Origin of the sequence: Halorubrum sp. GN11_10-6_MGM (assembly GCF_005435165.1) — an archaeon.
Lineage (GTDB): Archaea > Halobacteriota > Halobacteria > Halobacteriales > Haloferacaceae > Halorubrum.
The window spans coordinates 1-56,066 of record NZ_SGUC01000016.1; the positions used below are offsets into that span (position 1 = coordinate 1).

Consider the following 56,066-nt stretch of genomic DNA (forward strand, 5'->3'; position numbering starts at 1 on the left):
CGCGATGGGTGTAGACGGGGCGAGCGCGACGGGCACGGACGCGGCCGACGCCCTCGCGACGGGCGGGCGACTGGCGGTCGTCGACCGCGTCTGCTACGCGCTGTTCGCGCGCCACGCGAGCGACCGGCGGCACGACGCCGACCGGAAGCGGTACCGCGGGACCGCGCTCGGCACCGGCTTCGAGACGTACCTCGCGCGGGCGTACGCCTGCTCGTGGGTCGTCGCGGTCGCCGCCTTCTTTCCCGCGCTGGTCGTCGCGACCGGCGCCGCGCCCGCGGTCGCGGCCGCGGTCGAGGCGCGGTTCGGCGCGGCGCTGCTCTCCGCGGGGTCGACGGCGGTGCCCGCGCCGACGCCGGACTCGGTCGGCCCGCTGCGCACGGACCACGCCGCGCTGCTCGTCGCCCTCGGGGTCGCGCTCCTCGCGAAGCGCGCGACCGTGGCGGCCGCCGGACTCGGCCTCCGGTGGGTCGTGGCGACGCGCCGGACCGACATCGAGCGCACGCTCCCCGGGGCGGTGCGGTACCTCGAACTGCTCTCCTCCGGGAGCGACGAGCCGCGGGCGATGCTCCGGAAGGCGGCCGACGGCGACGCGTACGGCGCCACCGCCACCTCACTTCGGAAGGCCCTCAACGCGGCCCGGCTCGCGGGCAGCCTCGACGAGGGGCTCCGACGCGTGGCGCGGGACACGCCCTCGCGAGAGCTGCTCGCCCCGTTCCTGCTGAAGTTCCGGAAGCGCGCCGCGGCGGGCGACGAGGCGCTCTCCGAGTTCCTCGCCACTGAGCGCCGCATGCTCTCCCACCGGCAGGACCGCGCTCGGAAGCGCGCCCGCCGGTTCCTCGAACTGCTCACCGAGCTGTTCGTCGCCGTGCTGGTGTTGCCGGCGCTGCTCGTCATCGGGGCGACCGCGCTGTCGGTGGTGATCCCCGAGCTGCTCCCGCCGGTCGCGACGCCGGTCGGCGTGGTCCCGACGCGGGCGGTGGTGCTGTACGGCGCGGTGGCGTTCCTCGTCGCGTTCGGTCTCGCGGCCGCGGTCGCGGTCGGTACGCTCCGGCCGCCGAGCCAGCGGGCGAGCTACGAGACGCCGACGAGCCCGCGGGCGGTCCTCGCGACGGCCGGACGCAACCCCGCCAGCACGGCGGTCGTCGCCGCGGGGCCGGCGGTCGCGGTCGCTGGCTGGCTCGCGCTCGCGGGCTACACGCTCGTCAACGTCGTCCTCGTCGGGTACGCGGCCTTCGCGGTGCCGGTCGGGATCGTCGCGGCGCGGCGCACCCGGATCGACGACGCGAAGGACCGCGAGCTGGCCGACTTCGTCCACGCCGTCTCCGGGCACGTCGCGCAGGGGCGCCCGCTCGAAGCGGCGGTCGCGGCGGTCGCGCGCGACGTCGACCTCGGCGTGCTCAACGACGACGTGGCCGACCTCGCGTTCGCGCTGCGGTCAACGACGGCGCCCGAGAGCGCGGCCGCGGCGACCGGTTCGGAGACCGGCGGCGCCGAGGAACCGGCCGCGGGCGACGTCCGCGGGGCCGCGATCGAGCGGTTCGTCGACCGCGTCGACACGCCGCTGGCGACGCGGACGCTCGGACTCGTCACTGGCGCGCTCGACGCCGGGGGGGGACGCCGACGCCGTCTTCGAGACGCTCCGGATCGAGGTCGGGCGGCTGTACAGCGAGCAGCGCGCGCTCCGCTCGGCGATGCAGCCGTACATCGCGGTCGGGTGGGCCGCGGCGGTCCTCGTCGCCGGCGTCGTCGCGGTCGTGAACACGCAGGTCGTCGACGCCGCGCGCCTCGCGGAGATCGCGGCCGCCTCGGAGGCGGTGACGGAGCCGGAGGGCGTCTACCCCGAACTGGAGCGCTTCCGGCTGTACGTCGTCACGCAGGCGACGGTGCTGGCGTCGGGGTGGTTCGCCGGCACCGCCGCGCGGGGGCGGTACGCCGCGCTGCTCCACTCGGGCGCGCTCGTGGCGTGCTGTTACGTCGTGTTCACGGTCGGCGGGTTGGTGTGAGGTCGCGCCGGGGGCGGGTAAGCGGTGCGCCGGGGAATCGGTGCGCCGACGCGAGGCTTTTCAGCGCCGCTCGCGTATCCTCTGGCGTCATGGACGAGAAGACCGCCGACCTCCGCGACCTGTTCGTCGACGCCACCGGCTCGGAGACGGTCACCGAGGAGCAGGCCGCCGAGCGCGGCACGCTCGTCGACCGCGACGACGAGGCGGTCGGCGAGGCGCTCCGCGAGCTCGTCGCCGCGATGCGCGAGCGGTACGGCTTCTCGACGGACCTCGGCGACGAGGCGTACGTCCTCGTCGCCCGCGGCCGGTTCGAGGAGGCGGACGACGGGGCGGTCGCCGCGGCGCTCCGGGAGGCCGACGACCTCGATGTCGACGGGGAGATCGACGCCGAGACGGTTCGCAAGGCGCGACTCGACCTCCATCTCGTGCGGGAGTCGGACCGAGAGGTGGACGGAAACGCGTTCGCGTACGCCGACCTGAAGCGGCTCACCGCCTCCGGGAACTCGATCGTGGAGTGCGCCGAGGAGCTGGGCGCCCAGCCCGACGTCGTCGCCCGGTACGCCGCGGTGGCGCGCACCGACATCGCTTCGACCCGGGCGAACGACCGCTTCCGCGACGCGTTCCGCGACCTGCTCACCGACGCCGACATCGAGGGATCGCTCGCGAGCGACGCCCGCAAGGACGGGCTGAAAGAGGCGACCGAGGACATCGAGACGGACGTTTCTTTGTAAGTGACTTCTCGCGGATCGTCGGAGAACACCTCCAAAACCCCAGCCGCTCGGTGATGCGCAGTTACTGTTGCGACTAACACCTCCAAAGCCCCAGCCGCGAGGACTCGCACGACTCGCTGCGCTCCTCGGTCGCTCACTCCGTTCGCTCCCTGCGGTGCTTACGTCGTCGGGCTTCGTCCTCGCGACTGCCCCTTTGAGTCCCACCCCGCACCGCACAGCGACCGCACCTCACGCCTCCCCAGCCTCGTCGCTCACGCCCTGCGGGCGTTCGCGACTCCCTCGCGCGTGCTCCTCGCGGCCGCCTTCGGCGGCACGCTCGGTGGCACGCGCCACCGCACCGCCGTCGTTCATTTATAAACGATAACTCGGCCATTCCTCGCGTGACCCTCGTCCCGTTCAGCGACCTGGCCCGCGCGGCGTACTGCCCCCGACAGCTCTACTACGTGCGGCGCGACGACGAGCGAAGCGTGCCCCCGAAGGCCCGCGAACGCATCGACCTCGCCTTCCGGTACGACGAACTGGTCGACGCGCCGGACCGGGCGCTGCGGCAGCTTCCGCTCCACCGATCGCCCGCCGCGTACCGCCGAAACCTCGACTCGCTGCGCGAGCGCGACGAGTACGACCGGCTCGTCGACCCCGCGAGCGAGCGCGGGTTCCTCTCGGGGAAGGACTGTCACGGCACCGTTCACAAGGTGCTGGAACCGGGCGACGGGCCGACCGATTCCGACGGCTCCGAGTCGTCGCCGCCGCCCGTGCCGACGCTCGTCTCCTCGGGCGAGCCGCCCGAGAACGGCGTCTGGGAGCCGCAGGCGGTCCGCGCGGTCGGCCTCGCGAAGGCGCTCGCGTGGGAGCGCGAGCGGGAGGTCGACCGCACCTTGGTCGAGTACCCGGCGGCCGGCGTCGTCCGCGAGGTCCGGCTTACGCTCCGGAAGAAGGCCGCGTACCGCAGGGCGCTCCGCGCGGCGCGGTCGATCGACGGCCCGCCGCCGCGCGTCGACGACGATCGGTGTGACGCCTGCGACTACGCCGGCGAGTGCGGGACCCGGCGGCGGTCGCTGCGGTCGCTGCTGGGCTGAGGCGGCGGTCGCTTCGGGAAACGCCCGTCGCCGTTACGGCGAAAACGTTGTGCCGCACTCTGTACAGGTGAACCGGAACCGTCCCTCGTCGGTGAGTTCGGTGTCGTGGACGCGCTCGCCGTCGCACTCGCGGCACTCGACGATCGACTCGATCCGGTCCCAGTCGTGGCGCGCGCCCGGGGCGCCGATCGCCCACGCCACCACCTCCTCGTCGGCGTCCTCGGGGACGAACCCGGACTGAAACTCGCCGGGCGAAAAGCGGATCAGTTCGTCCGGGCCGACCTCGACGCGGTCGCGCTCGCGGCCGACCTCGAACGTCGCGGTTCCGTCGAGCACGTAGAAGATCTCCTCTTGGTCGCCGTGGGTGTGGAGGCCGCCCGAGAACGCGTCCCCGGGCGCGAGCTCGAAGTAGTTCATCGCGACGTGGTCCGCGCCGAGCGCGCGCGACCGGCTTCCGGAGGTCGTGGACGTCCATGGGGTTCGTGACGACGTCGACGTCGTCGATCGCGACTCGCTCCATGCGGGCCGATCGCAGGGGGATCTCCTAACGGTGTCGCCGACTCGCGCCGAGAGATCCTCGGCGATCCCCGGGGCCGCACCGAAGATCGGTCGGCCAAACCTGACGCGACCCGGCAGTTTATACGTGTGTACACTGTTCGCACGGGTACGAATGACGCGAGACGAACGCGTTCGTTCGGAGGATAGAGGAAGTCGCCTCACGGCGGCTGGCCGCGAAATTCTCCGGCGATAACGACTCCGGGGCACGACCGCCCCGCGGCGGCACCGACCCCACGACCACCGACGAGCCGACGGACTCCCTTTTGACCCGAACCACACTCACCGACCGCGACGAGGTACAGCTGTTAGACACGACGCTGCGCGACGGCGAACAGATGCCGGGAGTCTCCCTGACCCCCGGCGAGAAGGTCGACGTCGCCCGCGAGCTCGACGCCGCCGGCGTCCACCTGATCGAGGCCGGCTCGGCGTGCACCTCGGAAGGCGAGCGGGAGGCGATCCGGAGGGTCGCCGAGGAGGGGTTGGACGCGACGGTGACGAGCTTCGCCCGCGGCGTGAAACGCGACGTCGACCACGCGCTCGACTGCGGCGTCGACGGGGTGAACCTCGTCGTCCCCGCCTCGGACAAACACGTCGAGACGAAGGTGGGGTCGACCCGCGACGAGGTCGTCGAGACGACGGTCGAGCTCGTCGAGTACGCGAAGGACCACGGGCTGTGGGTGGAGGTGCTGGGCGAGGACGGCTCGCGCGCCGACCTCGACTACCTCGAACGGCTGCTCGGCGCCGGCCTCGACGCCGGCGCGGACCGGATCTGCTACTGCGACACAGTCGGGGCGGCCGACCCCGAGCGCACCGCGGACGTGGTCTCGCGGCTGGCGGAGCTCGGGCCGACGAGCCTCCACACCCACGACGACCTCGGGTTCGGGCTGGCGAACGTTCACGCGGGCCTGAAGGCGGGCGCCGACACCGTCCACGGCACCGTCCTCGGCGTCGGCGAGCGCGCGGGCAACGTCGCGCTCGAAGAGGTCGCGGTCGCGCTCGGCGAATCGTACGGCGTCGACACCGTCGAACTCGCGCGGCTCTACCGGCTCTGTCGAACCGTCTCGGAGGCGACCGGCGTCGCGCTCCCGCCGAACAAGGCCGTCTGCGGCGCCAACGCCTTCGCCCACGAGTCCGGCATCCACACCGACGGCACGCTGAAGGACGGGACGATGTACGAGCCGTACCCGCCGGAGACGGTCGGCCGCGAGCGACGGCTCGTCCTCGGCAAGCACGCTGGGCGCGCCGGCGTGAAGGCCGCACTCGCCGAACACGACGTCGCGGTCGACGACGACGAGCTCCGCGAGGTCGTCGCCCGCGTGAAGGAGCTGGGCGAGCGCGGCAAGCGCGTCACCGACGCCGACCTGCTCGCGATCGCCGACGACGTGCGGGGCCGCGAGCGCGAGCGCCACGTCGAACTCGTCGACCTCTCGGCGACCTCCGGCGGCAACCTCCCGACCGCCTCGGTCCGGCTCCGCGTCGGCGACGACGAGCGCGTCGCCTCCGGCACGGGCGCCGGGCCGGTCGACGCCGGGCTGGAGGCGGTGCGCGCGGCGCTCGCGGGCGACGAGGGCGAGTCCGGAGGGGAGGGGACGGCCGACGGCGACGGCGTCGCCTTCGACCTCGACTCCTACCACGTCGACGCGATCACGGGCGGAACCGACGCGGTCGTCACCGTCGAGGTCGACCTCTCGCGGGGCGACCGCTCCGTGAGCGTCTCGGCGTCGGACGCGGACATCACCCGGGCGAGCGTCGTCGGGATGGTCGACGGGCTCGACCGCCTGCTGGCGGCGGAGGCGGACGCCGCGGGGGCCGAGCCGGGCGCGGTCGCCGACGACTGAACGGAGCGACGGTCCGGCGTCGACGGCGGAGATTTATATCTGTTCCCACCGTACGTGGGAATATGCCGAAAGTGGACGCGAAGGGCCGCGTCGTACTCCCGCAGGCGATCCGGGATCGGCTCGACATCGCGCCGGGAACCGAAGTCGAGGTCCGAGAAGAGGACGGTGAGGTGGTGATACGACCCGAGGACGACCCGGACCGAATCGTCGAACGGTTGGAACGACTGGTCGAGGAAACCGCGTCGCGACCCGAAGCGACCGCGCCGCTCGGCGACGAGGGCGACCCCGATCCGATCGCACGGAGACACCGGGACGCGATTCGGCGAGGAGCAGAGACGGGAGGAGCCGCGGAGACCGCCGAGACGGAGCCGGAAGACGATTCGGCGGAGCGGGACGGGACGGATGAGTGACGCCGGCGGCCCGTACCTGTTCGACGTCGGCGTGATTGCGCTCGCGCACACCGACGCCCCCGTCCGAGACGCCGCGCTCTCGTACGTTCGCGACGCGATCGCCGGCGAGATCGACGCCGTCGTTCCGTATCCGGCCGTGTACGGGGCACACACCGTTCTGACGGCGTACTACGGCCGGTCCAACGCGGACGCCTCGCGGCTCCTCTCGAACTTCCTGGACGCGAAACGGATCCACTGGCACGACCGACTCCCGGAAGCGACGGTTCGCGGCGGCCTCGACAGAGCCGCCGACGCGAACGTCGGGGGCTGGGACGGTTACTACGCACAGGTCGCGATCGAAGAGGGAGCGGCGACCGTGTTGACGATCGACGACGACTTCGAACGGTTCGACGCGTTCGAAACCGAGGTGATCCTCTCCCGAGAGGAGTTCGAGACCCTGAACGAGTACCTCCGGGAGTGAGCGCGCCGGCGTCTGACGAGGTTTTTACCCGAGGGCGCCCGATCGCCGGGTGTGAGCGTCGTCGTCGCCATCAAACCGTCCGCGCGCAAGCGGAACGCGAAGGTGGGCCGGCTCGTCTTCGAGGACGGGACGCGGCACGCCTTCGAGAGCCGCGCGGCCGCCGAGCGGTGGGCCGACGACCTCTCGGCCGGCGACGGCCACGTCTGGGTCGCGAGCGCGCATCCCCGCGACGGCGACGACGCCGACTGTTACCTCGTCTCGCGGGCGACGAACGCGAAGCTGGAGGCGGCCTACGACAAGCGTCGGCGCCGTCTCAGGGGCGATCCGGCGCCGGAACAGGAGTCGCTCGGCGGCGAGCCCTGACCGGAGAGCCGCGTCCGCGGGGAGCGGGCTACTCGTTCGCCGGCCGGTCGCCGACGACGTCCCCTTCGAAGCCGGCGACCGCCTCCATCACGGCTTCGCGGTCGGCGTCGTCGACGTCGAAGGTCCTCAGCGCCTCGTCGAGGTGCGCCGCGACCGCATCGAACTCCGCGGGCGTGATAGCCAGGTCCTCGTGAGCGGTCGCCATCTCGTCGCCCTCGTATCGCATCGGGCCGTCGGTGACGGCGCTCAGGAACTTGGTCTGGTGCGAGCGCTGCTCGGCCATGTCGACGCCGTCGAAGTGGTGGCTCACCCGGTCGTCGTCGAGCACGCGGTCGTAGAACTCCTCGACGACCGCGCCGATGGCCGGTTCGCCGCCGAGGCGGTCGTACAGCGTCTCGTTCGACATACGTCGGTGACGACCGCCGGCCGTATCACTGTTCCCCTCGACGGACCGCAGCGCGGGGCGACGGCGGCGCAGCGGCGCGTTCGCTCGGGTCGCGATCGGTCAGGAACGCACGACCAGTCGAGACTCGCGACCGGCCCGAACTCACGGCGAGTCGTCCGCGCGCGGACCGTCGCCGGACGCGGCGTCGGGCTCCGGGCCGGAGCCGCGCGCGTCCATCATGTCGGCCGCCCGGCTCGCCCACCCGGAGTGGCGGAAGCCGACGGCGACGAGGAGCGCCATCCAGACGTACGCGGCGGAGACGCCGACGTACGCGCCCGTCGGGCCGAACCCGGCGGTGCGGCCGAGCAGCCACGACAGGCCCAGAAACAGCCCGAACATGCCCGAGACGCGCGCGACAAGGGGGATCCGCGTCTCGCTGGCGCCCTGTAGCGACCCGGAGAGCGCGGAGAAGCAGGCGAGGGCGGCGCCGGCGACCCCGTACACTCGCGCGAAGTTGACCGCGGACGCGACCGTCGCCGCGTCGTCGGTGAACACCGGCACGATCCGCGGCGCGGCGACGACGAGCCCGAGCCCGATCGCCCCGACGGTGATCACGCCGAGGCTCGCGACGGCCCACCCGTTGAACCGCGCGGCCTCAGGGTCGCCCTCGCCGAGCGCCTGCCCGACCAGCACCGACGCCGCGACGTTGTACCCGCGCGAGAGGGGGCCGGTCACCTGCTGGTAGACGCGGCGGCCGATCTGGAAGCCGGCGTTGACGGTCTCGCCGAACCCGAGCAGGAGGGCGTTGAACGGGAACTCCGCGATCTCGGAGCCGAACCCCTCCAAGACGCGGGGCGCGCTCACGACGAGGAGCTGTTTCGCGATCGTGAGGTCGCGCGGCCACGCGAAGCTCGCGTCGGTCCACGACCCCCAGATGGCGAGACAGAGCAGCCCGGCCGTCAGGACGTTCGCGCCCGCGGTCGCGAGGCCGACGCCGAGGACGTCCAGCCGCGGGAGGCCGAAGAGTCCGAGTCCGAGCACGACAGAGCCGACGATGTTGACGGAGTTGGCGGCGATGTTGACGTACATCGGGGTCCGCGTGTCGCCGGTCCCCTGAAGCGCGCGGGCGCCGACCAGGGCGACGTGGCGAGCGGGGGCGGTCGCGAACACGACCGCGAGGTACGTCGAGCCGAGGTCGACGACGGCGGGCGAGGTCTCCTCGCCGACGAGCCGACCGAACACGTCGATCGCGAACTCGCCGAAGAGGAATCCGAAGAGGACGAACGGGACCCCCGCGAGCGCGCCGAGCAGGATCGCCTGCGTCACCGCCTCGTCGCGGTTCCCCGCCGCGCCCGCGCCGGTGTCCTGCGAGGAGAGCGCGATCGCGCCGCCGCCGAGCCCGAGCCCGATCCGCAGCGGGAAGCGGGCGTACAGGTCCGCCAGCCCGATCGCGACGACCGCGGCCGGCGAGAACAGCGCGGTGACGAGGATGTCGGTCGTCCGCATCGCGGTGCGGAACGTCTGCTCGGCCATCACGGGCCACGCGAGCGAGAACACGCGCTTCCAGACGCGCCGCAGCCGCGGGAAGTCCATCTGATCGCGTTCGACGGCCCGCCGCGGTTTTTACGTGTCGGAGCCGGCCGAGCCGGCCGGTGCGTGCTGAAGCGTCACCGCGAACCGCGCGCCGCCGAGGCCCGACTCGCCGGCGTCGAGCGAGCCGCCGTACGCCTCGGCGAGCGTGGCGGCCAGTCGCAGCCCGCTGACGTTCCCACCGTTCGGGCCGTCGGTCCCGTCCTGAGCGCGGCCGTCGGCGAAGAACGAGCCGTCCCGGATCTCCGAGGGGAGGCCCGGACCGTCGTCCTCGACGACGAGGACGACCTCGTCGTCCCCGCCCGACACGTCGCCGTCGCCCTGAAACGCGGCGCCGGCTCCGCCGACCCGGAGCGTGACGCGGACGGCGACGTCCGGCCCGGCGTGTTCGACCGCGTTCTCGACGAGGTTGTGGACGATCGAGCGCACGCCGTCGTTGGCCGCGACGGGGGCCGTCTCCGGGAGGTCGGTCTCGACGGTCACGCCCTCCTCGTCGGCGACGCTCGACAGCACGTTCCGGGTCATCTCCGCGAGGTCGACGCGGCTGGTGTCCGCGTCGCCGAGGATCGCGTCCGCGACCGCGCTCGTCGCCTCGATGCGGTCGAGCCCCTCGTCGGCCTTCGCGGCCACGGTCGCGGCGTAGTCGGTGCCGGTGGTGCCGGTGGTGCCGTCGGTACCGGTGGCGTGGTCGTCGGCGTCGGCGAGCAGATCGGCGTAGCCGCGGATCGTCGAGAGGTCGTTGCGGAGGTCGTGACGCAGGAGGTGGTTCACGAACGAGACGGCCCGGACCGCGTCCCGCGCGCGGCGGGTCTCGGCGGCCTGCCGAACCGCGTAGTACCCGGCGATCGCGCCGCCGAGACTCCCGGCGCCGGCGGCGACGAGCATCGGGAACAGCGGCTCGACGAGCGGCCGCCCCTCGAAGACGCGGACGGCGAGCGTGGCGGCGAAGGCGGCGACGGCGAGGACGATTCCGGCGGCGGTCCACCGCGCCACCCGCCACTCCTCGGCCCGAGAGAGGTCGCGCGCGGCGATCCGACGCCCGGCGACGACCACCCCGACCGCGATCCCGCCGTCGAGCGCCAGCGCCAGCAGCGGCCCCGTGGAGGACCGATAGCGTCGATTTCGGTGCCGTGGTGAACGACCGCGGCGACGAGAATCCCGGCGCCGAGCGCGGAGACGGCGTGATGGCCGCGCAGCCTCGACATTACGGGCGGAACAGACGAAGCGAGTAAAATCGTTCCGGATTCGGTGAGCGACCGGCGACGGAGCGGCCGACGCGCGGTCGGCGACGCGGGAGCGACGTCGGGGCGTCTCGCGGTCGCGGATCCGGGTGCGGTCGGAGCCCGAGCGCGGACAGACCCCGATCGGCCGAACGTTGAAGCCCGCGAGCGACCCATCGGCGCCATGGACGTCTTCGTCTACGGGACGCTGACCGAGCCGGAGCGGGTCGCCGAGGTCGTCGACTCGTTCGTCTTCGTCGGGCCCGCGACGCTCGACGGACTCCAGTTATTGGAGGGACGGTACCCGACGCTCGCGCCGGGCGGCGAGACGGCCGGGCGGCTCCTGCGGACCGAAGCGGTCGACGCGCTCGACGCGTACGAGGACATCGACGGCGGCCTGTACGTCCGCGAGACCGTCCCGCTCGACGCGCCGGACGGGTACCCGGAGACCGCCGCGGTGTACGTCGGCGACCCCGACCGCCTCGACGCGGACGCGACGTGGCCCGGGACCGGGCCGTTCCCGGACCGGGTCAGGTCGGTCCTCGACGACCGCGACGTCCGGGTGCGGTTGACTCCCCGAGATCCCGTCTGACGGGCGGATGACGGCGCCGCTGTCGTGCGGTTTTACTTTCGCTCTGGTAGCCTCACCTTTTTATGTTCACGCCGCCTCCCTTCACTCGCACGTCACACGCGTGCATTCCCCCTTTACTCACCGCGAGCCGCCGGGCCGTCGATACGGAATCGCAACACCGACCGGCGCGGCCGCCGCCCGGGTCGCCGAGACCGACCGGAACCGATTACCGGCCGGCGCGGCGACGAGGTGGCATGCTCAGTCTTGCCGACATCCGCGAGGCGCGCGAGCGGGTCTCGGGCGTCGCCCGGCACACGCCCCTAGAGCGGTCGCGCTCGTTCTCGGAGATGAGCGGCGCCGACCTCCACCTCAAGCTGGAGAACTTCCAGCGCACCGGCGCGTTCAAGATCCGCGGCGCGATGAACCGGATCGAGACGCTCTCCGACGCCGAGCGCGAGGCGGGCGTCGTCACCGCGAGCGCCGGCAACCACGCGCAGGGCGTCGCGCTGGCGGCGAGCCGCGCGGGCGTCGACGCGACCGTCGTGATGCCGAAGTTCGCGCCCGTCTCGAAGGTGAAGGCCACCCGCGGGTACGGCGCGAGCGTCCGCTTGGAGGGCGTCGACTACGACGAGGCGCAGGCGTACGCCCACCGGCTAGAGCGCGAGGAGGGGCTGACCTACGTCCACGCGTTCGACGACCCGGTCGTGATGGCGGGGCAGGGGACGCTCGGTCTGGAGATCGTCGACGACTGCCCCGACCTCGACACCGTGGTCGTCCCGATCGGCGGCGGCGGCCTAATCTCCGGGGTCGCGGTCGCGATAAAGGAGCAGCTGCCGGACGCCCGCGTCGTCGGCGTTCAGGCCGAGGGCGCCGCCTCCGCGGCGAAGTCGCTGGAGGCGGGCGAGGTCGTCGAGATCGACGGCGTCGACACGATAGCCGACGGGATCGCGACGCGCGCGGTCGGCGAGGAGACCCTCGAAGTCATGGCGGAGTACGTCGACGAGGTCGTCACCGTCGACGACCGCGAGATCGCCTTGGCCCTCACGCTCCTCTTGGAGCGCGCGAAGACGCTCGTCGAGGGCGCGGGGGCGGTCGCGCTCGCCGCCGTCCTCTCCGAGGCGTTCGAGTACGACGACGGCGAGACGGTCGTCGCCGCGCTCTGCGGCGGTAACATCGACCTCAATCGCCTCGGCACCGTGGTCCGCCGCGGACTGGTCCAGATGGGTCGGTACCTCAAGATCACGATCGATCTGAAGGACCGGCCCGGCGAGCTGGAGCGCGTCTCCAGCATCGTCGCGCGCACCGGCGCGAACGTGTACGCGGTCCACCACGACCGCACCTCCCGCGACGTGGCCGTCAACGCAGCCGAACTCGAACTCGAATTGGAGACCGACGACGCCGAACACGCCGCCGACATCGTCGACGCGCTCGAAGCCGAGGGGTACGAGGTCGAGATCCTGTCGTGAGGCGGGGGCGACTACTTATAAATAGGACCGCAGTGGCGCGCGCCTCCGAGTAGCCGCCGAAGGCGGCCGCGAGGAGCACGCGCGCGGTCGCCGGCGCTATGCGCCGGCTGCCAGAGTGACCTTCGATCCCCCGCTGGAGTCGCGAGCGGTTGGGCGACCGAAGGGAGCCCAGAGGGAGCGACGAGGCTGGGGAGGCGTGAGGTGCTGTGCGGTCGCGGTCGAGCGGGACTCGAAGCGGCAGTCGCGGGGCGGTGTCCGTGTCGATCGGTCGCTTATAATCGATCACCACATCGTCCAGCCGAGCGACTGGGGCTTCGGCGGTGTGAGCCGCTGCCACGACTCACTCCGATGCGTTCGCGGCGTCGTTCGTCGGTTCCGAGGCCGAGACGCTTCCGCTCACGCTGGTCGATCCGCCGAGGAGGGAGTGCTCCGACTCGCCGCGCAGCGTCGTGATCGTCTCGCCGTCGTGTTTCACGATCAGGGTCCAGGGATCGTCGCCGGCGGGAACTCGCATCGTGCCGTTGTAGCGGACGACGCCCGAACACGACCGGGACGCGGTTCCGGCCTCCTCGGTCGGAACGTCGAGGGCGTAGGCGGACTCGTTCACCCGCTCGAACGTCGGGCCGCCGACGGCGTACGAGGGCCCCGGCAGGGAGACGTTCCGAGCGTACGTTATCTCCGTGTTGTCGGGACCGGCAGACACCGCGGTCGAACTGTTGGCCGCGAACCCGTCGGGACAGCGGACCTCGTCGGTGTCGAAGTGAAGCAGCGCCGGCGGATCGCTCGCTCCGCCGAGGAGGCCGCCCGGCCCTCCCGACGCGGGACCGGCGAGGGCGACGGCGCTACCGGTCAGAAACAACGCGAGCGCGGCGACGACGACCAGACCACGTCCGTTCATCACGGGTCGAACGACGGAGGCGCCGCGGATAGTCCCGCGTATAACGCAAAGAGGGGTTTGAGTCACCGAGCGCCTCACCGGTGCGGACGGAGCCGTCGGGGGTGAGCCGAACGCGACGGAACGGACGGACCGCGGCTCAGTCGTCCGCGGCCGCGGCGTCGACCTCGGGCTCGTACAGCTCGCCGGCGCGCTCGCGGTCGGAGAGGTACTCGTCGGCGTCGAGCGCGGCCTTCACGCCCATGCCGCTCGCGGTGGCCGCCTGCTGGTAGTGGAAGTCGACCACGTCGCCCGCGCCGAACAGGCCCTCCACGCCGGTTCGGGTCTGTCCGCCGCCGCGGCCGCCCTCGGTGATCAGGTAGCCGTCGTCGTCGGTCTCGATCCCGGTCCCTTCGAGGAAGTCCGTGTTCGGCGTGTGGCCGATGGCGTAGAAGACGGCGCCCACGTCGAACGCGTACTCGTCGACCTCGTCGGCGGTCGCCGGGTCGTCCAGCTTCTCGGTGGGGTGTCCGGCGGGGTGCTCCACCAGCGTCACGGACTCGATCCCGTCCTCGGGCGTGCCGTGGATCTCGGTGAGCTCGGTGTTCAACAGGAGCTCGATCTCCCCGTCGTCGACCTTGTCCATCACGCGCTCGATCCACACGTCCTCGGCGCGGAACTCCTCGCGGCGGTGGGCGATGTACACCGTGTCCGCGAACTTCGTCAGGAAGTTCGCCTCCTCCATCGCGGCGTCGCCGCCGCCGACGACGAGCATGTCCTCGTCGCGGAAGAACGCGCCGTCGCAGGTCGCACACGTCGAGAGCCCGTACCCCATCAGTTCGTCTTCACCGGGGACGCCGAGCGTCCGGGCGCTGGCGCCCGACGCGGCGATGACGGCGTCGGCGGTGTAGACGTCGCCGTCCGAAAGCGCGACGCGGAAGTGGCCCGCGGGCTCCTTCGAGACGTCCTCGATGACGCCGTTGCGCGACTCGGCGCCGAACTTCGTCGCCTGTTCTTTCATGTCGTTGATCAGGCTCGGCCCGGAGATCCCCTCGGGGAAGCCGGGGTAGTTCTCCACGTCGGTCGTCAGCGTGAGCTGACCGCCCGGCTCGTCGCCCTCGATGAGCAGCGGTTCGTTGTTGGACCGCGCGGCGTAGATCGCCGCGGAGAGGCCCGAGATACCGGTGCCGGCGATGATCAGTCGACGGTGTTCGACGATGTCGTCGGTCATGCCCGTCAGTTGGCCGGCGCGTCGTATGTACGTTGCGACCGTTGCGCGGTTCCCGCACGACCGTCTCTCGACGGACCGCGATCGGCTCAGTCCGTCGGGAACTCCGGCGGGAGCCCGGTCGGCTGAATGGGCGCGTCGTCGAGCGCCTCGAAGAACCGGCCGGCGACGAACGCCTCGACGACGTCCGCCAGCGACTCCGACTCGGAGACCTCGCTCAGGATGCCGAGCGGCACCTGCGCGCCGGCCATCGCGGCGTGGCCGCCGGCGGAGCCCACCGGGTCGAGCGCGTCGCGGAGCAGCTCGCCCGCGTCGACGTCGGCGCCGCGAGCGCGGGCGGAGCCGTAGATGACGCCGTCGACGTAGCCGTAGACGAACGTCACCGTCACGCCCTCTAAATCGAGGAGGCGCTCCGCCGCCTGCGCGAGCGCGTCGCGGTCGGCGATCTCGCCGACGCAGGAGGCCGCCACCGACCCGCGGACGTCGCGGTTCTCGATGGCGGCCGCGAGGACGCGCAGCGTCTCGGGGCTCACGCTCGGGCTCTCGACGCGTTCGAGCGTCGACTCGTCGGCGTGCGCGAGCAGCGCGGCCGCCGCCTCGAAGTCGTCGATGGCGGTCGCGCGCGTGAAGTCCTTCGTGTCGATCCGGATCCCGTACAGAAGCGCCGTCGCGAGGTCGCGCTCCGGCGCGATCCCGTACCGCGAGAGGTACTCCGCGATCAGCGTGCTCGTCGCCCCGACCGCCGGGCGGATGTCGACGAACGACCCCGCGACCGGCCCGCGCGGCGGGTGGTGGTCGACGACGACGTCGACCGGGTGGTCCTCGGGGAGGCTGTCGTTGATCCCCGCGCGGGAGTGGTCGACCAGGGCGACGCCCCCGTACGCGTCGAGGTCGACCTCGTCGAACGACCGGAGCCGGATGTCGAGGAGGTTCACCATCGCGCGGTTCTCCTGGTGGGCGATCTCGCCGCCGTAGCAGGCGTCGGCGTCGACGCCGATCGACGCCGCGATCCGGGCCAGCCCGAGCGCGCTCGCGATGGCGTCCGGGTCGGGGTTGTCGTGGGCGACGACCAGCAGCGGTCCCGGGAGCGATCTGAGCGTCGCGAGCAGCCGAGCCGGCTTCTCGCCGCCGTCGTCGGCGTCCGGGCGGGAGAACCTCGCGTCGGCGCCGCGACCCTCGTCGAGGCCGACCGCCTCGAAGACGCGGTCGGCGACCGCCTCAACGGGGTCGACGACGCGGTCGGCGACCCCCTCCACCGCCGCCCGCTGTTCGTCGGTCGGCGCCGCCCCGAGGTGGGCGACGATCATCGCCTCGGGGTACCGCTCTCGGGCCGCGCGCGCGGCGGCGACGTTGCGCGCGGCGTCGTCGCTCGCGATCAGCACGACCGCGGCGCTGTCGGGGTAGCTCCCGGGGTCGGTCGGGTCGGCCTCGACGGTCGCGACGTTGCGGTCCCGCAGCGTCGACACCCAGCCGGTGTCGTCGGTGATCGCGACGAGGTCGTCGCGCCCGCCGCGCTCGTTGCGAGCGTGTTCGACGAGCGCGCTCCCGACCGCGCTACAGCCGAGCAGCAGGCGCCGGGTCATACGGGCGCGACGGGACCGCGAGCCAAAACGCTGCCGTCGGCGCGGCGGGACGCCGGGACCGGACGCCCGTTCCGGGTCACTCCGCGTCCTCGCCGCCGCGGGACGCCCCGTCGCGAAGCGACCCGTTCACCGCGGCGGCGACGTCGACCGCCGCGCGGTTCTCGGCGACGTCGTGGACCCGGACGATGTCCGCGCCGCGGTCGGCGGCGAGGGCGGTGGCCGCGACCGTCGCGTGCTCCCGGTCGCCGGCGTCGCGGCCGACCGCGCCGTACAGCGACTTGTGGGAGTGGCCGACGAGGACCGGGCAGCCGAGCGCCGAGAGCTCCCCGCAGCGAGCGAGCAGCTCGAAGTCCTCCGCCGGCGACTTGCCGAATCCGAGCCCGGGGTCGACGATGACGCGGTCGCGGTCGATGCCGGCGGTGTCGGCCAGCGCGAGCCGCTCGCGCAAGGCGTCGACGACCTCGCCGACCACGTCGTCGTACTCGGGGTCGGCGTCCGGGTCGACCGGCGCGTCGAGGCTGTGCATCACGATCACCGGGCAGTCGGCGTCGGCGACGACCGACCGCATCTCGGGGTCCTCCAGCCCGGTCACGTCGTTGATGACGTCCGCGCCCGCGTCGAGCGCCGCCTCGGCGACCGCCGGCTTCCGCGTGTCGACGGAGACGAGGACGTCTCCGGCCTCGACCGCGGGCACCGACCGAATCGCCTCGATCGTCGGGACGACGCGTTCGATCTCCTCGTCGACGGGGACGGGCTCCGCGCCGGGGCGCGTCGACTCCCCGCCGACGTCGACGACGTCGACCCCGGCGTCGACCATCCGCTCGACGCCCGCGACAGCGTCGGCGAGGTCGGCGTGGCGCCCGCCGTCGTGGAACGAGTCCGGCGTGACGTTGAGCACGCCCATCACCGCGGTGCGGTCGGTCCACGGGAACTCGGGGGCGGACTCGTCGCCCGCTTCGGACGCCGGACTGGTCGCCGGCGAGTCGATCCCGGCCGCCGCGGCGAGGTCGGCGGCCACGCCCCCCAGTCCGCCGCCGTCGGCCGCGGCGAGCCGGTCGACGAGCGCGCGGAGTTCGGCGACGGTGCCGGCGACGGTGACGGGCACCTGCTCGCCGCCGGCCCCGCGGTCCTCGCCTGCGCCCAGTCCGCCGAGCGCCGCGTCGCCGCCGACCGCACGGGCCTCGCTCGCGACGCGCTCGGCGCGGTCGCCGCGCAGCCGGAGCGTGAGGACGCGGTGGTCGACGCCGTCGCGGTGCGCTTCGACGGTCCCCGGCGGAGCCCCGGCCGTGTCGAGCGCGTGGGCCGCGTCGTCGGCGCCGCGGACCGCCCGCTCGCGGACCGTTCGGGTCCGGGCCGCGCGGGCCTCGGCGACCGCGAACAGCGAGCCGACGAGCAGCACGCAGTCGTCGGGGGCGGCGCGGTCGACCGCGCCCGCGAGCGCGTCCGCCACGTCGCCGCCCGCCGTCACGCGGTCGACGCCCGCCGATCGCAGCGCGGCCGCGAGCACGTCGGGGTCCTCGGCGCGGTCGATGGCGGGCCGACAGGTGACCGCGGAGGCGGCGTCGGGCAGCGCCGCGGCGGTCTCCGCGTGGTCCTTGTCGTGCATCGCGGCGTACACGAGGTGGAGGTCGTCGTAGTCGTACTCGCCGAGCGTCGCCGCGAGCGTGCGCGCGGCCGCGGGGTTGTGCGCGCCGTCAAGCACCGTCAGCGGCGCCGTGTCGACCACCTCGAAGCGTCCCGGCCACGTCGCCCGCGCGAGCCCGTCGCGGACGGCGCGGTCGGGGAGCGCGTCGTCTGGCGCGGCCGCCGCTCCGGACGACGCGGCCGCCCCGTCCGGCAGCGCCGCCGCGGTCCGGTCCGCGAGCGCGACGGCGAGCGCCGCGTTCGCGGCCTGATGGCGGCCGACGAGGGGGATCCGGTAGGTTCCCTCGCGCTCGCCGGCGAGCGACACCTCGGCGTCGGTGGCGCTGACGCGGCCCTCGTAGGTCGCCGCGAGGGCGGGCAGATCGGACGAGTCCGGGTCGGACGCCCCCTCGTCGCCGGTCACCCGGGTCACCGGCGCGCCGGCCTCGCCCGCGACCTCGCGGACCACGTCGAGCGCCTCGCCCTCGCAGGCGGTGACGAACGGGGCGTCGGGGCGCGCGATCCGGGCCTTCGTGCGGGCGATTTCGCCGATCGTGTCGCCGAGGACCGCGGTGTGTTCCAGGGAGACGTTCGTGATCGCGGTCGCGACGGGGTCGACCGCGCTGGTCGCGTCGTACTCCCCGCCGAGCCCGACCTCCAGCACCGCGACGTCGACGTCGCGGCGCGCGAACTCGCGGACCGCCATCGCCGTCACGACCTCGAAGAACGTCAGCGGCTCCCCCTCGGCCGCGCGGTCGATCAGCCACGGCCGGACCTCGGCGACGAAGTCGGCGACCGCGGCCTCCGTCATCTCGCGGCCGTCGACGCGGACGCGCTCGGTGAGCGCGGAGAGGTGCGGCGAGGTGTACAGCCCGACCGACAGCCCCGCCTCCCGGAGGACCGACTCCGTCAGCCGCGCCGCGCTGCCCTTCCCGTTCGACCCGGCGATCTGGACGAACGGCACGTCCTCTTGGGGGTCCCCGAGGTGCGCCAAAAGCGCCTCGACCCGCTCCGTGCCGGGCTTGACCGAGAAGCGGCGGAGGTCGAAGAGGAACGCCGCCGCCTCGTGGTAGTGCATACGGCGTGGGTCGGGAGCGCATCGCTTAGGCGTAACGGACCGAGACGCGGCGGCCGCGAGAACGCGTCCGCCGCCGAAGAGCAACCCTTACGCGCGCGGCCCGCCGACCGGATCGCATGGACGAAACGACAGCCGAGGCGGGCGCGTCGGCCGCGTCGGCCGAGGCGTCGTCGGGCAGGGCGTCGTCGACCGCGAGCGACAGGGGTGGTCCCGCCGCCGACCCCGTCGTCGTCGGCGAAGGGGTCCGGAAGGCGTACGGCGACGTCGTCGCGCTCGACGGGGTCGACCTCGACGTCGCGGCCGGCGAGGTGTTCGGCCTCATCGGTCCCAACGGCGCCGGGAAGACGACGCTGGTGCGCGCGCTCACCGGGACGACCGCGGCCGAGGGCGACCTGCGCGTCTTCGGCGAGCGCCCCGACGAGGTCGACCCCGCCCGGGTCGGGCTGCTCCCGCAGTCGTTCGACCCGCCGGCGCGGCTCACGGCCCGCGAGCTGGTCGACTACTACGGCGGGCTCTACGACGAGGCCCGGGACACGACGGCCGTCCTCGACGACGTGGGGATGGCGGACGACGCCGACGCGTGGTACGAGACGCTCTCGGGCGGGCAGCAGCGCCGGACCTGCGTCGCGACCGCCGTCGTCAACGACCCCGACCTGCTGTTCCTCGACGAGCCGACGACCGGGATCGACCCCGCCGGGCGGCGGGCGATCCACCGCCTGATCGAGCGGCTCGCGGCCGGCGGCACGACCGTCTTCCTCACGAGCCACGCGATGGACGAGGTCGAGCGGCTCGCCGACCGGGTCGCGCTGCTGCGCGGCGGGAAGGTGGTCGCCGCCGGGGCGCCCGACCGGCTCGTGGCCGAGCACGGCGGCGACCCGCGGCTCGACGCAGCGACCGCGGAGCCGGCCGCCGAAGGCGTCGTCGAGTCGGTCGCGGTCGGCGTCCGCGACCGACTCGGGGACGACCCGACCGTCGAGGCGACCGAGGACGGGCTCCGGGTTCGCGGGGTGCGGCCCGAGGCCATCGGCGCCGCGGTCGACGCGCTCGACGAGGCCGGGGTCGCCTTCGACTCGCTCTCGTGGTCGGAGCCGTCGCTGGAGGACGTGTACCTCCGTCTCACCGGCGAGGAGTACACGCGGCGGGGCGGCGAGAGTGGGGCGGCGGCCGACGGGCGTGGCACGGCCGACGGGGGTCGCACGGCCGACGGGCGGGGGACGATCGACGGCGACGGGGGTGACCGATGACCCGCCTCGGCCGGATCCGGACGGAGGCCGTCGCGGCCACGCGCTCGTTCACCCGCCGCCGGACCGCGGTGTTTTTCACCTTCTTCTTCCCGGTAATCTTAGTCGTCATCTTTGGCGCGCTGGTGCGGACGCAGCCGACCGGGGGCGGCCTCTTCGCCGAGCCCGCGGGCTACTACATCCCGGGCTACCTCGCGGTCGTCGTCCTGTTCACGCCGCTGTCGCGTGTGGGCTCGGAGATCGCGCGCCACCGCGACGGCGGGCGGTTCGAGAAGCTGGCGACGACGCCCCTCTCCCGCGCCGAGTGGCTGCTCGCGCACACGCTCGTCAACGTCGGGATCATCGGCGCCGCGAGCCTGCTCATCCTCGGACTCGTGTTGGCGGTGACGGACGCGGCCCTGATCGTCTCGCCCGCGCTCGCCGTCCTCCCCGTCTTCGTCGCGGTCGCGGTCGCGCTGTTCTGCGGGCTCGGCGCCGTCCTCGGCGCGCTCGCGGACTCGCAGGACGGCGTGATCGCCGCGAGCAACACGGTCGCGCTCCCCCTGTTGTTCCTCTCCGAGACGTTCGTCACCCCGGCGCTGTTGCCCGAGTGGTTCCGGCCCGCGGTCGCCGCCTCCCCGCTGACGTACTTCGCGCGGGGGACCCGCGCCATCACCTTCGAGGGCGGCGCGTGGGCCGGCGATCTGCTCGTGTTGACCGCGCTCGCGGTCGGCTTCCTCGCGGTCGGCGCGTACGCGGTTCCCCGGACCGAGTGACGGCGGGAACCGCGCACGCGCCGCTCCGGAACCGTTCATTTATGGTTACAGCCCGCGCATCCGTGAACTGAGAGGGTAAGCGTTGACCACCGTTCACTTCACCTGCCCGGACTGCGCGCAGACCATCGAGGTCAACGACGAGATGCGGGAGACGATACTCCGAACCGGCTGTCCGGTGTGTACCGCGGCCGCGGCGGAGGCGGACTTCGCCGTGACCTGCGAGTGAAAGGCGTCCGGCCCGGCCGGTAGGGGCGTGTTCACACACCGCGTCCGGTTGCTGAGGCTTTTTGCGTCGACCGCGACAACCGTTCGGCGATGACGCCCGAACTCGAAGAGATGGATCTGGGAACCGTGCCGCTCGGCGGAACCGGCCTGCGGACGAGCGAGCTCCAGCTCGGCACGTGGCGGTTCGGCCGCGTGACCGAGGCGGGGAACGTCGAGATCGACGAGGAGCGCGCCCACGAGCTGCTCGACGCCTACGAGACCGCCGGCGGCCGGTACATCGACACCGCCGACGTGTACGGCGGCGGCGACTGCGAGCGCTGGATCGGCGACTGGCTCGCCGAGCGCGACCGCGAGCGCTACACGGTCGCCTCGAAGGTGTACTGGCAGATCCGCGACGGCGACCCGAACAGCCGCGGGACGAACCGGAAGAACGTCCGCCACCGCGTCGACGCCCTCCTCGACCGGCTCGACACCGACTACGTCGACGTCCTCTACATCCACCGCTGGGACGACGAGACGCCCGCCCGCGAGCTGATGAAGACGCTGAACGGGCTCGTCGAGTCCGGCAAGGTCCACTACCTCGGCGCCTCCACGCTCCGCCCGAACGCCTGGAAGGTCGCCCGCGCCAACGAGATCGCCCGGAGCGAGGGGTGGGAGCCGTTCAAAGTTCTCCAGCCGCGGTACAACCTCGTCGACCGCGAGGTCGAGGGAGATTACTTGGAGTTCGCGCGTCAGCGCAACCTCGCCGTCTCCCCGTGGAGCCCGCTCGGCCAGGGCTTCTTGACGGGGAAGTACGACCGGGACGCCGACCTGCCCGACGACTCGAAGGCCGCCGAGTCGAGCCGCTTCCAGGAGGCGTACCTCACCGAGGAGAACTTCGACGTCCACGACGAGCTCGACGCCGTGGCCGACGAGGTCGGTACCTCCCCGGCCCAGACCGCGCTCGCGTGGCTCGCGCACCGCAACGGCGTCACCGCGCCCATCGTCGGCGCGCGGACCGTCGACCAGCTGCGCGAGAACCTCGCGGCCGCGACGATCGACCTCTCGGACGAGCAGGTCGAGCGGCTGACCGCGGCCAAGCCGGGTCCGTACGACGACTTATAAACGAGTCGGGAGCGACGCCTACCGCTCGGCGCAGTACTCGACGAAGTTCCGCAGGATCGTCAGCCCAGTCTCGCCGCTCTTCTCGGGGTGGAACTGCGTGCCGAACACGTTGCCGGCCTCGTTGGCGACGACCGCGGGGAAGTCGACGCCGTAGTCGGCGGTGGCGACGACCGCGTCCGGGTCGTCGGGCTCGGCGTAGTAGGAGTGGACGAAGTAGGCGTACTCGCCGTCGACGGACCCGCCCGCGGGGCCGTCTGCCTGCGAGGTCTCCGACCCCGCTCCGTCGATCCCCGCGACGAGCGGGTGATCGCGCACCACGTCGAGCTCGTTCCACCCCATGTGCGGCACCTTCCGGTCCACGTCGAACCGGACGTTGGTGCCGGGGATGAGGTCGAGACCGGTCACCTCGCCTTCCCCCTCGTGGTCCGCCTCCTCGCTCGTCGTGAGGAGCATCTGCATGCCGAGACAGATCCCGAAGAGTGGGCGACCGGCCTCGGCGTGGTCGGTCAGCGCCTCGCGCAGCGGGCCGGCGTTCTCCATCCCCTCGCGGAACGCGCCGACGCCCGGGAGGACGACCCCGTCGGCCGCGGCGAAGGCCTCGGGGTCGTCGGTGATCTCGACCGACGCGCCCGCGCGCTCTAACCCGCGGGTCGCGGACCGGAGGTTCCCGAGCCCGTAGTCGACGACGACGACGTCCGCCAGCGTCTCCGCGGGCGGTTCGAAAGTACTCATACGTTCCCTCCGAGGGGGACGGAAAAGTCGGTTTCCCTTGCGACAGTCGGCACGCGGGGCCGGAGCGGAGGACGGGCGGGAAGACGGGGGGAAACTGGAGACAAAAACGGAGAGGAAAACGGGGACGGAAAAACGGAGCCGAAGAACGGAGCGAAAGGGCGCTCAGCTCACTTCAGCGCCGCCTCGGCCATCCGCTGCGGGAAGCCGAGGAGGAGCGCCACGAGCCCCTGCGCCTCGTCGCCCTCGCGGAGCGCCGAGCGGATCCGCTGGGAGACGATCTCCACGGAGATGATCAACACGAGGATGACGAGGATCGTCGCCATCATGTTCGTGAACCGGAAGAGCCCCTGCTGGACCGAGAGCACGTTCCCGAGCCCGCCGCCCCCGATGATGCCGAGCGAGACGGCGATCCGGACGTTGATCTCGAAGATGTACAGCGTCCACGCGATGAACGGGGTCGTCACCTGCGAGAGCATCCCGAAGGTGATCAGCTGCGGCTTGTTCGCGCCGGTCGTCTCCATCGCCTCGATCGGGCCGTCCTCGATCTCTTCGAGCTCGTCCGTGAACAGGCGACCGAGGTTGCCGACGGTGTCGGTGGCGATCGCGAGCGTCGCGGTCACCGGCCCGATCCCGCCGAGCGGGATGTAGATGAGCCCCCACACGAGCGCCGGGATGGCGCGGATGGAGGACATGAGCCCGCGGAAGATGAAGTTGAACGGGAACGGCGTCACGCGGCCCGAGCCGAGCACGCCGAACAGCAGCGCGAGCGGGAACCCCATCACGGTGCCGGCGAACCCCATCGCGAGGGTGATCCCGGCCTCGCCGAGCAGCGGCGTCTCGCCGCCGAACCCGCCCCAGATCAGGTTGCGCTCGCTGATGAACGCCCAGTAGTCGAGGAACCCGGTCGGGTCGATGAAGGGGAACGCCGGCGTGAGGAACGGGAAGAAGTCGCGCAGCGCGTTGAGAAAGTTCGGGAGGTAGTTGGGGATGTTCGCCGCGAAGAAGCCGACGGAGGTGAGCGCGTAGTAGAACAGCCCGGCGAGGACGCCGAGCCCGGCGAGCAGCACCACCGCCCGGACCCGGCGCGCGAGGACGATCTCTTCGTACCGGTCGCGAACGCTGTCGCCGTAGCTCATTGGCCCATCCCTCCGCCGGTCGCTCGGGTCGTCGACGAGTCGTCGGACCCGCCGGACGGGTCGGGGCCGTCGTCCGCCTCGCCCTCGGGCGCGAACATGCCCTCGGTGTCGATGTCGCCGTAGATCTCGTCTATCACGTCCATGTCGAACTCGTCGCGGTAGCCGTCGAACACCTTCTTGCCGTCGCGGAGCCCGATGAACCGCTCGCCGAACTTCCGGGCGAGGTTCACCTGATGGAGGCTGATGACGGCGGTCAGGTCGCGGTCGGCCGCCGCCGTCCGGAGGTAGCCCATCACCTGCTGCGAGGAGCCGGGGTCGAGGCTCGCGACCGGCTCGTCGGCCAGCAGGATCGTCGGATCCTGAACGAGCGCGCGTGCGATCCCGACGCGCTGCTGTTGGCCGCCGGACATCTGCTGGGCGTTCTGCTGGGCCTCGTTCAAGAGGCCGACCGTGTCGAGCGCGTCGAGCGCCTGGAGCTTGTCCTCCTCGCTCTGTCGCTGGAACAGCGAGTCCAGGAAGGAGTTACGGTTGAGCGAGCCGGTGAGCGCGTTCGAGTACGCGTTCATCTGCCCGATGATGTTGTGCTGTTGGAAGATCATCGCGATGTCGGGGCGGGGTTCGTCCACCGGCGTGTCGCCGATCCGGATCTCGCCGTCGGTCGGGGTTTCGAGTCCGTTCATACACCGGAGGAGCGTCGACTTTCCGGACCCGGAGACGCCGAGCACGATGACGAACTCTCCTTCCGGGACCTCGAAGGAGACGTCGTCGAGCGCGACGGTCTCGCCGAACCGCTTCGTTAGTCCATCGACTGTGATGCTGCTCATTAGGGCGAAATGGTGTTTTCGGGGGGTCTAGGAAAGGTCTTCGAACTCGAGGCCGAGCTGGTCGAGCACGTCCCGGATCATCTGGTAGTCGTCGAGCGATCCGTCCTGAACGCCGGTGAACCAGAGCGGCTCGCCGTCGTAGTCGTCACCGTGGCTGAGATCGTCTTCGCTGACGTTCAAGATTGCCTCTTCGAGCTCGCCTTTGACGGAGTTGTCCCAGTTGGACCGGGTCACGAGCGGCGCGCGCGGGATCGGCTCGGAGACCGCGAGGAGGTCGAGCTGGGTGCCGGACGACTCGATCTCGTCGCCCGCGCCCTCGTACTCCGCGGAGATGTCGACGAAGTCCTGCGACATCTCCTCGAACTGCTCCTGGGGCACGTACGGCGCCGAGGAGAACGCGCCGGTCGTCGCGGCCATCACGTCCTGCCGCTGGACCATCTGCTCGCGCGCGGTCGTGTGGTCCGAGTACTCGGCCTCGAAGTTGCCCGCGTCGCCGTCGGGCGCGTTGCCGATGTCGAGGCCGGCGCTCTGAAGCACCGTGAGCGGGACGAGCGTGCCGGACACGGAGAGGATGTCGCCCATGTAGATGAGCTCGCCCTGGAGGTCCGACAGCGACTCGATGCCGCTGTCCGGCGTCGTCGTGATCGTCGAGAAGTACTGCGCGGCGCCGTACGCGATCCGGATACCGACGATGTCGAGGATGTCCTCGCCCGCGATGACCGCGGACGGGGAGATGTCCGCGATCTCGCCCTGGTCGTTCCGGATGGCCTGGAGCGTCGCCGTGTAGCTCTCCGCGCGGCTCGGCTCGATCTCGACCTCGACCTCCGACTCGAGGTACTCGAACATCGGCTGGTACTGCTCCTCGATGGCGACGTCGGCCTCCGCCGGGTTCAGGACGAACTGCGCCGTCGGGACGGAGTCCGTCTCGCCCGCCGTGCCGCCGTCCGAACCGCTCCCGTCGCCCCCGTCGCCGCCGTCGCCCCCGCCGGAACACCCGGCGAGCGCGACCACACCGCCCGCGCCCGCTGTCTTGACAAACGTACGCCGGTCCGCCGACCACCTGTTATCGGACATACAGCCGGTTCTTTCGCTCGCACGACTAATCGTTTTCTATGTTTTCTATATAGATCGTGGACGACCGACGGGATCGAGCGCCGTCGACCGCCGGATCAGAACTCACCCAATCGCGACTGTCCGTCGCCGCCCTCCCCTCGGGTCCCGGCACCGCTCAGTTCGGCCGCACGGGCGATCGTCTCGAAGAAGCCGTCGCGCTGGCTCCGGTCGTACAGCGTCGCCGCCGGGTGGACGGACAGCAGCACGCGACGCGACGCGCCCGCGATCCGGGCGTCGACCACGTCGCCCGATTCGGACGTGATCGCGACCGACCGGTCGAGGAGGTGTTCGCTCGGCACCTTCCCGAGGGTCACGATCAGCTCCGGGTCGAGCCGTTCGATCTCCGTTTCGAGGTGGCCGCGGCAGTTCGCCAGCTCCTCGGTCGTCGGGTCGCGGTTGTCCGGCGGCCGGCACCGCACGCAGTTGGTGATCCGGACGTCCGCGCGGGCGAGGCCGGCGTCTCGCAGCGCCTCGTCGAGGACGTCGCCCGACCGCCCCACGAACGGTTCGCCCTCCTCGTCCTCGGTGGCGCCCGGGCCCTCGCCGACGAACAGCAGGTCCGCGTCCGTCGGGCCGACGCCGTCGACGATCCGGCTCCGCGACTCGACCAACGCCGGGCACCGCTCGCAGGACGGCACGCGGAGGTCCTCGTCGAGCGCGGCGCCGTCGCCGCCGTGTTCGCTCATACAGTCACGGGTCCGAGCGCCGTCGTCTAAGTCCCGTCGGTCGGTCCGGGGCGATCGCTCGCCCGACGCGTCCACCGGCTCGTGACGCTCACGCGCTTGCCGCCGCCTCGCGGTGCGCGCTCGCGGCGAGCGCCGCGATCCGGAGCGGCTCGCAGCGCCGAAATCCGTCGCGGGTGAGTCCCTCGACCGCCGCGGCGGCGTCCGCGGGCTCGACGCCGACCGCGCGAACGAACCGAGGGGAGCCGGAGTCCGGCGCGTCGTCGTCCGAGTCCGCCGAGCCGACCGGAACGCGAGGCGGCAGCGAGCGGTACGTCGCGAGGCGGTCGGCGAGCGCGTCGCCGTCGAACGCCTCCCGGAGGGGCCGGTTCGAGCCCGGGGCTGGACTCGTAGCTCACGGCGTAGACCGGGCGGTCGAGCGTTTCGGCGAGTCGGGGCAGATCGAGGAGGTTGAACCACGCCGGCGCGACGCCGGCGCAGGCGACGTGACGGACGTCCTCGCGGTCGAGCGCGCGCCAGCAGTCGACGACGGCGTCGGTCGCGTCCGTCCCGCCGACGGTACAGGCCGCGAACGCGAAGCCGTCGGGCGTCCCGTCGGCGCGGACGACGACGCCGGCCGCGTAGCTCTCGTCGCGGGCGTCGGAGAAGGCGATGCCGAGCGTGCGGCTCGGCGGGGTCACCTACGTCTCCTCGGACTTGATCTCCTGGAGCCGATCGAGAAGCTCGTCGTTCGAGGCGCCGGGCTCGTAGTCGACGGACCCCTGGTGAGTCTCTTGGGCAGCCCGAACGCCGTCGTCGTCGTCGAAGTCCGCGTCCAGGTCCTGGTTCTCCTGTTCGGACTCGTCGTAGCTGCCGAAGCCCATCTGTGCGTGACACTAGCAGGGGACGGCAGATAAATCCACGGCCGAGAGGACCGGCGCCAGCGAACGGAGCCGGCACCAGCGAACGGAGCCGGGCGCCGTCTTCCCGGCCGCGGCTGTACCCTTTTGTCGCTCCGCGAGCGAGTACGCGCATGGAGCCGATCACCGTCACCGCGGACGCGGAGGAGTTCACCTGCAACGCGTACCTCGTCGTCGGGGACGCGACGACGCTCGTCGACGCCGGAACGATGCCCGGCGTGGACGAGGTGGTCGCCGACGCGCTCGACGACGCGGGCGCCGACGGCCTCGACCGCGTCGTGATCACGCACCAGCACCACGACCACGTGGGCGAGCTCGACGCCGTCGTCGACCGGTTCGACCCGCGCGTGTTCGCGTACGCGGACCACCCGCGCCGCGACGTGGCGCTCGAAGACGGCGACGAGGTGCTGGTCGGCGACGAGCCCTGCGAGGTCGTCTACACGCCCGGCCACGCCGACGACCACGTCTCGCTCGTCGGCGCAGAGCGGCTCTACTCCGGCGACGTCGTCGTCTACAACGACGGCGCCTTCGACGACGGGTCGTTCGGCCGGACGGACATGGCCGGCCAGTCGCGCGAGCGCCTGATCGAGAGCCTCCACGACATCCTCGACCGCCTGCCCGACACCGCCGAGGCGATGTACCCCGGCCACGGCGACGTCTACCGTGCCGCAGACGGCCCGGACACCGTCCGCGAGGTGATCGAGCGCGCGACCGAGCGCGCCGAGCGCCGCGAGCCGAAGTACCCCGAGGAGTGACCGGAAACCGAGTTTAAAACGAACGCCGACGCCGACCGCCCACGTCGGCGCGTGCCGGCGAGCGGTCCCTCGGACCGCGAGCCGCCCGCGTGAGGGAGGCGGCGGTCCGGCGCGGCCCCGCCCGCGCCGGGCCGCCCGCCGAGGCTGGGGAGGCGCGAGGCACACGCGCGGCTGGCCGTCGAAGAGTGAGGTCCGTAAAAAGGGCCGAAGCGGCCCGAAATTGACCGGATTACGCGGCGCGGCGCTCGGTCGCCTTCGGGCGGAGCTTGGTGTAGCCGCACTTGCGGCAGCGCTCGGCCTCGGAGGCGTTGCGGGCGTTACAGCGCATACAGATCTGTCGGTCGAGCATGCGACGTTCGGCGGCGTCGAAACTGGCCATACGGCTACTGAGCGGGCGGTGCTGTAAAAGGTTGCGAGACGGCGCGACGATTGCGAGGAGAACGGCGAGTCGGCGCGAGCCGGCGTCGGACGAGTACCGGCGTCAGGCGCCCGCTTCCGTGAGGGCGGCCTCGATGTCCTCGCGCTGCGTGACGCCGACGAAGCGGTCGACGACGCCGTCGTCGTTCTCGACGATGAGCGTCGGGAGCGAGCGGACCTGGTACTGGTTCGCGACGTCCTGCTCCTCGTCGACGTCGACCTTCTGGAGCTCGAACGCGTCGCCGAGGTCCTCCTGAATCTCCTCCAGGATGGGGTCTTGGGTCTTACACGGGCCGCACCACTCGGCGTGGAAATCCAGCAGTCGGACGGTCATAGTCGGCGACAACTACCGCCGGGCCGCGCATAAGGGTTTCCCACTCGCGTACGCGCGCTACCAGTCCGACCCGGAGACGGCGCCGCGAGATCCGTCCCCGATCCGGAGACGGCACCGCAGAACACGTCCCCCGCGAATCCGACTGGAGCGGCGTCGACCTCGCTCACGCAGGCGATCGCGGCGCGAGCGACGAGCGAAACGTTTAGAACGCGGCGCCGTCCAGAACGGAGTATGAGTGGTTCCAACTCCGGCGGGCTGATGTCCAGTGCGGGACTGGTCCGCTACTTCGAGAACGAGGACCGGAACGCCATCGCGATCGACCCCAAGACGGTCCTCGCGTTCTGCGTCCTCTTCGGCGTGTTCGTCCAGATCCTCTCGCTGACGGTCGCGTAAGGCACAGTACACCGGTCGCGTTGTTCCCGTCGTCCGACGCCGCCGCGTAGCGCGCCCTTTTTCCACGCGCCCGCCCCATCGATCCGTATGAAAGCAGGCGTCATCGCCGTTCAGGGCGACGTGGCCGAACACGCCGCCGCCGTGCGCAACGCCGCGGCCGCCCACGACGAGACCGCCGAGGTCGTCGAAGTCCGGGAGGCGGGGATCGTCCCCGACTGCGACGTCCTCCTCATGCCGGGCGGAGAGTCGACGACCATCTCGCGGCTGATCCGCCGGGAGGGGATCGCGGCCGAGATCGAGGCACACGTCGCGAGCGGGAAGCCCGTCCTCGCGACCTGTGCCGGGCTCATCGTCTGTTCGACCGACGCGAAAGACGACCGGGTCGACCCGCTGGGGCTGGTCGACGTCTCCGTCGACCGCAACGCGTTCGGTCGGCAGAAGGACTCCTTCGAGGCGAAGGTCCCGGTGGCGGGACTCGACGAGCCGTTCCACGCCGTGTTCATCCGGGCGCCCGCCATCGACGAGGTCGGCGACGGCGTCGAGACGCTCGCGACCGTCGACGGTCGACCCGTCGCCGTGCGCGACGGCCCGGTCGTCGCCACCGCGTTCCATCCAGAACTCACCGACGACCCGCGGATCCACGACCTCGCCTTCTTCCCCGAGCGGGAGGTGGTCGCGTGAGCGAGCCGACCGCGAGCGACGATCCGGACCCCGGGCCCGACGAGGATCCGGACGTCCCGTCCGAGGCCGTCCTCGACGAGCTGTTCGCGACCATCGAGGCCCGGAAGGAAGAGCTGCCCGAGGGGTCGTACACCGCCTCGCTTTTCACCCACGAGAAGGGGGAAAACGCCGTCTTAGAGAAGATCGGCGAGGAGTCGACGGAGGCCATCCTCGCGGCGAAGGACGACGACCGCGAGGAGCTGACTGCGGAGAGCGCCGACCTCGTCTACCACCTGCTCGTGCTGTTCGCGATGAAGGACCTCGACGTCGACGACTTACGCGACGAGCTTCGAGACCGCTTTTAGCTCCCTACCGTTCCCGTTCGAGTTCGCGGTCGATGTCGTCCAGCTCCTCGGTCTCCAGCTCCTCGCCGATGCGGCGCTCGAACTCCGCCTCGCTGATCTGCCCCTCAACGTACTGCTGCCGGAGGCGGTCCTGACGGCTGCTGCCGGCGTCGACCGCGGTCGACGAGTCCGCGCCGATCGAATCGAGCGACGAGTCGAGCGAGGACGAGTCGTCGTCGCCGAGCAGCCACGAGCCGGTCTTGTACGCGACGTAGACGATCCCCGCCAGCACCGCGAGCGAGACGATCCCGGAGACGATCGCCCACGCGAGGCTCAGGAGCGCCGAGACCACGCTCACGACGATGCTGACCCCGATCAACACCGCGATCGCGATCGCCGCGTAGTAGAGGGCCTTCTTCCCGTCCATACCCCGAGGTCGGGCGGCGGGCCGCAAATACCTTCTCCCGCACGCGACCGCGGGCGGTCGGCCCGCCCCGCGGTCTTTTCTCCGTCGAACCGAACGTTCAGGGGAGACCTCGTGAGCGACACCGAACCGAACGGGTCAGACGCCGAGTGGACCTCGACTCGCAGAGCGGTGCTGCGGCGGAGCGGGTCGCTCACGGTCGGGGCGGCCGCCCTCGCCGGCTGCGTCGGTCGCGGAGCCGACGGCGACGCGGCGGCGATCGACGCGGGCGGCGGGCGCGACGGTCCACCCCTGATCGCGCACCGCGGCTTCGCGGCCGAGAACCCGGAGAACACGGTCGCAGCCGTCGAGGCGGCGGCCGCGGTCGTCGACCGGATCGAACTCGACGTGCGCCGCTGCGGGACGGGCGAACTCGTCGCCTTCCACGACGCGACGCTCGGCCGGGTGACGGAGGCCACCGGGCGCGTGGACGAGACGCCCTACGAGCGCCTCGCGGACCTCTCCGTCGGGGGATCGGGCGAACCGGTGCCGACGCTCGCCGACGCGCTCGACGCCGTCCCCTCCGGCGCGTGGGTCATGCTCGACCTGAAGGAACGGGGCGTGGCGGCGGACGCGGTCGCCGTCGGTCGGAGGGGTGACCACGGCCTCGCCGTCGCGAGCGACGACCCCGCGGTGATCGAGGCGGCGACCGCTGCGGACCCGGACGTGCCGACGATCTACGGCGTCCGCGAGTCGCCGCTCGCGCGGCCCCTCCGGCCGCTGATCCCGGGGGGCCGCGGCGAACCGCGACTTCCCGAGTGGGCGTACCCGCCGCAGGACGCCGCCGGGACGGTCGAAACGGCGACCGGGTTGGGGTGTGCGGCGGTGTCGCCGCGGTACGAGCTGTGTCTGCGGACCGACGTCGTCCGGCGGGCGCGTGAGGCCGGGTTACGCGTGCTGCCGTGGACGGTCGACTCGGGCCGCGAGTACGAGGCGGTGGCGGCGGTCGACGGCGTCGACGCGGTCGTCTCGGACGTCTCGCGCTGACGCCGAGGGACGTGACAACCGAACCGGATGTGTGCCGTGGGGGCGGCAGAAGCGTTATTCGTCCGGGTCTCGTCGCCCGAGAAAATGGATCGGGACGCCGACGGCCGCGCCGACGCGGGGGGGGGCCGACCGAGGGGGAGTCGGCTCGGAGGGAGCGAGCGACGGAGCGACCCCGACCCGGGTCGACCGCCGGACCGTCCTCGGCGCGCTCGCGGGCGCCGGGAGCGCCGCGGTCGCGGGCTGTTCGGGGTCGGAACCGGACGACGCCGCGACGACCGGTCTCGACGCGGACCGCCTCGACGAGCTCGCGGCGCGGTTCGCCCCGACGCTGTACTTCGACGCCGCGGAGCCGTGGTTCCCGACCGACCCGCGGCCGTACACCGTCGAGGAGGACGGCGAGACGGTCGTCGACGGGTTCGCGGCGTTCGACGGCTACCACGAGCGGTACGACGAGGCGGGCGAGCCGCCGAACCCCACCGTGTTCTACAACGGGATGCGGTACGAGGACTCCCCGCTCGCGGTCGTCCAGTTCTGGTTCTACTCCGCGTTCGACCAGTTCGCGACGAACTTCCACTGGCACGACTGGGAGGTGCTCCACGTGTTCGTCGACCTCGACACCGGCGATCCGCAGCTGTACGTCGCCAGCTCGCACTCGCGGAGCGTCCCGAACAACGAGTTCCTCGACCCCGACCCGAGCGTCGTCCCCCGAATCCTCCCCGAGCTCGGCTCGCACTCCAGCACGCTCTCGGTCAACGAGATCCCCGACGGCTTCCGGCGCGTCGGCGAGGAGGGTCTGCTCGCCGACATCACGAACACGACGATCGACACGGTCGAGGACCTCCTCGGTATCCCGATCGCGTACGGGCTCCCGCGCGACGAGGGGGCCCGACTCCCCTTCGTCGTCCCCGAGTACGAGGGCGAGCCGATCTACGAACATCCCGACCTCCCGTCCGTCACCGAGGAGTCGCTCGTCGACGGCGCCCTGACGATACGCTCGCTCGACGCCCTCCGGTCGCCGCCGACCGACCTCCCGCTCCGGGAGACCGGGATCGCCTACCGCCACCGCGAGCGCTCGGCCGACGACGGGACCGCCGACGGCGACGACGCCGCGCTCGCCGACGAGGTCGCCGACGCCGTCGTCGAGTACGACCTCGTCGAGAGCGCGGAGCTGGAGGAGATCGCGGCGTTCACCGGCCCGCAGCTCAGCTTCGAGTTCGCGGTCCCCGAGGCCGTCGAGGACGCCGTCGCGGGCCACATCACGACCACCGGCGTCCCGTGGGAGCAACCCCGCTACGAGAACCCCGCGCTCGACGTCACCGCCGGGAACCACCGCTCCGAGCTCGCCTCCCGGTACGACGCGATCGCCGACGACGAGTCGTTCGGCGCCGGCGCGGCCGGAGCGCTCGATTCCGTCGTCGCCCGGGTCACCGAGGCGACGGAAAGCGACGAGGCGCCCGACGGCGAGGGGCTGACGACGACCGAGGCGAGCGTCGAGTCGGTCGTGCTGATCGAGAGCGACCCGGAGGCGATCCCGACGTTCGCCGGCGGCGTCGCGGTCGCGAACGGCGTCCCCGAGGGCGACCACCGCCTGACGGTGAACGGCGCCGGGCGGGCCCCGCACAGCGAGGAGCTGACCGTCTCGGCGGACGTGCCGCTGACGAGGGCCGGCGTCGACGGCGAGATCCCGCTGGTCGCCCGCGAGAACGCGCGGAAGGTGGAGCTGTCGGACGAGGAGAGCGACGTCGACGTGACCCGGTCCGCGATCGAGGACGACTTCGCCGGGCGGATCTACGACTCCGCGATCGACGGGAGCGACGCCGTCTACGTCCACGCCGGCGGCGCGTACACGGCGGAGATCCGCGACGCCGACGACGAGATCGGCGCGTATCGGGTCAACCCCGACCCGTCCGCCGGGGGCGGAGGCGGCGGCGAGGACGGCGACGCGGGCGAGACCGGAGAGCCGATCCGGATCGAGCGCCCGGAGACCGGTGCGGCTCCGCTCGCCGGCTACGTCGCCGACGTGGCCGAGGAGACGCGGGCCGCGGTCGCGGCCGCGGCGGACGGGGACGACGGTGACGGCTCCACGGACGACGACTCCGGCGGCGGGGGCGATTCCGGCGGTAGTTCGAGTGACGACGACTCTGGCGGGCCGTCGAACGCGGTCAACGGGCTCGAACGCGCCCTCGCCGCCGCGGTCGAGGCCGCCGAGCGGGCGGAGGAGCGCGCCCGGGAGGGCGACGCGCCGGGGACCGAACGCCAGCTCGCGAACGTGCTCGACCGGATCGCGCGGATCGAAGAACGACTCGCGGCGGCGCGCGAGGGACTCCCGCCCGGGCTCGCGAACGCGACCGGGAAGCGCGTCGAGCAGGCGACCCGACGCGTCGAACAGGCCCGAAACGCCGAGACGCTGTAGACGAGCCGGACTCGGCCGTCGTCGCCGACGTCGCCCCGCTCCCTCCGCGCTCCCCTCTCACGCCCTCCGCGCGGGCCGGTGTGCCACGGCCCACCACTGGATGGAAAGCTATACGACGCCGAACCGACCACGGGTATATAAGCAGATGTCTCAGGAGGGATACGACCACGCGACGGTCGAAGAACGCTGGCAGGAGGCGTGGGACGACGCCGACGTGTACCACGTGCCGGACGACGCCGAGGATCCGACGTACGTCCTCGGCATGTACCCGTACCCGTCCGGAAAGCTCCACATGGGCCACGTCCGCAACTACACGATCACGGACGCGTACGCCCGCTACCGCCGGATGCAGGGCGACGACGTGCTCCACCCGATGGGATGGGACGCGTTCGGCCTGCCCGCCGAGAACGCCGCGAAGGAGCGCGACACCAACCCCCGCGACTGGACGTTCGACTGCATCGACACGATGCGGGGACAGATGAAGTCGATGGGGTTCGGCTACGACTGGGACCGCGAGGTCACCACCTGTACCCCCGACTACTACCGGTGGAACCAGTGGCTGTTCCGCCGCTTCCACGAGGCCGGCCTCGTCGAGCGCCGCGACGCCGAGGTGAACTGGTGCCCCTCCTGCGAGACCGTCCTCGCCGACGAGCAGGTCGAGGGCGACGCGGAGCTGTGCTGGCGCTGCGACACGCCCGTCGAGACCCGCGAGCTGGACCAGTGGTTCCTGAAGATAACCGAGTACGCCGACGAGCTGTTGGACGCCATCGACGAGCTGGACGGGTGGCCGAACTCGGTCCGGCAGATGCAGCGCAACTGGATCGGCCGGCAGCACGGCAGCGAGGTCGACTTCGAGGTCGAGGGGCACGGTCCGGTCACTGCCTTCACCACCCGGATCGACACCATCCACGGCGCGACGTTCTTCGCGATCGCGCCCGACCACTCGATCGCGCAGGAGCTGGCCGAGGCGGACGACGACGTCCGACGGTTCGTCGAGGAGGAGGCCGACCCCAACGGCGACGAGCCGAACGGCGTCGCGACCGGACTCACGGCGACCAACCCCGCGACCGGCGAGGAGATCCCCGTCTTCGTCGCGGACTTCGTCCTCTCGGACGTGGGGACGGGCGCGCTGATGGCCGTGCCCGCCCACGACGAGCGCGACCACGCGTTCGCGACGAAGAAGGGCGTCGAGATCCGCCCCGTGATCGCCCCCGATTCGGACGGGGAGGCCGACTCGGACGGCGGGAGCGATCCCGACGCGCCGGACGTCGAGGAGGGGGCGTTCACCGACGACGGCGTCCTGATCGACTCCGGCGACTACTCCGGGCTGGACAGCGAGACCGCCCGCGAGCGGATCACCGAGGACGTCGAGGGCGCCGAGTCGGCGACGCAGTACCAGCTGCGCGACTGGGGCATCTCCCGCCAGCGCTACTGGGGGACGCCGATCCCGATGGTCCACTGCGACGACTGCGGGGCGGTCCCGGTGCCCGAGTCGGACCTGCCCGTCGAGCTGCCCGAGTTCATCAACACGACCGGGAACCCGCTGGACGCCGCCGAGGAGTGGCAGTCGACGACCTGTCCCGACTGCGGCGGGGAGGCGACCCGCGAGACGGACACGATGGACACGTTCGTCGACTCCTCGTGGTACTTCCTGCGGTACGTCTCGCCGGGCCTCGACGACGCCCCGTTCGACCTCGACCGCGCGAACGACTGGATGCCGGTCGACCAGTACGTCGGCGGCATCGAACACGCCGTGATGCACCTGCTGTACTCGCGCTTCTTCACGAAGGTGCTCGCCGACGAGGAGGGGCTGGAACACCGCGAGCCGTTCACGAACCTGCTGGCGCAGGGGATGGTCCAGTTGGAGGGCGAGAAGATGTCCAAGTCGAAGGGGAACGTCGTCTCGCCCCAGCGGATCGTCGACGAGTACGGCGCCGACACCGCGCGGCTGTTCATGATGGAGGCCGCCCAGCCCGAGCGCGACTTCGACTGGTCCGAGGAGGGGGTCAAGTCCACGCACCGGTTCCTGACCCGGCTCAGCGACCTCGTCGAGGGGTACGCCGCGGGCGACGTGGCGCTCGCCGGCGGGAGGGACGCCGCGGCCGCCGACCGCGACGAGATCGACGACTACGTCGCCGACGAGACGGACGCCGCGGTCGCCATCGCGGGCGCCGAGTACGACGACCTGACGTTCAACGTCGCGCTGCGCGAGGCGCAGGGGCTCGTGCGAACCCTCCGGAGCTACCGCGAGTTCGCCGACCCGCACCCCGCCGTCTTCGAGCGCGGGCTCGACGTCGCGGTCCGTCTGCTCGCACCGGTCGCGCCCCACCTCGCCGAGGAGCTGTGGGAGGCGCTCGGCCGCGACGGGTTCGTCGCCGAGGCGGAGTGGCCGACCGCGAACGTCGACCGCGACACCGTCGAGAAGCGCCGGCGACTGGTCGAGAACACCCGCGAGGACGTGCGCGACATCGTCGACGTCGCCGGGATCGACGACCCCGAGCGGATCGACGTGGTCGTCGCGCCCGACTGGAAGTACGACGCGCTGTCGATCGCGATCGACAGCGACGCCGACAACCTGATCTCGGAGCTGATGGGCGAGAGCCACATCCGGGAGCAGGGGGACGCCGCCGCCTCCTACGGCCAAGACCTCCAGGCGAACCGCGAGGCGCTCCGGGAGACGCTCGACGGGGACGCCGAGTTCGACGCCTTACGCGCCGCCGCGTGGCTGATCGAGCGCGAGTTCGACGCGCCGGCCCGGGTCGAGCGCGCCGCCGACGCCGACGAGAGCGTCGTCAACAAGGCCGATCCGGGCCGACCCGCGATCGACATCGTCGAGTAGCGAGGGTCGAGGGTTTTTCAAGCGGCCGCGGGCGCCCGGAAGGGATTTGTCCGCGGCGACGCCCGACTCCGTATGGACGAGCCGTACGCTCCCGCGCGCGATGCGCTCGGCGGTGACGGGCTGGCCGGCGACGCCGCCGACACCGACCCCGCCGTCCTCGCCGCGCGCCTCGACGACGCCGACCCCCTCTCCGGGTTCGCGGACCGGTATCGGATCCCCGACGACCTGCTGTACATGGACGGCAACTCGCTCGGTCCCGCAAGCGACGCTGCCCTCGCGAACCTCGACCGCGTCGTCGACGAGTGGCGCGAGTTGCTGATATCGGGCTGGACCGACGCCGACCCGCCGTGGTTCGAGGTCGGCGAGCGGCTCGGCGACGCGCTCGCGCCGCTCGTCGGCGCCGACCCGAGCGAGGTCGTCGTCGGCAACTCGATCACGGTGAACATCCACACCCTGATCGGCACGTTCCTCGACGAGCTGTTGGCCGGGAACGGCCCGGAACGCGAGGGGTTCGAACGCGCCGACGGGACGTGGGCACCGAACGGGGACCCCGACATCGACCCCGCGGTCCTCGTCAACGAGTTGGACTTCCCCTCCGACCACTACGCGATCCGGGCGCAGCTCCGGGGGCGCGGGATCGACCCCGACGAGAAGCTCCGGGTCGTGCCGAGCCGCGACGGGCGGACGATCGACCCCCGCGACGTCGAGGCCGCCCTCGAAGCGCACGACGACGTCGGGATCGTCTGGATGCCGACCGCGCTGTACCGGTCGGGCCAGCTGTTCGACGTGGAGCGGATCGCGGAGGCGGCCCACGAGGCGGGCGCGTACGCCGGCTTCGACGCCGCTCACTCCGCGGGCGCCGTCCCGCACGAGTTCGACGCGGCTGGCGTCGACTTCGCGGTGTGGTGTACGTACAAGTACCTCAACGCCGGACCCGGCTCGATCGGCGCGCTGTTCGTCGCCGAGCGGCACCACGGGCTCACGCCCGCGCTGGCGGGGTGGTGGGGCCACGAGAAAGAGACGCAGTTCGAGATGAACATGACGTTCACCGCGGCCGACTCCGCGGGCGCGTGGCAGATCGGGACCCCGCCGCTGCTCGCGGCCGCGCCGCTCGAAGGCTCGGTCGAACTCCTGCGCGAGGCCGGGATCGAGCGCTTACGGGAGAAGTCGCTCGCGCTCACCGATTTCCTGATCGCGCTCGTCGACGACCGACTGCCCGAGGTCGACATCGGCACCCCCAGAGACCACGCGGCCCGCGGGGGGCACGTCGCGCTCGAACACTCCGACGCCGAGCGACTGAGCGAGGCCCTGAAAGACCGCGGCGTGGTGGTCGACTTCCGCCCGCCGAACGTGGTCCGCGTCTGTCCCGCGGCCCCGTACACCTCGTTCGCCGACGTGCTCGGAGTCGTCGACGAGATCGAGGCGATCCTCGAATCCGGCGCGCACGAGGCGTACGCGACGAGCGACGGCGGCGTGACGTAGTCGGACATTTATAAACACACCGCGGTGGCGCGTGCCTCCGAGGCCGCATCGCGGCCGAGGAGCGCGCGCGAGGGACGCCGCGAGCGCGGAGCGCGAGCGGCGAGGCTGGGGAGGCGCGAGGTGCGGTGCTGTGCGGTGCGGGGCGGGCCTCGCGGCTGGGGCTTCAGCGGTCGTGTTGGAGCCGGTGACCGCGTAGTGCCGAGCGGCTGGGGCTTCGGCGGTCGTGCTCTCGACACCGACCGCGTCGTAGCGAACGACTGGATTTCCCGAAGCGTTCGCCGCCGATGTACCGGTAGCCGTTGGGAACCGACCGATAGCACCACCAACCACCTAGTAGCGTATTTCGTACAGCGACGGGCTTAATCGCCCGAGCCCCCAACGTCCGACGATCAGTTAATGGCGGAACCGTCGGGCATGGACGCGTTCGCGCACCTCGGGAGCGAAGTCCGCGAGGCGCTCTCGGACCGCGGGTTCACCACGCCCACGGAGCCCCAACGCGAAGCCATTCCGCCCCTCGCCGACGGCAAGAACGCCCTCGTCTTAGCCCCCACGGGCACCGGGAAGACGGAGACCGCGATGCTGCCGGTGTTCGACGCGCTCGTCGAGGCCCGGGACTCGCCCGGCGACCCGCCCCGGGAGGGTATCTCCGCGCTGTACATCACCCCCCTCCGCGCGCTCAACCGCGACATGATGGACAGACTGGAGTGGTGGGGCGAGACCCTCGGCGTCGAGGTTGCGGTGCGCCACGGGGACACGACGCAGTACGAGCGGAGCAAACAGGCGGACGACCCGCCGGACGTGCTCATCACGACGCCGGAGAGCCTCCAGGCGATCCTCACCGGTTCGAAGATGCGCGTCGCCCTAGAGGACGTCGCGCACGTCGTGATCGACGAGGTTCACGAGCTCGCGGCCGCGAAGCGCGGCGCGCAGCTCACGATCGGCCTCGAACGCCTCCGCCGCGTCGCCGGACCGTTCCAGCGCGTCGGCCTCTCCGCGACGGTCGGCGACCCCGAGGAGGTCGGGCGGTTCCTCGTCGGGGCGGGGAGACGCGACCCGAACCGCGAGGGCGACCGCGCGTTCGAGACGGTCGAGGTCGCGGCCGGGACGCGGACGGACGTGCGCGTGCTCGACCCCGAGATCACCGACCGCGACGCGACGCTTGCGGGAGAACTCGCCGTCGACGAGACGACCGCGAGCCACGTCCGGGCGATCCGCGAGATCGTCGCGGCCAACGAGTCGACGCTGATCTTCGTCAACACGCGACAGACCGCGGAGGCGCTCGGCTCGCGGTTCAAGACCCTCGCCGAGAACGAGCGGGAGGCGGCGGACGGGGACGGCGACGCCGACGGCGTCACCGAGATCGAGCTCCACCACGGCTCGCTGTCGAAGGAGGTCCGGATCGACGTGGAAGGCCGGTTCAAGGCGGGCGAGCTCGACGGACTCGTCTGTACCTCCTCGATGGAGCTCGGGATCGACGTGGGGCGGGTCGACCACGTTGTCCAGTACGGGAGCCCCCGCGAGGTCGCCCGCCTGCTCCAGCGCGTCGGGCGCGCGGGCCACCGTCGCGACCTCGTCTCCGAGGGGACCGTCGTGACGCAGGGCGGCGACGACACGCTCGAAGCGCTGGCCATCGCCCGCCGCGCCGGGGAGGAGCTCGTCGAGCCGGCGAACATCCACCACGGCAGCCTCGACACGGTCGCCAACCAGATCGTGGGCGTCGTGATGGACGAGGGGGAGGTTCACGCCCGCGAGGCGTACGAGACGATCACGAACGCCTACCCGTTCGCGGACCTCTCGGAACCGGAGTTCCAGGAGGTGGTCCGCGAACTGGACGGGAACCGCCTGCTGTGGCTCGACGAGGAGACGGACACGCTCGAAAAGTCGGGCGGGACGTGGCAGTACTTCTACGCGAACCTCTCGATGATCCCCGACGAGGCCACCTACGAGGTGTACGACATGTCCTCCAGACGGCAGATTGGCACCCTCGACGAGCAGTTCGTCGTCAACTTCGCGGGGCCGGGCGAGACGTTCGTCCAGCGCGGCGAGATGTGGAAAATTACGGAGATCGACGAGGAGGAGGAGCGCGTGAACGTGACGCCGATCCCCGACCCGACCGGCGAGGTCCCCTCGTGGGTGGGTCAGGAGATCCCCGTCCCGAAGCCCGTCGCGGAAGAGGTGGGTCGGATACGCGGCGAGGCCGCGGCCGCGCTGGCAGCCGGCTCGACGCCGGCGGCGGTCGCGGCCGACCTCACCGAGCGGTACCCGACCGACCGCGAGACCGTCGCCGCGGCGCTGAAACCCGTCGTCGACCACGTCGAGGCCGGCCACCCCGTCCCGACGGACGAGCGGATCGTGATCGAGGGGAGCGCCCGCACCGTCGCGGTCAACGCCGCCTTCGGCCACGAGGTCAACGAGACGCTCGCGCGCCTGCTCGCGGCGCTGGTCGGTCAGCGCGCCGGGTCGTCGGTCGGGATGGACGTCGACCCGTACCGGATCGAGTTCGAGGTCCCGAACGGCGTCGCCCCCGGGACCTTCCGCGAGGTGCTGGAGACGACCGACCCCGAGCGACTGGAGGCGTACCTCGAACTCGCCGTCAAGAAGTCGGACGCGCTGAAGTTCACGCTGGCGCAGGTCGCCGCGAAGTTCGGCGCCGTCAAGCGGTACAAGGAGGGGCGAGGGAAGTTTGGCGGCGACCGCCTGCTCGCCGCCCTAGAGGACACGCCCGTCTACGACGAGGCGCTCCGCGAGGTGTTCCACGCCGACCTCGCGGTTCCGGAGACGGCCGACCTGCTCGCCGGGATTCAGGACGGCTCCCGCGACCTCGCGATCGCCCGCGAGCGCACCCCGCTCGGCACGGCCGGGCGGTCCGCCGGCACGGAGTTCCTCGTTCCCGACAACGCCGACGCCGACGTGATCGAGACGGTCAAGGAACGGATCCGGGACGACCGCGTCATACTCTTCTGTCTCCACTGTACGGACTGGAAACACACCACGAAGGTCAGGCGCGTCCGCGACCAGCCGGAGTGTCCCGAGTGCGGCTCGACGCGGATCGCGGCGCTGAACCCGTGGGACGACGAGACGGTGGCCGCGGTCCGCGCGCCGGAGAAGGACGACGAGCAGGAGCGCCGTACCGAGCGCGCCCACCGCGCCGCGAGCCTCGTCCAGACGCACGGGAAGCGGGCGGTGATCGCCCTCGCGGCGCGCGGCGTCGGCCCCCACAACGCCGCGCGGATCATCAACAAGCTCCGCGAGGACGAAGACGAGTTCTACCGCGACGTGCTCCGACAGGAGCGCGAGTACGCCCGGACGCAGTCGTTCTGGGACTGAGCCGGACGGCGCGAACCGCCGATGGGGACGCCGCCGTCGGTACGACCGTTTTTAAGTGTCGCACGACCGAACCGTGCGGCATGGACCTCTCCGCCGCCGTCACGGCAACGACAGCGACCCTCCGCCGGCACCCCGCCGCCGTCCTCCCCTTCTACCTGCTCGGGACCGCGATCCCGGTGATCGCCCGCCTCGGGACGTTCGCGGCGCTCGCGGGGATATACCTCCACCTCGAACTCACCGGGCGGCTCGCGGCCGCGCGCGACGCGCTGGCCGGCGTCGAGCCGCCGCCGGAGACGCAGGACCCGGAGGCGCTCCAGGCGTGGGCCGACGGCGTAGCGCCCGCGTTCGAGCCCCTCCTCACGCCGACCGTCGCGGCCCTCTTTATCGTCGGCGTACTCCTCACCGTCGTCCTCTCGATACTCGCGTACGCCGTCGTTTCGGCCGGGCAGCTCTCGGCGGTCATCGCGAGCCTCCGCGACGAGCGGGGGCTCGTCGGCGGGATCGCGGGCGCCCGGTCGCGCTGGCTCACGTTCCTCGGGCTGTACGTCGCCGAGCTGCTCCTCTGGGTCGGCGTGGTCGCGCTCGGGTCGATCGCGGTCGGCGCCGCGTTCCTCGCGAACCCGTTCCTCGGGGCCGCGGTCGCGGTCGTCGCCCTGCTCGTCGGCTTCGTCGCGCTCGCGCTCGTCCGGATTCTCTTCGCGTTCGCGCCGGTGGCCGTCGTCGTCGACGACGCGGGCGTGGTCGGCGGCGTCGAGGGCGCGGGCGGCTTCGTGCGCTCGAATCCCGTCGACGCCGCCGCCTACCTCGTGGTCGCGATCGGGACGCTGGTCGCCGTCGCGTCGGTCGCGTCCGGGATCGCGTTCATCGGCGGGGGGCCCGTCGTCGCACTCGCCAGCGCGGTCGTCGTCGCACCCGCGCTCGACCTGCTGAAGACCGTCCTCTACGGCGACTACCGCGGGACGGTCGACCCCGTCTCGTCACCCGAGGCGGGCATCCGCGCCCAGTTCGTCGGCGGCCTCCGCCGCGGGTGGCGGGAGCTGAGCGGGTTCGTCCGGTCAACCCCGGGGAGCCACGTGCTGGCGCTCGCGGTCGCGGTCGGGTTCGGCGCGCTCGGATGGGTCGCCGCCGCGCCGTTCGCCGAGACGGTCCCGACCTCGATCGAGGCACGACTCGTCGGACACATCCCGCCCGTCGCGGCGCTGACGTTCTTCGGGAACAACTGGGGGGTCGCGATCGCGACCGCCTTCTCCGGGATGGGGTTCGTCCTCCCCGCGCTCTCGTCGCTCGCGTTCAACGGGCTCGTGCTCGGCGCGACCGCCGCCTTGGAGGAGAACCTCCCGGCGCTCGTCGCGTTCGTGGTCCCGCACGGGGTCTTCGAGATCCCCGCGCTCGTCGTCTCGGGCGCGCTCGGGGTCCGTCTCGGCGCCGTCTCGTGGCGGACGTTCCGCGGCCGCGCGAGCCGCGAGCGACTCGCCGACGCCCTGGAGACCGCCTTCTGGGTGACCGTCGGGCTCGGAATCTTGTTCGCCGTCGCCGGCGTCATCGAGGGGTTCGTCAGCCCGTACTACTGGCGGCCGTTCCTCTAGGCCGCGACCGAGCGCCGGCTCGCCCGCAGGAGCGCCGATCACACCGGCCCGACTCGCCCGCAGCCTTATTACTACGCACCCGAAGCGTCGGTATGCAGCCGCTCGTCGCCGTCATCCTCGTCGGCGTCCCGCTCGCGTGGCTGGTCGGCTTCGCCGCCTACGCGTACGTCGACGCGCCCAAGTACGGAATGGACCCGCGCAAGTGGGCGCTCATCTCCTTTGCCGTCCCCCTGTTCGGCTTCCTCGCGTACGTCTTCGAGCGTGACGAACAGGAGTACGATCCCGAGACGGACCCGTACGCCGGCGGGAGCGACGGCCGGACCGGCGGCTTCGCCGTCCACGAGTCACGACAGGGAGAAGCGCGGCTCGGCCCGGCGGGAACAGAGGCGGACGACGATGACGGCGACGACGAGTGGAACGACCCCGACGGCGTCGACCTGTGAGCGTCCGGCGGACCGCGGCGTGCGAGACGCGTCGGTACCGCCGACGACTCAGAGCGCGTCGAGCAGGGCCTTCCGTCTGCGGTCGAGGTCGAAGGCGGCGTCCGCCGCGTCGAGTCGACCGAGAAAGGCGAACACGTCCGCCCCCGCACCCTCCGCGTGGCGGATCAGCGCCTCGATAGACGCGCGGTTGAGCGCGAACGACTCCAGTTTGCCACAGCAGAGCGCCAGCGCGACCCCGCCCTCGCCGGACGGGAACGCCGGGTCGACGCGGGCGAGATCGGGGTCGTCGGTCGCGTCGCCCGCAACCCCCGCCTCGTCGGCGGAGGCGACGCGCAGGCAGCGGGTACAGATCGCGGACGATTCGGCCGGTGCGTGCTCGCGGAGCGCGGGCGGCACCGCGAAGGCGACGACCGCGGCGTCGCAGTGGGGACAGGACACGACCGTAGTTACGGAGCGCTCGGGACTTAAAAACGACCGTCTCAGGGGCGAACGAGCGCGGCGAAGGAAAACGGACAGATGTGGAGATCCGCAGAGAGAGCGGCCGACGCGCGGCGAGGCGTTAGTCGGCGGCCTCGGCCTCTTCCGTCTCCGCGGCCGCGACCTCGGCGGCCTCGGCCTCCGCTTCGGCCCGCTCTTCCTCCTCCTTTTTCGCTTTGATCTTCTTCATGCGGAAGATCTCCTCGCGCTCCTGCTCTTCGAGCTTCTGTTCGATGTACTCCTGGTTCTCGTACAGGTTCGGGAGGAGCGTGAACTCCAGGGCGTTCACGCGGCGCTTCGTGGTCTCGATCTCCGTGAGCATCTTCTTCATCGCCGTCTCGACCTCGGCGGCGAGGATGATCTTCTCTAACAGCTCCTCGTAGGCGTCGGCCGCCTCGTCGATCCGCGCCGACGAGCCGAGCAGGCCGTAGCCACGCTCGTCGAGGCTCTTTTTCACCTTCGAGGACTCGATCTGGGGGACCACGACGCCCATGATGTTCTTCGACTGGGTCGTGATCTCGGGGTGTTCTTTCAGCGCCGCGGCCGCGCCGCGGACGGCGACGTCGCCCTCCATCGCCCGGGCCATGTCGATCTTGCGCTGGGCCGTTTCGTAGTTCTCGGAGACCTCCGACCGGACGTCCTGCGCCTGATCGAGAATGTCCATGAACTCCATGATGAGCCCGTCGCGCTTCTGTTCGAGCGTGTCGTGACCGCGCTCGGAGAGCTCGATGCGGTCCTCGATCGCCATCAGGTTCTTGCGCGTCGGTTTGACGTCCTCGGCCATCTTGAGGGTAGCTTCCGCTCCGAGGCGGTTAATTCTTTTCAGACGCGTCGGATCGGGAGGTCGGCGGCGACTGCGGGCGGCAGTGAGACGCGCGGCTGGCGGGATGCGTCGGGGCGCAAAAAGTGAATCGAGGTCTCAGTCGGCGGCTTCGACGACTTCGCGCTCGGAGTCGTCCTCGCGGTAGTACTCCTCGATGAACTCCTCGTCGATCCGGTTGAGGGCGTCCTTCGGGAGCATCGAGAGCAGGTCCCAGCCGATCGAGAGCGTCTCCTCGATGTCGCGGTTCTGTTCGAAGCCCTGGTCGATGAACTCGGACTCGAACGCGTCCGCGAAGTCGAGGTACTTGTTGTCGAGCTCCGAGAGCGCCTCGCGGCCGACGATGTTCACGAGGTCGCGGAGGTCCTCACCTTCCGCGTACGCCGCGAACATCTGGTCTTTCACGTCGGCGTGGTCCTCGCGGGTGAGCCCCTCGCCGATCCCGTCGTCCATCAGCCGCGAGAGGCTGGGAAGGACGTTGATCGGCGGCTGGAGGCCCTGGCTGTTGAGGTCGGGGTCGACGTAGATCTGGCCCTCCGTGATGTACCCGGTCAGGTCCGGGATCGGGTGGGTGTCGTCGTCGCCGGGCATCGTGAGGATCGGGATCTGCGTCACCGAGCCGTCACGACCCTTGATCCGGCCCGCGCGCTCGTACAGCTGCGCCAGGTCCGTGTACATGTATCCGGGGTACCCGCGGCGGCCGGGCACCTCCTCGCGGGCCGCCCCGATCTCGCGGAGCGCCTCGCAGTAGTTGGTCATGTCCGTCAGGATGACGAGGACGTGGTAGTCCTTCTCGAAGGCGAGGTACTCGGCCGTGGTGAGCACCATCCGCGGCGTGACCGTCCGCTCGACGGCGGGGTCGTCCGCGAGGTTCATGAAGACCACCGAGCGCTCCAGCGCGCCGGTGCGCTCGAAGTCCTCCATGAACTCGTTCGCCTCCTCCTGCGTGATCCCCATCGCGCCGAAGATGACGGCGAACTCGGAGCCCTCCTCGTCGTCGCCGCCCTCCTCCTCTTCGGGCACGCTGGCCTGCCGCGCGATCTGCATCGCGAGCTCGCTGTGCGGCTGGCCGGAGCTGGAGAAGATCGGGAGCTTCTGCCCGCGGACGAGCGTGTTCATGCCGTCGATGGCGGAGACGCCCGTCTCGATGAACTCCTCGGGGTACTCCCGGGAGTACGGGTTGATCGCCGCGCCGACGATGTCTTGTCGCTCCTCGGGAACGATCTCCGGGCCGTCGTCGATCGGCCGGCCGGAGCCGTCCAGCACCCGCCCGAGGAGGTCCTCGGTGACGGGCATCTTCATCGTCTCGCCCAGGAACCGGACGGACGCGTCTCTGTCGATGCCTGAGGTGCCCTCGAAGACCTGGATCGCGACCACGTCCTCCGAGGATTCGAGCACCTGTCCGCGCAGCGTCTCCCCCTGTGCCGTCTCGATCTCGACGATCTCGTCGTAGCCGATCGCCTCGTCGACCTCGGCGTACACGAGGGGGCCGCTGATCTCGGTGATGGTTTGATACTCTTTCATGGTCAGTAGAGGCTCCGGAGCTCTTCGGTGATCTCCGCTTTGAGATCCTCGACGTACTCCTCGTAGTCCTCTTGGACGCCGATGCGGTTGATCCGGGGAGCCGACTCGATGTCGATGATCTCCTCGATCGGGACGCCGGCGTCGAGCGCGTCGAACGCCTCGTCGTTGAACGTCTGGATCGTCGTCAGCATGAGGTACGTCTTCTCCGGCGGACAGAACGTGTCGACCGGGTGGAACGCGTTCTGCTGGAGGTACGCCTCGCGCAGGTAGCGCGCGACCTCCAGCGTCAGCTGCTGGTCGTCGGGCAGGGCGTCCTTCCCGACGAGCTGGACGATCTCTTGCAGCTCCGTCTCCTCGTCGAGCACGTCGACCGCCCACTGGCGCCGCTCGGCCCAGTCGTCGGCGACCTCGTCTTCGAACCAGGGGTCGAGCTGATCCTTGTACAGCGAGTACGACTCGTTCCAGTTGATCGACGGGAAGTGGCGACGCTCCGCTAAGTCCGCGTCGAGCGCCCAGAACGTCTTCACGATCCGCAGCGTGTTCTGGGTGACCGGCTCGGAGAAGTCGCCGCCGGGCGGCGACACCGCGCCGATCGCCGAGACCGACCCCTCGGTCCCGTTGATGTTCTCGAAGTAGCCGGCGCGCTCGTAGAACTGCGCGAGCCGGGCGGCGAGGTACGCGGGGTACCCCTCCTCGCCGGGCATCTCCTCCAGCCGGGAGGAGATCTCGCGCATCGCCTCCGCCCACCGCGAGGTGGAGTCGGCCATCAGCGCGACGTCGTACCCCATGTCGCGGTAGTACTCGGCGATCGTGATCCCGGTGTAAATACAGGACTCACGCGCCGCGACGGGCATGTTCGAGGTGTTCGCGATGAGCGAGGTGCGGGCCATCAGCGGGTTGCCGTTGGCCGGGTCCTCCAGCTCGGGGAAGTCCTCGATGACCTCGGTCATCTCGTTGCCGCGCTCGCCGCAGCCGACGTAGACGATGATGTCCGCGTCGGCGTACTTCGCGAGCTGGTGCTGCGTGACCGTCTTCCCGGAGCCGAAGGGACCGGGAATCGCGGCCGTGCCGCCCTTCGCGATGGGGAACAGGCCGTCGAGGATGCGCTGGCCGGACACCAGCGGCGTCCGGGGCGTCTTCTTGTCGTTGGCGGGGCGGGCCTCGCGCACCGGCCACTCCTGGTGCATCGAGACCTCCTCGCCGTTGTCGAGTTCGACGACCGTTTCCGTCACGTCGAAGCTCCCGGACTCGACGGCGACGACCTCGCCGCCCTCGTAGTCCGGCGGCACCATGACCTTGTGGTCGATGGTGACCGTCTCCTCGACGACGCCGACGACGTCGCCGGGCTCGACGACGTCGCCTTCCGCGACCTCGGGCTCGAACTCCCACTCCTCTTCGAGGTCGATGCCGGGCGCGTCGACCCCGCGGTCGAGGTAGGGACTTCCCATCTTGCCCTCCAGCACGTCCAGGGGGCGCTGAACGCCGTCGTAGATGGCGTCAAGCATCCCCGGACCGAGGTCGACCGACAGCGGCTCGCCCGTGTTCTCGACGGGTTCACCGGGGCCGACGCCGGAGGTCTCCTCGTACACCTGAACGGTCGTGAGGTCGCCCTCGATCTCGATCACTTCCCCCATGAGCCCTTCGTCGCCGACGTAGACGACGTCGTTCATGCGGGCGTCGAGATCGCGGGCGGTCACGACCGGACCGCTCACGCTCTGGATGACGCCGCTGTCTGTCGCGGCGTCGGTTGTGTCTGCTTTGCTCATATTAGTCGTCTTCCTCCATCAGGTCGATGCCGATGGCGCGTTTGATCTGGTCGCGCAGGCCGCCGCTACCGGCGCCGGAGCCGCCGAGGGTCACGAGGACCGGCTCGATGCTCCCCTCGACCGACTCGCGGGTCCCCCGCGAGAGGTGGTCGAGGTCGTCGTCGTGCATCACGATGATGCCGACGCTCTCGTCGTCGAGCGTCCGCTCGACGGCGTCGTCGAGCTTCTCGTCTTTCTCGTCGTCCGGGACGTTCTCGAACGCCCGGACGCCGGCGAGCCGGAATCCGGTCGTGAACTCCGGACTGCCGACGACCGCTATCTCCTGGCTCATGTTATCACCAGCTCCGATTCGATCTCGTCGGGCGAGAGGCCGGCCTCCTTCCCGCGGGCGATCGCCCGGATGTTCTCCGTCTCGCGCTCCTTCGCCAGGATGTACGAGATGACCGGGGTGACCGACACCGGGTGGATCGTGCCGAGCCGGTCGCCGTACGCTAACAGCGCGGCGTCGATCGCGTGTTCGAACGCGATGAGGCTGTCCGCCTCCTCGAGCTCGCGCAGTGCGGGACCGAGCTCGTCACCGTACTGGCTGTCGCCGATGTACTCGACCAGCTCGTCGAGGTTCTGCGCCAGCCGCGCGAGCGACGAGCGGGTGAACAGGTCGCCCCCCTCGATGAAGTACGCAGCGGGGTCGATGTCGGCGCCCGAGCGGGCGAGCCGGAGCGCGTTCGTCGCGTTCCGGAAGTCGACCTCCGCAACGAGGAACGACTCGTACTGCCGGGTCGGCTCGTCGCCGCCGAGCCCGGAGAGGAGCCGCTCGTAAAACGCGCGGTCGACCGCGTTCTCCAAGGGGACCAGCACGTCCGTCTCCTCGAACTCCGCGTACGCCTCCCGCAGCGGCTCCCCATAGATCGTGTCTTCGAGGATCTCGATCACGCCGTCGATCGAGTCCGCCTCCAGCAGCCGGCGGATCCGGCGGTCGTCGAACTCGCCGGCGCGGATCAGGTCGACCTCGACGGCCGACTGCTCCGCGTCGGTGTAGACGCCGCGGATGACCGTCTTCACGTTCCAGGCGTCGAACTTCCGGAGGTACCGAGCGATCAGGTCGTACAGCGACCCCTCGCTCCAGTCGAGGATGGCGTCGAACTGCTCGGCGAGATTCCGGTTCAGCGCGTACTCGATCAGGTCCACGCCGCCGTGGCGGCTGCCGAGGGCGTTGATCTCCTCGCCGTAGCTCGACTCCTCCATGAACCGAGCGATCTCGGCCGGACCCATCCGGGTGAGCTTGCGGTACTCTTCGTCCCCGTAGAGGCCGCCGCGGCGGGCACGAACCCGCGCGACGACGTACTCGGGGTTCGGGCTGCCGGCGGCGCTCATTGGTCGAACAGCCGCTCCGAGATGTTCTTCAACTCGTCGTCCCAGACGGACTCTAAGACCGAGTCGAACGTGTTGTTCACGCGAACGCGGGAGGTGTCGCTCTCGGCGACGACGCCGCCGAGACAGTCGACCTCGCCGTCGACCTCGGCGTTGCGGTCCGCGACGAGGTCTTCGAGCAGCTCGACGTCCTCGGCGCGGGTGTAGACGGCGACGTCCTCGTCGTCGTCGAACTCCGCGAGGGTCGCGTCGAGCAGGGCCTCGGTGAGCTCCCGGCGGTCGTCGCCGTCGAGGGCGGCTATCGCTGCCTCGACCTCGTCGTGGACGTCTTCGAGGACGTCTCGACGGGCGCCGAGCCGCTCCTGTTTGGCCTCAAGCTTCGCCGAGGAGAGCGTCTGTTCGCGCTCCTGGTCGATCTGGTTTTCGACCTCGGCGAGTCGCTCCTCGCGGATGCGCTCCGCGTCGGCCTCCGCCTCGGAGACGATCTCGTCCGCCTCCGCATCGGCCTGTTCGCGGATCTCCTCCGCACGCGCGCGGGCCTCATCTTCAACGTCCTCAACGACGGTTTCCAAACTCATTGGTTGAAAAACGCTGGAGAGTTACCCGACGATGAAGACGACGACGAGCGCGAGGATGACAATCGTCTCGGGAAGGACCGTCAGGATGAGCCCGTTGACGAAGAGGTCGTCGTCCTCGGCCATCGCGCCGACGGCGGCCGACCCGATACCGCGCTCCGCGTAGCCGGCGCCCAGCGCCGCGAGCCCGACGGCGAGCGCCGCCGCGGCGTTGGGGTCAGTCAGCGTTCCACCGGTCGACAGTACGAGGTTCCCGAGTTCGTTGGTAGCTTCAAACATTGGTAGTAGTTGCTGTTGCTCGTCTCCGAACGGTTGCTAATTGCCCCTAGAGGAGTCATAAAGCTTCCCAAAACGACCGAACAGAATCCGGAACGCGGGAGGAGAAAGCGGACGCTGTTCGCGTCAGAACCCGGCTGAATCACCGGGTTCGACCGCAGTCGAAGCGGCGAGGCCGAGCGGCGACCGACGACCGGGCGTCGTCAGTCGTCCCGCGTGTACTTCCGGTCGCGGCCGAACGGCAGGTAGGCGCGACCGCCGCCCTCGTAGAAGTTCCCGAAGAACTCCACGTACTCGAGGCGGACCGCCTGGATGCCGGCGGACGTGACCCCGAGCAGCAGGACGACGATGTGCCCGATGAGCGCGACGAGGATCCCGCCGACGAGCGCGACGACGCCGACGAGCCCGATCGAGGCGGGGTCGAACGCGGTGGTGATCCCCGCGAAGACCAGCTCGTAGTCGGCGGTGTTCTGTACCTCGGCGAGGTAGTCGGCGCTGAAGATGAAGTGGAAGCTCCCGTCGCCGCCGTCGTCGATGTAGGCGCCGAACGCGAGCAGGTTCACCGCGAGCGCCATTCCGCCCTTCGCGAGCAGGACGGCCATGAGCCGGGCGTACGAGATGACGTTGACGACCGGCGAGAGGAACTCGGCCAGCTCCGGCGGCTCGCCGATGCCGAGCAGGACGAGTCCGAGCCCCGCCGCGGCCGCGCCGGCCCAACCGATCAGGACCGGGAACCCGCTGAACGAGACGGCACCGAACGTCAGCACCGAGACGGCCTCGAACAGGAAGTCGGGCTTCGCGTTGGGGAACACCTGACTGAAGATCCAGATCCACGCGCCGTTGAGGATCAGCAGCCACGAGCCGGCCTCGTAGACGGCGTGTTTCAGGTCGTGCTGCTGGGACGTGCTCACGAACGAGAGCACGTGGCCGACGTTGAGGTGGAGGATGCCGAACACCACGCTCACGACGAGGAACGAGAGCCCCCAGTCGAGGTCGGCGGGCGAGAGGCCCTTCCCCTCGACCGGCCAGTGGATCCCGAGCAGCTGGTACGCGTGGTAACCGAACAGGTCGATCCCGTAGTAGATGCCGAACAGTATCGTGAAGCCGCCGGCCCACATCGCGACGGAGCCGAGTTCGCGGAACGCCCCGTCGAACTTGGTGTACATGAAGAACCCGATGGCGGTGTACAACACCCCGTACCCCACGTCGCCGATCATGAACCCGAACATCGCCGGGAACGTGAGGAAGACGAGGAGCGTCGGGTCGAACTCGGAGTACTTCGGGCGCCCGAACGCCTGGACGAGCAGTTCGAAGGGACCGGCCGCGCTACCGTTGTCTTGGACGACCGGCGGGTCGTCGGTGCCGTGGGCCGCGTGGCCGCCGTCCGTGGCCGCCGCGCGTTCGGCGGTCGCGTCCTCGGCGTCGCCGGCAGCGGACTCGCCCGCGCCGCCGCTCTCGTCGCCGACCGGCTCGGCGTGGTGGTCGCCGTCGGGCGTGAACGAGGCGCGTTCGAGCTCCTCGACCTCGACGTGGTCGCCGACCGCGTCGACGATCGCCGCCTCGAAGTCGGGGTACGTCTCGGTGGGGACCCACCCCTCAGCGACGAACGCGTTCTCCGTCGTCGCGAAGGAGAGCGGCGCCTCCTTCTTCTCGGCCTCGATGGTGAGCTCTTCCTCGGCGCGCAGCAGGAAGCCCGCGGCCTCCTCTTTCACCGATTCGAGCTCGCGTTCGACGCCGTCGAGCTCGTCGCGGAGGTCGGCCTGTTCGGCCTCCAGCTCCGCGACGTACTCCTCCGGGCTCGCGTCGGCGTCCGGCACGTCGAGCAGCGCGATGTCGACGCCCACGAGCGCGTCCTGAACGACGCCCTCGGCGTCGGGGTCCGTCGGCCGCGCGACGATGGCGACGACGTCGCCGCCGGCGAAGACGTCGAAGACGTCGATCGTCTCGGCCCCTTCGAGCGCCGCTTCGACGGCGGCGGGCTTCGCCTCGCCGACGACGACTTCGACCGAGTCGTAGCCGCGCAGGTACGCCAGGTCGATCCCGAGCTCGGCGAACGGCTCCAGCCGGTCGATCTCCTCCTGCCGGTCGCGGATCGCCGCCTGAAGCTCGTCGCGCTCGTCGTTGAGCTCGTTGACCCGCTCGCGGACCCGTTCGAGCTCGTCGACGAGCTCGTCGTCGTCCAGCGACCGAGCGACCTCGGCGTCGTCCTCGTCGACGTCGAGGATGCTCTCCAGCGACCGAACGGTCACGAGCCGCTCGTTGACCGTCTCGGCCCCGTCGAGGGAGGTTCCCGGCTCGAACCCCTCGTACCGTTCGTCGTAGTCGGTGACGTGCAGGGAGTGGTGGGTGTACGCCGCCTCGATGACGTCGTCGATGACGCGCTTCGAGCCCGTCACCGACACCCGGCTCATCTGCTCAGGCCTGAGCATTCACCGCCTCCTCGGCCTGGTCGTGAACGGCCGCCTCGAACCGCTCGACGGCGTAGTCGACGGCCGATTCCACACGGTCGCGGGCCTCGCTTTCGAGCTCGTCGCGGTCGGCACGTCCCGATTCGAGGATCTCCTCGCGCCGCTCCTCGATCTCCTCGCGGGCCGCTTCGAGCCGCTCTTGGGCCTCCGACTCCGCCTCCGCTTCGGCCTCGGCGCGGATCTCGTCCGCGCGTTCTCGAGCTTCGGCGAGGCGCTCCTCGGCGTCCGATTCCGCGTCCGCGATGATCTCGTCCGCCGCCCGTTCGGCCTCCTTGATCGAGTTGAGCACCTCTGGTCTCGCCATGCTACTAATCGCCTGAAACTCTACAAGCGACGTATAAGGTGTTTGCGAAAGCCCGCGGGGTTGCGCGCCGATTCCGGGGCGATTCCGGGGCGGTTCCGGGCGCCTCTTCGCACCGGAACGCGGCCGCGCCGCCGGGGAGAGCCGGCCGTCGCCGCCTACATTTAAGTAGCAGTCGCCGGACCGTCACCGTATGGCAACGGTGTATGCGGTCGCGTCGGCGAAAGGTGGCGTGGGCAAGACCACCACGACCGCGGCGCTCGCGACGATCCTGGCGGACTCGGGCGCCGACGTCGTCGCGATCGACGCCGACCTCGGCATGGCGAACCTCGCGGGCGCCGTCGGGGTGACCCCCGGCGAGACCACCCTCCACGACGTTCTCGCCGGCGAGGCGGAGCCCGAGGCGGCGGTCCGCTCGGGGCCGGGCGGGCTTCGGGTCCTCCCGGGGGCGACCGACCTTGACGCGTACGCGGCGGCGGACCCCTCGGGGCTCCGCCGGGTCGTCGAGGCGTTCGGCGACGCGGACTACGTGTTCGTCGACGCCGGCGCCGGGCTGTCGCACGACTCCACGCTGCCGCTGGCGGTCGCCGACGAGACGCTGCTCGTCTCGACTCCCGAGCGGAGCGCCCTCGGCGACACCGAGAAGACCCGCCAGCTGACCGAGCGCCTCGGCGGGACCGTCGCGGGCGCCGCGATCACCCGCGTGACCGCCGACACCGACGAGGTCGTCACCGCCCTGCTCGACGCCCCCGTCCTCGGGCGAATCCCGGACGACGAGGCCGTGGGCCGGGCCGCGGCGGCGAACCGTCCGCTCACGGCCGTCGCGCCCGACGCACCCGCGACGCGGGCGTACCGCGATCTGGCCCGAGCGCTGACCGGCGCGGTCGTCGACGGGGCCAGGCTCGACGCGCCCGCTGCCGAGGCGGCGAGCGGGACCGGAGCGCGCGGCGGCGACGCCGGGGGAGCGGACGATGACGCCGAGAGGATGGACGACGCCGGGGAGACCGAGATCGACGAGGTCGAGAGCGAACCGGACGCGCCCGACGACGACGCGGTGATCGTCGACGACGAGCCCGACGACGACAACGAGGACGGCGATGACCGAGCGGAACCGGACGAAGCGGACGGTGACGACCGAGCGGGCTCCGACGAACCGGACGGCGTCGAACCGAAAGCGGAGGGCGACGCCGAAGACGAGGAGATCATCGTCGCGGACTCCGAGGCGACCGGGGTGGCGGAGCCGGACGACGGCGACGACATCATCGTCGCGAGCGAGACGGCGGACGCCGAGGCGACCGACGGCGACGAGGACGAACGCGATCTCGTCGACGACGACGACGGAGTCGGTGAAGACGACGAAGTCGCCGTCAACAGCGAGGGCGACGAAGACGGCGAGGGCGACGAAGACGATACCGCCGACGAGGACTCGGACGCGATCCCCGACGCGGACGAGACGGCACGCGGGTCGCCCGTCGGGCGCGGCGACGGAGAGGAGGGTCGAGCGAACGTCGAACAGACGGCGGCGGACGACATCGACGACGAACCAACGGCGGCTGAGGACGACATCGACGACGAACTCGCCGGCAGCATCCCGTTCCGCGACGACGACACCGGGACGATGAACACCGTGCTCTCCGAGGGAGACGACGGGGACGCCGACGCCGAGACGGCCGACGACGAGGGCGCGGAAGCGGAACCCGAAGCGGAGTCGGCCGCGGACGACGAGGACACGGAGAACGGTGGCGGCTTCTTCAGCCGGCTCCTCGGTCGGTGAGTTCGGCCGGCGAGCGAGACGGCACCTCGACCGAACGGAACGCGAAAATCGAACGAATGGCGGCGCCGCGGTCAGGCTTCCGAGGGCGCCCGGGCGCGGTCGCGGATCAGCTCGCGGATCTCCTCGGGGTCGGTGACTTCGGCGAGCTCCTCACAGGAGACGAGGGCGGTGCCGTCGACGGACTCGCGCTTCTCGTCCTCCTCGGTGAAGTACACCGAACGGGTCCGGGCCACCTCGCCGATGGAGGACATGATCCGAGCGCGCTTCTCGGCCGCGGGGGTGAACGCCGAGTGGCCGGTGAGCACTCGCGTCGCCGGGCTGTCCTCGTCCTCCGAGACGGCCTTGAACGGAGCCCGGGCGGTCGGGTGGACCGTGAAGCCGGCGCTCGTGAGCACGTGGAGGACGTGCTCGTCGTCGGGGTCGGCCGCAGGCGCCGAGGGCGTCGGGTCCGAGTCGCGAACTTCGTCCGCGCCGTCGAGCACGTCGACCGGGCTGGAGAAGG

General features: G+C 71.3%; 51 protein-coding genes and 3 pseudogenes (1 of these 54 running past the window's edge). 25 read left to right on the forward strand and 29 right to left on the reverse strand.

Features of this window, described 5'->3' with window-relative positions; translation table 11 throughout:
* Nucleotides 1-4 precede the first annotated feature (4 nt).
* From EXE46_RS09410 to EXE46_RS09420, 3 genes and pseudogenes are all read left to right on the forward strand, one after another.
* Nucleotides 5-2,003: pseudogene (locus EXE46_RS09410) on the forward strand (type II secretion system F family protein).
* A gap of 89 nt (nt 2,004-2,092) precedes the next feature.
* Nucleotides 2,093-2,734 carry a hypothetical protein gene (locus EXE46_RS09415; protein ID WP_137688145.1) on the forward strand — a complete coding sequence of 214 codons (642 nt, stop codon included), beginning with the start codon at nt 2,093-2,095 and terminating at the stop codon, nt 2,732-2,734.
* A gap of 380 nt (nt 2,735-3,114) precedes the next feature.
* Complete coding sequence (locus tag EXE46_RS09420) at nt 3,115-3,810, forward strand: hypothetical protein (RefSeq protein WP_137688146.1); 696 nt, start codon at nt 3,115-3,117, stop codon at nt 3,808-3,810.
* Nucleotides 3,811-3,843: 33 nt separating this feature from the next.
* On the opposite strand, the pseudogene EXE46_RS09425 reads toward EXE46_RS09420, so the two are convergent.
* Nucleotides 3,844-4,330: pseudogene (locus EXE46_RS09425) on the reverse strand (cupin domain-containing protein).
* A 301-nt stretch (nt 4,331-4,631) separates the two neighbouring features.
* Here EXE46_RS09425 and EXE46_RS09430 point away from each other — a divergent pair.
* From EXE46_RS09430 to EXE46_RS09445, 4 genes are all read left to right on the forward strand, one after another.
* Entirely contained in the window at nt 4,632-6,206 is a 1,575-nt protein-coding gene (locus EXE46_RS09430; RefSeq protein WP_137688147.1) for an alpha-isopropylmalate synthase regulatory domain-containing protein, read from the forward strand.
* A 62-nt stretch (nt 6,207-6,268) separates the two neighbouring features.
* Nucleotides 6,269-6,616 carry an AbrB/MazE/SpoVT family DNA-binding domain-containing protein gene (locus tag EXE46_RS09435; protein ID WP_137688148.1) on the forward strand — a complete coding sequence of 116 codons (348 nt, stop codon included), beginning with the start codon at nt 6,269-6,271 and terminating at the stop codon, nt 6,614-6,616.
* A complete protein-coding gene (locus EXE46_RS09440; RefSeq protein WP_137688149.1) occupies nt 6,609-7,076 on the forward strand; it encodes a hypothetical protein in 468 nt (155 codons plus the stop codon). The genes EXE46_RS09435 and EXE46_RS09440 overlap by 8 nt, the downstream gene beginning before the upstream one ends.
* Nucleotides 7,077-7,127: 51 nt before the next feature.
* Nucleotides 7,128-7,439: a hypothetical protein gene (locus EXE46_RS09445; RefSeq protein WP_137688150.1), complete on the forward strand. Its 312-nt coding sequence runs from the start codon at nt 7,128-7,130 to the stop codon at nt 7,437-7,439.
* Nucleotides 7,440-7,467: 28 nt separating this feature from the next.
* Here EXE46_RS09445 and EXE46_RS09450 read toward each other — a convergent pair whose 3' ends face one another.
* From EXE46_RS09450 to EXE46_RS09460, 3 genes are all read right to left on the reverse strand, one after another.
* The gene (locus tag EXE46_RS09450) at nt 7,468-7,845 is read right to left on the reverse strand and encodes a group 1 truncated hemoglobin (RefSeq protein ID WP_137688151.1); all 378 of its coding nucleotides are present in this window, start codon (nt 7,843-7,845) and stop codon (nt 7,468-7,470) included.
* A 141-nt stretch (nt 7,846-7,986) separates the two neighbouring features.
* Nucleotides 7,987-9,417: an MATE family efflux transporter gene (locus tag EXE46_RS09455; RefSeq protein ID WP_137688152.1), complete on the reverse strand. Its 1,431-nt coding sequence runs from the start codon at nt 9,415-9,417 to the stop codon at nt 7,987-7,989.
* 30 nt (nt 9,418-9,447) lie between these two features.
* Complete coding sequence (locus tag EXE46_RS09460; RefSeq protein ID WP_306462189.1) at nt 9,448-10,920, reverse strand: ATP-binding protein; 1,473 nt, start codon at nt 10,918-10,920, stop codon at nt 9,448-9,450.
* On the opposite strand from EXE46_RS09460, the gene EXE46_RS09465 reads away from it, so the two are divergent.
* Together EXE46_RS09465 and ilvA are read left to right on the forward strand one after the other, a co-directional pair.
* Nucleotides 10,819-11,226, forward strand: a complete 408-nt coding sequence (locus EXE46_RS09465) for a gamma-glutamylcyclotransferase (RefSeq protein ID WP_137688154.1) — start codon at nt 10,819-10,821, stop codon at nt 11,224-11,226. The genes EXE46_RS09460 and EXE46_RS09465 overlap by 102 nt on opposite strands.
* Nucleotides 11,227-11,459: 233 nt before the next feature.
* Complete coding sequence (gene ilvA, locus EXE46_RS09470; protein ID WP_137688155.1) at nt 11,460-12,671, forward strand: threonine ammonia-lyase; 1,212 nt, start codon at nt 11,460-11,462, stop codon at nt 12,669-12,671.
* Between the two features lie 340 nt (nt 12,672-13,011).
* Here ilvA and EXE46_RS09475 read toward each other — a convergent pair whose 3' ends face one another.
* From EXE46_RS09475 to folP, 4 genes are all read right to left on the reverse strand, one after another.
* Nucleotides 13,012-13,569: a hypothetical protein gene (locus tag EXE46_RS09475; RefSeq protein ID WP_137688156.1), complete on the reverse strand. Its 558-nt coding sequence runs from the start codon at nt 13,567-13,569 to the stop codon at nt 13,012-13,014.
* Between the two features lie 136 nt (nt 13,570-13,705).
* Nucleotides 13,706-14,776 carry an NAD(P)/FAD-dependent oxidoreductase gene (locus EXE46_RS09480; RefSeq protein WP_137688157.1) on the reverse strand — a complete coding sequence of 357 codons (1,071 nt, stop codon included), beginning with the start codon at nt 14,774-14,776 and terminating at the stop codon, nt 13,706-13,708.
* An 86-nt stretch (nt 14,777-14,862) separates the two neighbouring features.
* Nucleotides 14,863-16,356, reverse strand: a complete 1,494-nt coding sequence (locus EXE46_RS09485) for a bifunctional oligoribonuclease/PAP phosphatase NrnA (protein WP_137688158.1) — start codon at nt 16,354-16,356, stop codon at nt 14,863-14,865.
* Nucleotides 16,357-16,432: 76 nt separating this feature from the next.
* Nucleotides 16,433-19,057, reverse strand: coding sequence for a dihydropteroate synthase (gene folP / locus EXE46_RS09490; protein WP_137688159.1), 2,625 nt, complete (start codon nt 19,055-19,057; stop codon nt 16,433-16,435).
* A gap of 116 nt (nt 19,058-19,173) precedes the next feature.
* Here folP and EXE46_RS09495 point away from each other — a divergent pair, with 116 nt between their 5' ends.
* From EXE46_RS09495 to EXE46_RS09510, 4 genes are all read left to right on the forward strand, one after another.
* Entirely contained in the window at nt 19,174-20,301 is a 1,128-nt protein-coding gene (locus EXE46_RS09495; RefSeq protein ID WP_241981525.1) for an ABC transporter ATP-binding protein, read from the forward strand.
* A complete protein-coding gene (locus EXE46_RS09500) occupies nt 20,298-21,053 on the forward strand; it encodes an ABC transporter permease (protein ID WP_137688160.1) in 756 nt (251 codons plus the stop codon). The genes EXE46_RS09495 and EXE46_RS09500 overlap by 4 nt, the downstream gene beginning before the upstream one ends.
* An 82-nt stretch (nt 21,054-21,135) precedes the next feature.
* Nucleotides 21,136-21,279 (forward strand): zinc ribbon domain-containing protein, encoded by a 144-nt coding sequence (locus EXE46_RS09505; protein ID WP_137688161.1) that lies wholly within the window; start codon nt 21,136-21,138, stop codon nt 21,277-21,279.
* A gap of 89 nt (nt 21,280-21,368) precedes the next feature.
* Nucleotides 21,369-22,382, forward strand: a complete 1,014-nt coding sequence (locus EXE46_RS09510; RefSeq protein ID WP_137688162.1) for an aldo/keto reductase — start codon at nt 21,369-21,371, stop codon at nt 22,380-22,382.
* An 18-nt stretch (nt 22,383-22,400) separates the two neighbouring features.
* Here EXE46_RS09510 and hisH read toward each other — a convergent pair whose 3' ends face one another.
* The 7 genes and pseudogenes from hisH to EXE46_RS09545 all read right to left on the reverse strand — a co-directional run bounded on the left by hisH (nt 22,401) and on the right by EXE46_RS09545 (nt 27,733).
* Entirely contained in the window at nt 22,401-23,114 is a 714-nt protein-coding gene (gene hisH, locus EXE46_RS09515) for an imidazole glycerol phosphate synthase subunit HisH (protein ID WP_137688163.1), read from the reverse strand.
* A 167-nt stretch (nt 23,115-23,281) separates the two neighbouring features.
* The gene (phnE, locus tag EXE46_RS09520) at nt 23,282-24,250 is read right to left on the reverse strand and encodes a phosphonate ABC transporter, permease protein PhnE (protein ID WP_137688164.1); all 969 of its coding nucleotides are present in this window, start codon (nt 24,248-24,250) and stop codon (nt 23,282-23,284) included.
* Entirely contained in the window at nt 24,247-25,074 is an 828-nt protein-coding gene (locus EXE46_RS09525; RefSeq protein ID WP_137688165.1) for a phosphonate ABC transporter ATP-binding protein, read from the reverse strand. Before EXE46_RS09525 ends, phnE begins: the two co-directional genes overlap by 4 nt.
* Before the next feature lie 27 nt (nt 25,075-25,101).
* Nucleotides 25,102-26,148: a PhnD/SsuA/transferrin family substrate-binding protein gene (locus tag EXE46_RS09530; protein ID WP_137688166.1), complete on the reverse strand. Its 1,047-nt coding sequence runs from the start codon at nt 26,146-26,148 to the stop codon at nt 25,102-25,104.
* Between the two features lie 95 nt (nt 26,149-26,243).
* Complete coding sequence (locus EXE46_RS09535) at nt 26,244-26,873, reverse strand: uracil-DNA glycosylase family protein (RefSeq protein WP_137688167.1); 630 nt, start codon at nt 26,871-26,873, stop codon at nt 26,244-26,246.
* A gap of 88 nt (nt 26,874-26,961) precedes the next feature.
* A pseudogene (locus EXE46_RS09540) lies at nt 26,962-27,550 on the reverse strand (DUF99 family protein).
* The gene (locus EXE46_RS09545; RefSeq protein WP_137688168.1) at nt 27,551-27,733 is read right to left on the reverse strand and encodes a DUF5786 family protein; all 183 of its coding nucleotides are present in this window, start codon (nt 27,731-27,733) and stop codon (nt 27,551-27,553) included.
* Nucleotides 27,734-27,882: 149 nt separating this feature from the next.
* On the opposite strand from EXE46_RS09545, the gene EXE46_RS09550 reads away from it, so the two are divergent.
* Nucleotides 27,883-28,524 (forward strand): MBL fold metallo-hydrolase, encoded by a 642-nt coding sequence (locus EXE46_RS09550; protein ID WP_137688169.1) that lies wholly within the window; start codon nt 27,883-27,885, stop codon nt 28,522-28,524.
* A gap of 229 nt (nt 28,525-28,753) precedes the next feature.
* On the opposite strand, the gene EXE46_RS09555 is transcribed toward EXE46_RS09550, so the two are convergent.
* Both EXE46_RS09555 and EXE46_RS09560 read right to left on the reverse strand, forming a co-directional pair.
* On the reverse strand, nt 28,754-28,903 hold the full coding sequence (locus tag EXE46_RS09555; protein ID WP_006629440.1) for a 50S ribosomal protein L40e: 150 nt from the start codon (nt 28,901-28,903) through the stop codon (nt 28,754-28,756).
* A gap of 102 nt (nt 28,904-29,005) precedes the next feature.
* Complete coding sequence (locus EXE46_RS09560; protein ID WP_004598787.1) at nt 29,006-29,275, reverse strand: co-chaperone YbbN; 270 nt, start codon at nt 29,273-29,275, stop codon at nt 29,006-29,008.
* A 231-nt stretch (nt 29,276-29,506) separates the two neighbouring features.
* Here EXE46_RS09560 and EXE46_RS09565 point away from each other — a divergent pair, with 231 nt between their 5' ends.
* From EXE46_RS09565 to hisE, 3 genes are all read left to right on the forward strand, one after another.
* Nucleotides 29,507-29,668, forward strand: a complete 162-nt coding sequence (locus EXE46_RS09565) for a preprotein translocase subunit Sec61beta (protein ID WP_049910744.1) — start codon at nt 29,507-29,509, stop codon at nt 29,666-29,668.
* An 87-nt stretch (nt 29,669-29,755) separates the two neighbouring features.
* The gene (gene pdxT, locus EXE46_RS09570; RefSeq protein WP_137688170.1) at nt 29,756-30,349 is read left to right on the forward strand and encodes a pyridoxal 5'-phosphate synthase glutaminase subunit PdxT; all 594 of its coding nucleotides are present in this window, start codon (nt 29,756-29,758) and stop codon (nt 30,347-30,349) included.
* Nucleotides 30,346-30,693: a phosphoribosyl-ATP diphosphatase gene (gene hisE, locus EXE46_RS09575; RefSeq protein ID WP_137688171.1), complete on the forward strand. Its 348-nt coding sequence runs from the start codon at nt 30,346-30,348 to the stop codon at nt 30,691-30,693. Before pdxT ends, hisE begins: the two co-directional genes overlap by 4 nt.
* A gap of 4 nt (nt 30,694-30,697) precedes the next feature.
* Here hisE and EXE46_RS09580 read toward each other — a convergent pair whose 3' ends face one another.
* Nucleotides 30,698-31,099, reverse strand: coding sequence for a hypothetical protein (locus EXE46_RS09580; RefSeq protein ID WP_137688172.1), 402 nt, complete (start codon nt 31,097-31,099; stop codon nt 30,698-30,700).
* Between the two features lie 111 nt (nt 31,100-31,210).
* Between EXE46_RS09580 and EXE46_RS09585 the strand changes: the two genes are divergently transcribed.
* From EXE46_RS09585 to EXE46_RS09615, 7 genes are all read left to right on the forward strand, one after another.
* Entirely contained in the window at nt 31,211-32,122 is a 912-nt protein-coding gene (locus tag EXE46_RS09585) for a glycerophosphodiester phosphodiesterase (RefSeq protein ID WP_137688173.1), read from the forward strand.
* A gap of 31 nt (nt 32,123-32,153) precedes the next feature.
* A complete protein-coding gene (locus tag EXE46_RS09590; RefSeq protein ID WP_241981526.1) occupies nt 32,154-34,535 on the forward strand; it encodes a hypothetical protein in 2,382 nt (793 codons plus the stop codon).
* 145 nt (nt 34,536-34,680) lie between these two features.
* Nucleotides 34,681-37,374 (forward strand): leucine--tRNA ligase, encoded by a 2,694-nt coding sequence (gene leuS, locus EXE46_RS09595; RefSeq protein WP_137688174.1) that lies wholly within the window; start codon nt 34,681-34,683, stop codon nt 37,372-37,374.
* 72 nt (nt 37,375-37,446) lie between these two features.
* Nucleotides 37,447-38,856, forward strand: coding sequence for a kynureninase (gene kynU, locus EXE46_RS09600; protein ID WP_137688175.1), 1,410 nt, complete (start codon nt 37,447-37,449; stop codon nt 38,854-38,856).
* Between the two features lie 396 nt (nt 38,857-39,252).
* Nucleotides 39,253-42,183: a DEAD/DEAH box helicase gene (locus EXE46_RS09605; RefSeq protein WP_199234147.1), complete on the forward strand. Its 2,931-nt coding sequence runs from the start codon at nt 39,253-39,255 to the stop codon at nt 42,181-42,183.
* An 80-nt stretch (nt 42,184-42,263) separates the two neighbouring features.
* On the forward strand, nt 42,264-43,769 hold the full coding sequence (locus EXE46_RS09610; RefSeq protein ID WP_137688176.1) for a stage II sporulation protein M: 1,506 nt from the start codon (nt 42,264-42,266) through the stop codon (nt 43,767-43,769).
* Between the two features lie 92 nt (nt 43,770-43,861).
* Nucleotides 43,862-44,212, forward strand: coding sequence for a hypothetical protein (locus EXE46_RS09615; RefSeq protein ID WP_137688177.1), 351 nt, complete (start codon nt 43,862-43,864; stop codon nt 44,210-44,212).
* A gap of 48 nt (nt 44,213-44,260) precedes the next feature.
* On the opposite strand, the gene EXE46_RS09620 is transcribed toward EXE46_RS09615, so the two are convergent.
* From EXE46_RS09620 to ahaH, 10 genes are all read right to left on the reverse strand, one after another.
* On the reverse strand, nt 44,261-44,650 hold the full coding sequence (locus EXE46_RS09620) for a DUF6276 family protein (protein ID WP_137688178.1): 390 nt from the start codon (nt 44,648-44,650) through the stop codon (nt 44,261-44,263).
* A gap of 121 nt (nt 44,651-44,771) precedes the next feature.
* The gene (locus tag EXE46_RS09625; protein ID WP_137688179.1) at nt 44,772-45,473 is read right to left on the reverse strand and encodes a V-type ATP synthase subunit D; all 702 of its coding nucleotides are present in this window, start codon (nt 45,471-45,473) and stop codon (nt 44,772-44,774) included.
* A 135-nt stretch (nt 45,474-45,608) separates the two neighbouring features.
* Nucleotides 45,609-47,033, reverse strand: coding sequence for a V-type ATP synthase subunit B (locus tag EXE46_RS09630; protein WP_137688180.1), 1,425 nt, complete (start codon nt 47,031-47,033; stop codon nt 45,609-45,611).
* 2 nt (nt 47,034-47,035) lie between these two features.
* Nucleotides 47,036-48,799 carry an ATP synthase subunit A gene (locus EXE46_RS09635; RefSeq protein WP_137688181.1) on the reverse strand — a complete coding sequence of 588 codons (1,764 nt, stop codon included), beginning with the start codon at nt 48,797-48,799 and terminating at the stop codon, nt 47,036-47,038.
* A gap of 1 nt (nt 48,800) precedes the next feature.
* On the reverse strand, nt 48,801-49,130 hold the full coding sequence (locus EXE46_RS09640) for a V-type ATP synthase subunit F (protein ID WP_137688182.1): 330 nt from the start codon (nt 49,128-49,130) through the stop codon (nt 48,801-48,803).
* A complete protein-coding gene (locus tag EXE46_RS09645) occupies nt 49,127-50,173 on the reverse strand; it encodes a V-type ATP synthase subunit C (protein ID WP_137688183.1) in 1,047 nt (348 codons plus the stop codon). The genes EXE46_RS09640 and EXE46_RS09645 overlap by 4 nt, the downstream gene beginning before the upstream one ends.
* On the reverse strand, nt 50,170-50,748 hold the full coding sequence (locus tag EXE46_RS09650) for a V-type ATP synthase subunit E (protein WP_137688184.1): 579 nt from the start codon (nt 50,746-50,748) through the stop codon (nt 50,170-50,172). Before EXE46_RS09650 ends, EXE46_RS09645 begins: the two co-directional genes overlap by 4 nt.
* Before the next feature lie 21 nt (nt 50,749-50,769).
* The gene (locus EXE46_RS09655) at nt 50,770-51,024 is read right to left on the reverse strand and encodes a hypothetical protein (RefSeq protein WP_004598766.1); all 255 of its coding nucleotides are present in this window, start codon (nt 51,022-51,024) and stop codon (nt 50,770-50,772) included.
* A 200-nt stretch (nt 51,025-51,224) separates the two neighbouring features.
* Entirely contained in the window at nt 51,225-53,432 is a 2,208-nt protein-coding gene (locus EXE46_RS09660) for a V-type ATP synthase subunit I (RefSeq protein WP_137688203.1), read from the reverse strand.
* 4 nt (nt 53,433-53,436) lie between these two features.
* The gene (ahaH, locus tag EXE46_RS09665) at nt 53,437-53,793 is read right to left on the reverse strand and encodes an ATP synthase archaeal subunit H (protein ID WP_137688185.1); all 357 of its coding nucleotides are present in this window, start codon (nt 53,791-53,793) and stop codon (nt 53,437-53,439) included.
* A gap of 190 nt (nt 53,794-53,983) precedes the next feature.
* Between ahaH and EXE46_RS09670 the strand changes: the two genes are divergently transcribed.
* On the forward strand, nt 53,984-55,564 hold the full coding sequence (locus EXE46_RS09670; protein WP_137688186.1) for a P-loop NTPase: 1,581 nt from the start codon (nt 53,984-53,986) through the stop codon (nt 55,562-55,564).
* Nucleotides 55,565-55,635: 71 nt separating this feature from the next.
* Here the strand turns inward: EXE46_RS09670 and EXE46_RS09675 are convergent, their stop codons facing one another.
* A protein-coding gene (locus EXE46_RS09675; protein ID WP_137688187.1) for a transcriptional regulator crosses the window boundary here: on the reverse strand, nt 55,636-56,066 show its end. The gene runs 541 nt beyond the window's last position; 431 of the gene's 972 nt are visible here — the last part of the coding sequence; the start codon falls outside the window, past its right edge; the stop codon is at nt 55,636-55,638.

Bases quoted from the DNA above. Each gene is read 5' to 3' on its own strand.
- EXE46_RS09415 (WP_137688145.1), top strand. From the start codon at position 2,093: ATGGACGAGAAGACCGCCGACCTCCGCGACCTGTTCGTCGACGCCACC.
- EXE46_RS09435 (WP_137688148.1), top strand. From the start codon at position 6,269: ATGCCGAAAGTGGACGCGAAGGGCCGCGTCGTACTCCCGCAGGCGATC.
- EXE46_RS09440 (WP_137688149.1), top strand. From the start codon at position 6,609: ATGAGTGACGCCGGCGGCCCGTACCTGTTCGACGTCGGCGTGATTGCG.
- EXE46_RS09450 (WP_137688151.1), bottom strand. From the start codon at position 7,845: ATGTCGAACGAGACGCTGTACGACCGCCTCGGCGGCGAACCGGCCATC.
- EXE46_RS09455 (WP_137688152.1), bottom strand. From the start codon at position 9,417: ATGGACTTCCCGCGGCTGCGGCGCGTCTGGAAGCGCGTGTTCTCGCTC.
- EXE46_RS09465 (WP_137688154.1), top strand. From the start codon at position 10,819: ATGGACGTCTTCGTCTACGGGACGCTGACCGAGCCGGAGCGGGTCGCC.
- ilvA (WP_137688155.1), top strand. From the start codon at position 11,460: ATGCTCAGTCTTGCCGACATCCGCGAGGCGCGCGAGCGGGTCTCGGGC.
- EXE46_RS09475 (WP_137688156.1), bottom strand. From the start codon at position 13,569: ATGAACGGACGTGGTCTGGTCGTCGTCGCCGCGCTCGCGTTGTTTCTG.
- EXE46_RS09480 (WP_137688157.1), bottom strand. From the start codon at position 14,776: ATGACCGACGACATCGTCGAACACCGTCGACTGATCATCGCCGGCACC.
- EXE46_RS09485 (WP_137688158.1), bottom strand. From the start codon at position 16,356: ATGACCCGGCGCCTGCTGCTCGGCTGTAGCGCGGTCGGGAGCGCGCTC.
- folP (WP_137688159.1), bottom strand. From the start codon at position 19,057: ATGCACTACCACGAGGCGGCGGCGTTCCTCTTCGACCTCCGCCGCTTC.
- EXE46_RS09495 (WP_241981525.1), top strand. From the start codon at position 19,174: ATGGACGAAACGACAGCCGAGGCGGGCGCGTCGGCCGCGTCGGCCGAG.
- EXE46_RS09500 (WP_137688160.1), top strand. From the start codon at position 20,298: ATGACCCGCCTCGGCCGGATCCGGACGGAGGCCGTCGCGGCCACGCGC.
- EXE46_RS09510 (WP_137688162.1), top strand. From the start codon at position 21,369: ATGACGCCCGAACTCGAAGAGATGGATCTGGGAACCGTGCCGCTCGGC.
- hisH (WP_137688163.1), bottom strand. From the start codon at position 23,114: ATGAGTACTTTCGAACCGCCCGCGGAGACGCTGGCGGACGTCGTCGTC.
- phnE (WP_137688164.1), bottom strand. From the start codon at position 24,250: ATGAGCTACGGCGACAGCGTTCGCGACCGGTACGAAGAGATCGTCCTC.
- EXE46_RS09525 (WP_137688165.1), bottom strand. From the start codon at position 25,074: ATGAGCAGCATCACAGTCGATGGACTAACGAAGCGGTTCGGCGAGACC.
- EXE46_RS09530 (WP_137688166.1), bottom strand. From the start codon at position 26,148: ATGTCCGATAACAGGTGGTCGGCGGACCGGCGTACGTTTGTCAAGACA.
- EXE46_RS09535 (WP_137688167.1), bottom strand. From the start codon at position 26,873: ATGAGCGAACACGGCGGCGACGGCGCCGCGCTCGACGAGGACCTCCGC.
- EXE46_RS09545 (WP_137688168.1), bottom strand. From the start codon at position 27,733: ATGGGCTTCGGCAGCTACGACGAGTCCGAACAGGAGAACCAGGACCTG.
- EXE46_RS09550 (WP_137688169.1), top strand. From the start codon at position 27,883: ATGGAGCCGATCACCGTCACCGCGGACGCGGAGGAGTTCACCTGCAAC.
- EXE46_RS09555 (WP_006629440.1), bottom strand. From the start codon at position 28,903: ATGGCCAGTTTCGACGCCGCCGAACGTCGCATGCTCGACCGACAGATC.
- EXE46_RS09560 (WP_004598787.1), bottom strand. From the start codon at position 29,275: ATGACCGTCCGACTGCTGGATTTCCACGCCGAGTGGTGCGGCCCGTGT.
- EXE46_RS09565 (WP_049910744.1), top strand. From the start codon at position 29,507: ATGAGTGGTTCCAACTCCGGCGGGCTGATGTCCAGTGCGGGACTGGTC.
- pdxT (WP_137688170.1), top strand. From the start codon at position 29,756: ATGAAAGCAGGCGTCATCGCCGTTCAGGGCGACGTGGCCGAACACGCC.
- EXE46_RS09580 (WP_137688172.1), bottom strand. From the start codon at position 31,099: ATGGACGGGAAGAAGGCCCTCTACTACGCGGCGATCGCGATCGCGGTG.
- leuS (WP_137688174.1), top strand. From the start codon at position 34,681: ATGTCTCAGGAGGGATACGACCACGCGACGGTCGAAGAACGCTGGCAG.
- kynU (WP_137688175.1), top strand. From the start codon at position 37,447: ATGGACGAGCCGTACGCTCCCGCGCGCGATGCGCTCGGCGGTGACGGG.
- EXE46_RS09605 (WP_199234147.1), top strand. From the start codon at position 39,253: ATGGCGGAACCGTCGGGCATGGACGCGTTCGCGCACCTCGGGAGCGAA.
- EXE46_RS09610 (WP_137688176.1), top strand. From the start codon at position 42,264: ATGGACCTCTCCGCCGCCGTCACGGCAACGACAGCGACCCTCCGCCGG.
- EXE46_RS09615 (WP_137688177.1), top strand. From the start codon at position 43,862: ATGCAGCCGCTCGTCGCCGTCATCCTCGTCGGCGTCCCGCTCGCGTGG.
- EXE46_RS09625 (WP_137688179.1), bottom strand. From the start codon at position 45,473: ATGGCCGAGGACGTCAAACCGACGCGCAAGAACCTGATGGCGATCGAG.
- EXE46_RS09630 (WP_137688180.1), bottom strand. From the start codon at position 47,033: ATGAAAGAGTATCAAACCATCACCGAGATCAGCGGCCCCCTCGTGTAC.
- EXE46_RS09635 (WP_137688181.1), bottom strand. From the start codon at position 48,799: ATGAGCAAAGCAGACACAACCGACGCCGCGACAGACAGCGGCGTCATC.
- EXE46_RS09640 (WP_137688182.1), bottom strand. From the start codon at position 49,130: ATGAGCCAGGAGATAGCGGTCGTCGGCAGTCCGGAGTTCACGACCGGA.
- EXE46_RS09645 (WP_137688183.1), bottom strand. From the start codon at position 50,173: ATGAGCGCCGCCGGCAGCCCGAACCCCGAGTACGTCGTCGCGCGGGTT.
- EXE46_RS09650 (WP_137688184.1), bottom strand. From the start codon at position 50,748: ATGAGTTTGGAAACCGTCGTTGAGGACGTTGAAGATGAGGCCCGCGCG.
- EXE46_RS09655 (WP_004598766.1), bottom strand. From the start codon at position 51,024: ATGTTTGAAGCTACCAACGAACTCGGGAACCTCGTACTGTCGACCGGT.
- EXE46_RS09660 (WP_137688203.1), bottom strand. From the start codon at position 53,432: ATGAGCCGGGTGTCGGTGACGGGCTCGAAGCGCGTCATCGACGACGTC.
- ahaH (WP_137688185.1), bottom strand. From the start codon at position 53,793: ATGGCGAGACCAGAGGTGCTCAACTCGATCAAGGAGGCCGAACGGGCG.
- EXE46_RS09670 (WP_137688186.1), top strand. From the start codon at position 53,984: ATGGCAACGGTGTATGCGGTCGCGTCGGCGAAAGGTGGCGTGGGCAAG.